The sequence below is a fragment of the Spirosoma sp. genome, assembly GCF_048594605.1.
Lineage (GTDB): Bacteria > Bacteroidota > Bacteroidia > Cytophagales > Spirosomataceae > Spirosoma.
Genome location: NZ_JBMDWV010000289.1, coordinates 1 through 45915, shown reverse-complemented (window position 1 = coordinate 45915; position 45915 = coordinate 1). Strand labels below are relative to the sequence as shown.

36 protein-coding genes and 1 pseudogene are annotated in these 45915 nt (G+C 46.7%); 27 read left to right on the top strand and 10 right to left on the bottom strand.

Going from position 1 to position 45915, the window contains the following annotated elements; translation table 11 throughout:
- Both ACOJS8_RS17425 and ACOJS8_RS17420 read left to right on the top strand, forming a co-directional pair.
- On the top strand, positions 1–991 hold a 991-nt coding region (locus ACOJS8_RS17425; protein WP_420149819.1), incomplete at its 5' end, for a flavin monoamine oxidase family protein.
- Between the two features lie 40 nt (positions 992–1031).
- On the top strand, positions 1032–1406 hold the full coding sequence (locus ACOJS8_RS17420) for a RidA family protein (protein ID WP_420149818.1): 375 nt from the start codon (positions 1032–1034) through the stop codon (positions 1404–1406).
- A gap of 41 nt (positions 1407–1447) precedes the next feature.
- Here the strand turns inward: ACOJS8_RS17420 and ACOJS8_RS17415 are convergent, their stop codons facing one another.
- Positions 1448–7525, bottom strand: coding sequence for an alpha-2-macroglobulin family protein (locus ACOJS8_RS17415; protein WP_420149817.1), 6078 nt, complete (start codon positions 7523–7525; stop codon positions 1448–1450).
- Positions 7526–7734: 209 nt separating this feature from the next.
- Between ACOJS8_RS17415 and ACOJS8_RS17410 the strand changes: the two genes are divergently transcribed.
- On the top strand, positions 7735–8316 hold the full coding sequence (locus ACOJS8_RS17410; protein ID WP_420149816.1) for a peptidylprolyl isomerase: 582 nt from the start codon (positions 7735–7737) through the stop codon (positions 8314–8316).
- 29 nt (positions 8317–8345) lie between these two features.
- Here the strand turns inward: ACOJS8_RS17410 and ACOJS8_RS17405 are convergent, their stop codons facing one another.
- Entirely contained in the window at positions 8346–11498 is a 3153-nt protein-coding gene (locus tag ACOJS8_RS17405; protein ID WP_420149815.1) for a PVC-type heme-binding CxxCH protein, read from the bottom strand.
- Between the two features lie 73 nt (positions 11499–11571).
- Complete coding sequence (locus ACOJS8_RS17400; protein ID WP_420149814.1) at positions 11572–12429, bottom strand: sugar phosphate isomerase/epimerase family protein; 858 nt, start codon at positions 12427–12429, stop codon at positions 11572–11574.
- A 160-nt stretch (positions 12430–12589) separates the two neighbouring features.
- Here ACOJS8_RS17400 and ACOJS8_RS17395 point away from each other — a divergent pair, with 160 nt between their 5' ends.
- From ACOJS8_RS17395 to ACOJS8_RS17355, 9 genes are all read left to right on the top strand, one after another.
- Complete coding sequence (locus ACOJS8_RS17395; protein WP_420149813.1) at positions 12590–13144, top strand: RNA polymerase sigma factor; 555 nt, start codon at positions 12590–12592, stop codon at positions 13142–13144.
- 15 nt (positions 13145–13159) lie between these two features.
- Positions 13160–14761, top strand: a complete 1602-nt coding sequence (locus tag ACOJS8_RS17390) for a hypothetical protein (protein WP_420149812.1) — start codon at positions 13160–13162, stop codon at positions 14759–14761.
- Positions 14762–14772: 11 nt separating this feature from the next.
- The gene (locus ACOJS8_RS17385; RefSeq protein WP_420149811.1) at positions 14773–16014 is read left to right on the top strand and encodes a serpin family protein; all 1242 of its coding nucleotides are present in this window, start codon (positions 14773–14775) and stop codon (positions 16012–16014) included.
- Positions 16011–16451 (top strand): META domain-containing protein, encoded by a 441-nt coding sequence (locus ACOJS8_RS17380; protein WP_420149810.1) that lies wholly within the window; start codon positions 16011–16013, stop codon positions 16449–16451. The genes ACOJS8_RS17385 and ACOJS8_RS17380 overlap by 4 nt, the downstream gene beginning before the upstream one ends.
- Positions 16452–16458: 7 nt before the next feature.
- Positions 16459–16914 (top strand): META domain-containing protein, encoded by a 456-nt coding sequence (locus ACOJS8_RS17375; protein WP_420149809.1) that lies wholly within the window; start codon positions 16459–16461, stop codon positions 16912–16914.
- Position 16915: 1 nt separating this feature from the next.
- A complete protein-coding gene (locus ACOJS8_RS17370) occupies positions 16916–17356 on the top strand; it encodes a hypothetical protein (protein ID WP_420149808.1) in 441 nt (146 codons plus the stop codon).
- A 128-nt stretch (positions 17357–17484) separates the two neighbouring features.
- Complete coding sequence (locus ACOJS8_RS17365; protein WP_420149807.1) at positions 17485–18798, top strand: LVIVD repeat-containing protein; 1314 nt, start codon at positions 17485–17487, stop codon at positions 18796–18798.
- A gap of 13 nt (positions 18799–18811) precedes the next feature.
- On the top strand, positions 18812–19444 hold the full coding sequence (locus ACOJS8_RS17360; protein ID WP_420149806.1) for a hypothetical protein: 633 nt from the start codon (positions 18812–18814) through the stop codon (positions 19442–19444).
- A gap of 216 nt (positions 19445–19660) precedes the next feature.
- Positions 19661–19864, top strand: coding sequence for a hypothetical protein (locus tag ACOJS8_RS17355; RefSeq protein WP_420149805.1), 204 nt, complete (start codon positions 19661–19663; stop codon positions 19862–19864).
- Between the two features lie 79 nt (positions 19865–19943).
- Here ACOJS8_RS17355 and ACOJS8_RS17350 read toward each other — a convergent pair whose 3' ends face one another.
- A complete protein-coding gene (locus ACOJS8_RS17350) occupies positions 19944–20879 on the bottom strand; it encodes a hypothetical protein (RefSeq protein ID WP_420149804.1) in 936 nt (311 codons plus the stop codon).
- 378 nt (positions 20880–21257) lie between these two features.
- Between ACOJS8_RS17350 and ACOJS8_RS17345 the strand changes: the two genes are divergently transcribed.
- Positions 21258–22073, top strand: a complete 816-nt coding sequence (locus ACOJS8_RS17345) for an Fpg/Nei family DNA glycosylase (RefSeq protein ID WP_420149803.1) — start codon at positions 21258–21260, stop codon at positions 22071–22073.
- Positions 22074–22100: 27 nt separating this feature from the next.
- Here ACOJS8_RS17345 and ACOJS8_RS17340 read toward each other — a convergent pair whose 3' ends face one another.
- Complete coding sequence (locus ACOJS8_RS17340; protein WP_420149802.1) at positions 22101–23366, bottom strand: DNA polymerase Y family protein; 1266 nt, start codon at positions 23364–23366, stop codon at positions 22101–22103.
- A 121-nt stretch (positions 23367–23487) separates the two neighbouring features.
- Between ACOJS8_RS17340 and ACOJS8_RS17335 the strand changes: the two genes are divergently transcribed.
- On the top strand, positions 23488–24201 hold the full coding sequence (locus tag ACOJS8_RS17335) for a LexA family transcriptional regulator (RefSeq protein WP_420149801.1): 714 nt from the start codon (positions 23488–23490) through the stop codon (positions 24199–24201).
- Positions 24202–24278: 77 nt separating this feature from the next.
- Here ACOJS8_RS17335 and ACOJS8_RS17330 read toward each other — a convergent pair whose 3' ends face one another.
- A complete protein-coding gene (locus ACOJS8_RS17330; RefSeq protein WP_420149800.1) occupies positions 24279–26060 on the bottom strand; it encodes an ABC transporter ATP-binding protein in 1782 nt (593 codons plus the stop codon).
- 211 nt (positions 26061–26271) lie between these two features.
- Here ACOJS8_RS17330 and fusA point away from each other — a divergent pair, with 211 nt between their 5' ends.
- The 8 genes from fusA (at position 26272) to ACOJS8_RS17290 (ending at position 37090) form a co-directional block, all read left to right on the top strand.
- Positions 26272–28389, top strand: a complete 2118-nt coding sequence (fusA, locus tag ACOJS8_RS17325; RefSeq protein WP_420149799.1) for an elongation factor G — start codon at positions 26272–26274, stop codon at positions 28387–28389.
- A gap of 107 nt (positions 28390–28496) precedes the next feature.
- Positions 28497–28802, top strand: coding sequence for a 30S ribosomal protein S10 (rpsJ, locus tag ACOJS8_RS17320; protein ID WP_190892748.1), 306 nt, complete (start codon positions 28497–28499; stop codon positions 28800–28802).
- A 171-nt stretch (positions 28803–28973) separates the two neighbouring features.
- Entirely contained in the window at positions 28974–30995 is a 2022-nt protein-coding gene (gene mutL / locus ACOJS8_RS17315; protein WP_420149798.1) for a DNA mismatch repair endonuclease MutL, read from the top strand.
- A gap of 37 nt (positions 30996–31032) precedes the next feature.
- Positions 31033–31812 (top strand): rhomboid family intramembrane serine protease, encoded by a 780-nt coding sequence (locus ACOJS8_RS17310; protein ID WP_420149797.1) that lies wholly within the window; start codon positions 31033–31035, stop codon positions 31810–31812.
- 2 nt (positions 31813–31814) lie between these two features.
- Entirely contained in the window at positions 31815–32732 is a 918-nt protein-coding gene (locus ACOJS8_RS17305; protein WP_420149796.1) for a rhomboid family intramembrane serine protease, read from the top strand.
- A gap of 184 nt (positions 32733–32916) precedes the next feature.
- Positions 32917–34851 carry a 1-deoxy-D-xylulose-5-phosphate synthase gene (gene dxs, locus ACOJS8_RS17300; RefSeq protein ID WP_420149795.1) on the top strand — a complete coding sequence of 645 codons (1935 nt, stop codon included), beginning with the start codon at positions 32917–32919 and terminating at the stop codon, positions 34849–34851.
- Between the two features lie 81 nt (positions 34852–34932).
- Positions 34933–36174 (top strand): aspartate kinase, encoded by a 1242-nt coding sequence (locus ACOJS8_RS17295; RefSeq protein ID WP_420149794.1) that lies wholly within the window; start codon positions 34933–34935, stop codon positions 36172–36174.
- Positions 36175–36256: 82 nt separating this feature from the next.
- The gene (locus ACOJS8_RS17290) at positions 36257–37090 is read left to right on the top strand and encodes an aminotransferase class IV (protein WP_420149820.1); all 834 of its coding nucleotides are present in this window, start codon (positions 36257–36259) and stop codon (positions 37088–37090) included.
- A gap of 229 nt (positions 37091–37319) precedes the next feature.
- On the opposite strand, the gene ACOJS8_RS17285 is transcribed toward ACOJS8_RS17290, so the two are convergent.
- Positions 37320–38351 (bottom strand): zinc-binding dehydrogenase, encoded by a 1032-nt coding sequence (locus ACOJS8_RS17285; protein ID WP_420149793.1) that lies wholly within the window; start codon positions 38349–38351, stop codon positions 37320–37322.
- A 75-nt stretch (positions 38352–38426) separates the two neighbouring features.
- Here ACOJS8_RS17285 and ACOJS8_RS17280 point away from each other — a divergent pair, with 75 nt between their 5' ends.
- Positions 38427–38948 (top strand): GNAT family N-acetyltransferase, encoded by a 522-nt coding sequence (locus ACOJS8_RS17280; protein WP_420149792.1) that lies wholly within the window; start codon positions 38427–38429, stop codon positions 38946–38948.
- The gene (ybeY, locus tag ACOJS8_RS17275) at positions 38945–39358 is read left to right on the top strand and encodes an rRNA maturation RNase YbeY (protein WP_420149791.1); all 414 of its coding nucleotides are present in this window, start codon (positions 38945–38947) and stop codon (positions 39356–39358) included. The genes ACOJS8_RS17280 and ybeY overlap by 4 nt, the downstream gene beginning before the upstream one ends.
- Position 39359: 1 nt before the next feature.
- Here ybeY and ACOJS8_RS17270 read toward each other — a convergent pair whose 3' ends face one another.
- Positions 39360–40121 (bottom strand): SDR family NAD(P)-dependent oxidoreductase, encoded by a 762-nt coding sequence (locus ACOJS8_RS17270; RefSeq protein ID WP_420149790.1) that lies wholly within the window; start codon positions 40119–40121, stop codon positions 39360–39362.
- Between the two features lie 91 nt (positions 40122–40212).
- On the opposite strand from ACOJS8_RS17270, the gene ACOJS8_RS17265 reads away from it, so the two are divergent.
- Positions 40213–41406 (top strand): nitrilase-related carbon-nitrogen hydrolase, encoded by a 1194-nt coding sequence (locus tag ACOJS8_RS17265; protein ID WP_420149789.1) that lies wholly within the window; start codon positions 40213–40215, stop codon positions 41404–41406.
- An 89-nt stretch (positions 41407–41495) separates the two neighbouring features.
- Here ACOJS8_RS17265 and ACOJS8_RS17260 read toward each other — a convergent pair whose 3' ends face one another.
- Both ACOJS8_RS17260 and ACOJS8_RS17255 read right to left on the bottom strand, forming a co-directional pair.
- Complete coding sequence (locus ACOJS8_RS17260; protein WP_420149788.1) at positions 41496–42413, bottom strand: PfkB family carbohydrate kinase; 918 nt, start codon at positions 42411–42413, stop codon at positions 41496–41498.
- An 11-nt stretch (positions 42414–42424) separates the two neighbouring features.
- Positions 42425–43621: a hypothetical protein gene (locus ACOJS8_RS17255; RefSeq protein ID WP_420149787.1), complete on the bottom strand. Its 1197-nt coding sequence runs from the start codon at positions 43619–43621 to the stop codon at positions 42425–42427.
- 257 nt (positions 43622–43878) lie between these two features.
- Between ACOJS8_RS17255 and cysS the strand changes: the two genes are divergently transcribed.
- Entirely contained in the window at positions 43879–45363 is a 1485-nt protein-coding gene (gene cysS, locus ACOJS8_RS17250; protein WP_420149786.1) for a cysteine--tRNA ligase, read from the top strand.
- 138 nt (positions 45364–45501) lie between these two features.
- Positions 45502–45915 (top strand): annotated as a pseudogene (locus tag ACOJS8_RS17245) (peptidase); the annotation flags it as partial.

The following is a 45915-nucleotide window of genomic DNA, read 5'->3' as shown; positions in this document are numbered from 1 at the left end:
ATTAGATAAGCTGGCAAAAACCGTTAACCTCGCCGAACCGTGGAAAACGCCTAATGCTTGTCAATTTGATTCGATGACGCTGGCAAGCTGGATGAATCAGCAGATGAACTTCAACGTAGCAAGGCGATTTTTCAAAGTTGCTGCTGAAGCCATCTGGGCTGCTGATCCCGCAGAGATTTCGCTCCTGCACGCCATGTTTTATACTAAATCGTGCCGCGATCTTGATACGCTCATGAATGTTAAAAACGGAGCGCAGGAAGAACGATTTGTGGGTGGTGCTCAAACCATTGCCGACCGTATGGCCGCTACGTTTGCCAATCAAATTATTTTCAATTCTCCGGTTAAAGCTATTTTGCAGGACGAAAGCCAAGTTAATATTGTAACAGAAACCGCAGTCTTCAAGGCTCGCCACGTCATTGTAACAGTCCCACCCGTTTTACAAAACCGTATTGATTTCCAACCGCTACTTCCCGCTCAACGGGCTCAACTTATTCAACGAATGCCAATGGGATCAGTCTGGAAATGCTACGCTATTTACGAAAAACCATTCTGGCGCAAGCAGGGGCTAAACGGCCTTGCGGCTACCCCTGACGGTCACGTAACCGTTACGTTCGACAACTCGCCTAGGGATGGAAGCCAGGGCGTCATGATGGGGTTTGTGCTGGGAAATCAGGCAAAGGAGTTTGCGATGCTATCTACAGAAAACCGGAAACGGTCCGCCATACATTCGTTTGCTACGTTCTTTGGGCCAGAAGCTCATAAACCGCTACGTTATCTCGACCATAGTTTTATGAATGAAGAATGGTCGCGCGGGTGCTACGCGGGCCTGATGGGACCCGGTGTCTGGACGACACTTGGTCCGGCTTTACGAGAGCCGATCGGACGAATTCACTGGGCAGGTACGGAGACATCAGATATATGGAATGGCTACATTGAGGGTGCTATCCGTTCAGGCGAGCGAGCAGCGAAGGAAGTAATGATGAGTGAATGATGAACATGTATTTTTCTTCCCGTATAAACCCAAACGTATAATGAACTTCATCCAAGCTCCAGATGCGCCTGTGCCGGGCGGCCATTATTCACAAGCCGTCGTTCACAACGGTTTGGTTTTTGTATCCGGTATTTTGCCAATCACGCCCGATGGAAAGAAATTGACGGACGCAACCATCGGTGAGCAAACCGCACAAATTTTAGCGAACCTTGACGCCATTTTGAAGGCTTCGGGCAGCAAACGTGAGAATGTTTTGAAAGTAAGCGTATTTGTCTCAGACATTAGTGCCTGGAGCACAGTCAATCAGCTTTATACCGACTTTTTTGGTGATCACCGACCGGCTCGTTCCATCGTACCAGTTGGACCACTTCACTATGGTTTAGCCATTGAATTAGAAGCTGTTGCAACAACGTAACACGGTCGGACTAGCGTACTGTCCGACCGTGTTACGTTGTTTTACTTAACTTTCACTCGTTCTCCGGCAGAGTGCGCTGAAAACTCAGGGGCGTAAAAGCATTGCACTGTAGCAACACCCGCTGAAAAATCGCCGGTTTGAGCCACGCGCAAATCATACTCAAAAACGTGCGTCCCGACCGGTAAATAGCTCATAAAGAAATCGGTGCTGGCATCGCGGGGCGATTCGTAATAACCCACTCCATTCTGATACTTATAACCCGATAAAGCCGCTACTGGCTCGAAACCCGATGCCCGACTATCTTTCAGGTGAACGTACTCCATAGCTCGGTCCGTCTTCAGCACTAATCGTACTTTAATCAGATCGCCGGGTTTTAAAGAAGTTTTTGACGTAATAGCCGTAATGGTTGGCCCACCTGGCGAATCACGTTGCACGTAAAGCGACTTTTGAACCGATAGCCCCGCACTACCCGGCATAACGCGATCAAGCGGCTCGAAATGCTGCCAGTATAACGCACCCCAGGCGGGTCCGTCGGTTGTTTTGGCAACTTGAATGACGCCCATTTCTGGCTTAATTTCTGAAGCAGCGTACGTTACTTTTTCATAGCCTGTAATCGCGTCGGTCTTTGTAACCCGACTTTCGATAGATTGCCCACCCAGACTAACCTGTGTGTTAACGCCTGTACCAAGCCAGTCGCTACCACGTAGTAATAGCGCATAAACAGCTTCGGTAGTTGCTTTAGTTGATGACCACGCCTGGGTTTGTTTCTGACGTAGTAGCCAGCGTTTCATATCGTCAACTTCGGCGCGAACCGGATTAATCTCGTCGAAAGCTTCAATAAGATAAGCCTGGGTTTCGATTGGCGTCTGATACCAGTAAAGACCGCTTTGGTTATCTGGCCAGTACATACCCAGCTCCTCACTTTTACGAGCCCGTTCACGCAGCGAAGCCAGAATTCCATTTGCTGATTTAGTGTCTCCAAATCGATTGAGAGCCAGGGCCGCCAGCGCCTGCCCCTGCAAACTCTGTTTCAGCCAATCCTCCGAAACGCGTTGCTTCAGATACGTTAATACGGCTTTATCTACTGGTTTTTCGATATAAAAGCTACGGGCGTACAAGTATTGAGTAGCCGTAAAATACCACGGACTAATTCCCTTGCTAGTTTTCTTTTGCTGCCCTTCCAGTTTTTTCTGCTCCTCCACCCAACGCTTCATCTCGGCGTCAACGTAGCGAATAGCATTAGCCTGCATGTCAGCGAGTTTCCCCTGCAAGTCGCTCGAAAAACGTACTCCTAGCTTCTGCAGATGCCCAAACCCACTCAGAATATGCAGGGTAATGGGCAGATTAGGCTCCATACCGCCGAACCATCGGAATCCTCCTGAAGCTGGACTGCTGCCATCGGTTTGTAACTGTTGCAGCTTTTCGAACGCCAGAAGCTGTTCTCTTTCCATTCGATTGGCGTCCAGCAATTGCCCTAATCGGGCCTGTCGTTCGGTTTCGGAGCGGGCATCCGCCAGCCAGGGCGAATTTTCTAACGCAACAGCTTTCAACTCCTCATTCGATTCGAGCGGACTTTTGGACTGATTTTTCTGCCATTCGGTAATTACCTGCTTAAAAGCCGGTCTGCTATTGACAATGTGAGCGGTCAGGCTGTTGGCATACAAACGGCTAAACAGTTGCTCAGCACACTCATACTGATAATCCATCAGATACGGCAGCGACTGCAGCGCATACCAACTCGGATTACTCGTCACTTCAACCGTTAAGCGCTCGTGCTGAACGGGTAATTCTGGATTAAGATTCGTTAATGGTTTGAGATTAAATTCTTTACGCTCCTTACCATTCACCCAGAACGGCTGCGAATCGGTAACAAGCATCCGATTGGGAAGTACAGGAATTGTAAACTCCTCGCCATCCGTAAATGCACCCGACTGAGCCGTCAGACGACAGGTTACCGTTTCGAGACCCGCCGGAACCACTAACGCCCAGCCTACTGCCTGCCCTTCCCCTGCTGCTACGTTGACCGATGTTTGCAGCGCTGTAAGGTTCAATTTCTGATTAATTGGCTCTCCTGTCAGCGCATTCAGTAACGTAAGACTTGCCGTTATGGGCAGGTTTTTTTCACTGAGGTTATTAACGCGAGCCGTTACACGGATGGTGTCGCCTTCGCGCAAAAAACGGGGCGCGTTGGCGGTAATCATCAGCTCTTTTTGGGTAATAACCTCGCGTTCCAGGGTACCCGTTTTAAGGTCTTTGGTATGCGCAAATGTTATCAATCGCCAACGGGTGAGGGCTTCCGGCATCGTAAATTTCAGGATGACCCTCCCCTGTTCGTCCGTTTTAAGATCAGGGAGAAAAAAGGCGGTTTCGTTAAAATTTCGGCGAGGGTTGATCACTGGAGATTGATTCGGAGCCGATTTTTTCTCATCGCCAGCTTCGTTTCGCTCTCCATAACCAACAGTGACAACGTCGTTCAATCCACCAGACGCATCCAGCATGGGGGAAGCCGCCATTTCCTGTTTTGCCATACTGGTTTGGGCCACGGCTCCGTATGCTTCTCGTCTGCCGCGTATGCGTATGACTACGCCCCTACCAGCTGCTAGTTGGTCGTACCGACGCGCTGGAATGGCTGGTTCAGGTTTGTAGTTATAAAAGAGTACGTTACCCGCCTGAATGCCAAAGCTACCGTAACGCCACCCATAAAAAATTGGCGAATAAGGCAGATAGATAGACGTTGGCCAATCGAGCTTGTCAAACATATCCAGCGAGGCATCATACAGTGTAGCTACCATCTCCGCAGGGGTTTTATCCAGCCCTTTCACCGTCAGCGTCCACTCTTCCCGTTCGCCCGGTTTGAGTTTGTTCCGGAACGTTTGCGTTTCAATAGTGAGCTGCTTGTTCGTCATCGGTACGGTAACGGTCTGGGATATCTGATAAACTCGACCGTTTTGAATCATAGCGAAGTGAACGGCAAAACCGCCACGCTGCTGCTCCGAAACAGGCAACGTAACACGACGAGGTTTTCCGTCCGTTTTTAGCCACTCTTCCCGAACAATTTTACGATTTTGCTCAACCGTCATCAGCACCCAACCGGGTAAACTATTTCCAACCCAGAATATAGCTTCTTCGCCCGGCTCAGCCGTCGTTTTACGAGCCTGAACCCAACCTTGCTGCCGAGAAGAAGCTGTTGGCTGTTTATCATTGACAACTGCAAAAAAGACGCGTTCTCTAGTTGTATCCCCAGTTGAGTCAGTAACCGTCAGTTCCGCTACGTATTCACCCGGATTATATTTGCTTAGATCAGGTTTAATTAGTGAGTCAGCAGGAAAAACGAAGGACTGCTGCTGTACCTGTTCACCTTTTGGCCAGGAACGCGGATCGGTTTCATTCCCGAACACATCATTAGGGAATAGCTTCCTGAATTCTTCCTTAGTTAACAATTGGCGGTCGGGTCGCTCCCACAAGCGATAACGTAGTGGCTGCGCAGGTGGCTGCAATCGGTAAACAGTTAACTGGCCTCTGGCAGACACTTTCTCTCCGGCTTGATTGGTGATACGTACTGGGAACGTAGCGGGTTTGTCATTTTCGATTTCCGCCGGGATGGATAATGTCGCCTGCAAAGCGGAATAACCAACACGTAGCGTTTGAGTCATACTACGCGTTTCTCCTGCCTTATCGGTTACATCAATTGTTACGTCAAAGTCAAAAATAGGGTTGCTTCCCCGGGATGGCTCGCGGTCAGGCGTTGCTACGAACGTAATGGAAACGTTACCTTTTGTATCGGTTTTAGCAATTCCATTGGCGATTTCAGCCTGGTTTGTATTACGTGGAACGTACCACCAGTCCCAACGTGGGCGAAGTTTTCGTACTACCCGATAGCGAACCTCTGCCCCATCAACGACAGCGCCCGAAAATGTTTTCGCTTCGGCCGCTAACGTAACAGTTTGTCCCAGTTTGTACGACTGTTTTATTGGCTTTGCTTTTACCTCAAAGGTTGGACGTTTGTATTCTTCTACCCGAACGCTCGTACTACCATACGGCGTTTGTAGATTCATCATACCAGTCAGGCGACCAACTGGTGCAGTAAAGCTCGCATTAAATGTGCCAAACTCATTGGTTTTCAGATTCTGATTGGCAATACGTTCGCCATTCTGATCCAGAAAATCGATTGTAATTGTCTGGTTGGAGACTACATTAAACAAGTTTGACTTTCCATTATAAACCAATCCTTTTACGTAAATTGATTGACCAGGACGATAAATAGCCCGATCCGTAAACAGTTTTGAATAAGTTTGAGTCCGTTCAGCATTCGGGCCATTATCCTTATAGTAATATTGTTGATCAGACAATAACGTATCGTTTCCTGCAGTGATTAGGTACTGAAAACCCGTCTGCCGGGGCAAATCTTCCGTTGGTACTTTAGCCTGGCCGTTCGTATCGGTTTTTAAAGGCTTGTATTTCTTAAGCCACGATAGATCTGCGGTACTAACCAGTGACACAGAGGCATTCCTTAGCGGTTCGCCCGTTTGCCGATTCGCCACAACAACGGTTTGATCCTCCCCAACGACGGATACAGGAGGAATCAGATAACTTAAGGTTGAGGCCGTGAAAAGGGTATATTGAGCAGTTTCGGATTTCTCCTGGAACTTACTGTCTGTTGTTGCCAACATCAAGTATTGACCAATTGGTAAACCATTTAAGGGGATCTCAACTGAATGCCGGTTTAAATCGCCATCATCAGGTAACGTAACGGTATTTTCGGCTACGTAGGCATGCTTTAACCAGTCACTGAAACGCTTCCTTTTCTGATTTTCCGTAATCCCATAACTATCACGGTACGTCTGCCACTCGGCCGTCGACAGTCGGATGATCCGGTACAAAACCTTATTAATATTCTGATAACTTACCAGCGCCCGAAATGGCTGCTGCGGCATATTAACCTGTTCAACCTGCAACAGAAGCATCGGCGACAATAAGCGATTCAGTAACTGAGCGGCTTGCTGACCAGCCATTGTTTTGGGAAACCGTTTAACCAGATCCCGACAAATGTCAGCCGCTTGCTTATGGTTCCATTTTTTCGGGTTCGTCTTCTCCGAAGCAGGCTCATTTTCATCATCAAGTGGTTGAACAGGGCCGTTGTAATTCGTCAGAAATTCGGCTAGTTGGTAGGCGTAAACGGCCTCCGCAGGTTGATTTTTATACCGGACAATCTGTTTTTCAAGCGTTTTCCGGTACAACGTATCGCGCTCAGGAAGAACACTATACCGGTGAACAAACGCCAATCGTAGTACGTCGGCATCAGTCAGTGCATCCGGGTTTGTCAAATGAAACGCCAATACCTGTTGGTAAAGCAATAACGCCTGATAGCGGCCAGACAGCGAATCCCGGCTTTGAATAGCAAGTTTCGTAAATACCTCTGGTTCAGCCAGGTAAGCGGGCTGATCTAACTCAAATCGAAAAACAGGTTTCAGCAGATCGGTTTCTGTATTCTGAAAAAAGCCGATAGCCCGGTGCGCCAGAAGGTCGTAGAGCGTTGGCCGAAGTGGACGTGTTTCCGGATCGCCTTTTTCCAACAAGACATCGTACGCACCAATTGGTGTCTTCTGCAATAATTCTTTCGGCTTTAGCGAGGTCAGATACGAATTGGTGATGGCATCAATAAGTTGCCGGGCATCCCAGGTCGTAAAATCAGTGGCTACGTATGCTGATTTCGTCGCTTCTGCATTGACAGTAGCCCGGTTATAGAGTTTGTGCCGATTCTGCTGAAAATACTGCCAGTATACATCTCCCAGCACAGACTGCAATACAGCCTTCGCCGGTTCGGGGGTTACGGTGATGTCGGTCTGCAGGGAACGTATCACTTCTTTGTAGGCGTCTTCATCCGACGCTGTTCGGTAAATAGTACGCGCTATGGCCGCTTTAGCAAGCTGAGGGTAATTTTTCTGCGCTTTAGCTTCGGTATAAATGCGGTTGGCGATATCCAGCGCCGATTTTGGTAAGCCTTTAGCAGCCACTGAGTCGGCTCGTTTCCAGTCACGAGCGTAATCGGGTTGGGGCTTGTTTTGAGCAGAAGCGGCCAAGGTAAATAGTACGAAAAAAACGGTTAGTAACGAATGCATAGCCTGTCGTAAATCAATCGTTGGGATAGATGAGAATAAGGTAGTTTTTCCACAACGTTCGTTACTATGACTCTGGTTTGTGAGTAAGGGTTTAACAGGAAGCAGAAGGTGATGTATCAAGAACCTGATAAAGTGCTTGTTCCTTTCAGAAAACAATTAATTTCCAGCTTCTTCGCTATTTTTAGCAAGATTCATCATTCGTTACCAATATGCCACCTATTTTACTGCTTACTACGTATCTGCTTATTTTTCTAAGTCCGCCCAAAAACGAGAAAACGTATCCGATTGGGCAGATCAAGACGGATAAAGGAGAAATTCTTTTCTGGCTATACGACGAAACACCTAATCATAAGTCCAGTTTTATGAAGCTGGCCAACGAAGGTTACTGGGATACACTTACCTTCAACCGGGTTATCAACAATTTTGTCGCTCAGGGAGGTTGCCCTGATACACCGGCTGGCTTTGCCGACTCGCCTTATTTACTCAAACCCGAGTTCAGGCCGAACATCCGGCACGTATACGGAGCCGTAGGCGCTGGCCGGGACAATAATCCCCAAATGCTTTCTGCTGGCTGCCAGTTCTACATTGTTCAGAACAAGAAAGGCGAGCACCGGCTCGACAATAAATTTACCGTTTTCGGGCAGGTTTTCAAGGGAATGGACGTAGTGGATGCCATCGTTGCCGTCAAAACCGATTCTACCGACACCCCCCTTACGCCCATCAAACTGGATGTGAATGTGCTTAATCTTACAGCCGTTGAATTAAAAAAACAGGGCTACTCGATTAAGTAGCCCTGAATATGTTCCAATAAATAAAACGGTTATTGCTTCAACAAAAACGCCGTCAGATCGGCCAACTGCTGCTGACTCAGTCCTAATTGAGCGGGGTCGGGCATAAGGCTGTTTTTATACTGCCTGCGCGATGAAATCTGATCAACAGGGATCGTATGTTTAATTCCCTTAATTCCTTTTACGGTTACGGCCTGATCGCCGTCGCTTACCAGAAACCCGTAATACATTTGCCCTTTCTTGGTCGTGATCATGTACGGTTCATAACCAAATGCAATACCTGCACTCGGATAAAGAATAGCTTCCAGTAGGCCACTCTTGTCGAATTTCTGGTGAATCTTGCTTAGGTCGGGGCCAATGTCTTCTCCCTGCTGACTGTGGCGGTGACACGTAGCACAATTTGTTTTAAAAATGTTCCGACCGTTACGTTCATCGCCCTTAAGCATCGCAATCTGAGCAATTGCTGAATTTGTAGTATTTACATCGACAGTGGCTGACGTTTTTGCAGGAGCTGTTTCTGAAACAACTGGCGTAGATTGCGCCTGTACAGGAACTGTAGAAACAGGCGGGGTTTTTACTGGCTCTTTTTCTACCGTGGGCGTCTGATTAGATTCAGCCGGAACAGCCGCTACCGAGGCTGAAGACGTAGCAGTCGAAGTCGTTTCGGTTTGTGTTGGGCGTTTCCAGGGAAAATACTCCTTACCCATTGTCCGTACGGTCTGATCTTTATTGGTCCGAATACCGGGTCCGGCAGCTTTGATCAAATCTTCGGAAAGCTTTTGTTCAGCCGCTAAACCAATGAGAATTTTCGCACCCTCCACGTCCTTCGACATTTCTGTAGCTATCTTACGTTTTTCAGCGTCCGTTTTGGATTCATCGAGCAGTTCACTACGTTTAGAAAGCATTTTTTGTTCTTCGGTAGAAACCGTAGTGGGCCTGACATCCTCCCAGTTCATCACCTTGGCCCAATCGTTACCTCGTCGGAAATCAACCCAGTACGTTGCTAAATCCGCTACGTCCTTGTCCGACGATTTGGTCAGGTCAAGCATAGCTTTTGCGGCTGGCTGGGTTTTGATAAACGCCAGCGACGTAATGGCCTGCTTTCGGGCATCCGGAGCAAGTGCCTGGCTACCAGCCCGTTTTTTCAGCATCGATACGGCTGATGCCGGATGCAATTCCCAAATCAGATTAGCCGTCCGCTGGTCCCACTTTGTTGGGTCATCGGGTAAGGTTAAGTCAGCGAACAGATTATTTTCTTTGCCATCAGCGGCTTCGCCAAGGGCATCTAAATACCAGCGATCCTGTCCATCATACCCATTGACCAGGTTCAATAGCATAACCCGACACTCATCGTACGGAATATCACGTAGCGCCACTGCCACCTCCCGACGAACAGCCGAATTTCGGTCGAGTGACAGGTTTCCCAGCAATGGCCGTAAGGCTTCCTGCGAGGCTGTAAGCCCTGGGTTCGATTTATTATTTTCGGGCGTAATGCTTCGGATTGCCCGGATTGCCGTAATTCGGGTCATTGGATCGTCGGCTTTCAGGAGTCGCTCTACTTCAAACTGACCTTCGCCCCCTAGCTGAACCAACAGAAAAATAGCTCTGGCCCGATGGTACGGATTCGGCGACGACAGAAGCGCCAGTACAGGTTCAATCGCCTTTTCGCCCTGTTCACGTAGTGCCTCAAAGCCCAGCATTCGCACATTTACTGCCGGACTGAGCAGGGCGGCAATCTGGCCTTGCGTGCTACGTAAATCAATCTTGGGCGCTTTGAGATTTTTACCCTTCGGTGTGATCCGATAGATACGTCCGAAGCCCTGCTTATCCTGCATCTGGTGGCCCCCAACAATTGGATCGTACCAGTCGGCAATGTAAATAGCGCCGTCGGTACCTACCGCTACGTCGCTCGGACGAAACCATTTCCGGCTGTCCTTTTCGACATCATTCCATTTGTAATTTTCATCAACTTTGGGAAACGTACTAACGAAATCGATCCGTGGCATTCGATAACCTGCGCCTGCCAATTCCGGCTTATAGCCGAAAATTACGTTACGTCCCGCTTCAGCGCTCAGCAACATTCCCCGATACGTTAAGCCAAGCTCATCGCCCTCATAAACGACCATACCTGTTGGCGAACCCGCGCCCGTAAGATCGCCAACGGGCATTACGCCGGGGTCTTCCTGATGCCAGTGCGCCGTAGGAATTGGCTGACCCGGCCGCTGATCACCTTTCCAGTTGCGGGTGCCGTCGGCGCTGAAGTATCCGGCGTTTCCTCCTTCCATCACCCAACTGGTACGGCAGGCCATCACTTCATCGTCGTTGTCGTTCTGCCACATATTACCGTACGAATCAACGGCGGTTTCGTAATTGTTTCGGAAGTTATGGGCCATCACTTTCAGGTTGGAACCGTCGGGATTGATACGTAGCGCCAGTCCTCCAACCCATACGCGGCCATCGTCACTTACCTGATTGCCATGATTGATTTTGTTGTAGGGCGTTCCACCAACGTACATGCTTCCCGAACGTAATGTCCAGCCGTCTTTGTCGCTTACTACGTGCGGGCCAGCGTTGCCGGTATTGAAATAATACTTTCCGTCCGGACCAGCGACAACCGAATGAAGCGAATGGTCGTGGTCCATACCCCCAAAACCCGAAAGCATGACTTCTTTTTTGTCCGGCTTATCGTCGCCATTTTCATCGGTGTACACCACAATATTCGGGGCAGCCGATACAATCACTTTATTTCCGATGACGGCAATTCCCAGCGGAGAGACAATATCCGGATCGGTCACAAACACCTTATTGTTGTCGGCTTTGCCATCGCCATCTGTATCTTCCAGAATCACAATTCGCTCACCTTCCGGATGGTCGAGCCTTCCTTCCGCTTTGTTGTTGAACTTGCGATAGTTGACCGCTTCAGTAACCCAGATTCGGCCTTTGGCATCAACGTCCATGTTTGTTGGATTATAAAACATGGGAGATTCAGCCCAAAGCGTCGCTTCCAGGTCGTCGGGGAGATACAACTTGCTACCGTCATCGCTGCGCGTTATTCCAGGCTGCTTTGTTAACTCTGCTGCTACGTTGCTCCACTGTTGAGGCTGAATCGTTTGCCCCGTTAGGTATAAAAGCCCAACTGTTGTCAGCGCAAAAGGCAACGGGCTCAGAGAGAAAATTTTCTTCATTTTTTAAATTCCAGCTTTCAGGGTCTTTGCTTTACGACGTCGGATCTGAACCTGAGGATCGTTGAAACAATCGTCAACTAAATAGCGAACGTACCGTTTTGTTATTCTCAATATAACTTTCCAGCATCGGCTTTCCTTTAGGAACGGCCCCTTCGATTTGAAGCCAACCCAAATAATTGATATCGTCCAACGCCTTTCTAACCTTGACAAGATCAACTTTTCCCTGTCCGAGCAACGAGCCGTTTTCTTTCAGATGTACCTCGCAGATTCGGTCTTTACCAAGATCGCGAATTTCTTTATAAATATCGTAGCCCATGTCCGATGAATTGCAGACATCGTAATAAACCTGCACAGCGGGCGAACCTACGGCATCCAATATAGCTAGTAGTTCGGGGGCCGACAGCCACGATTCGATGCCTAATACGACGCCCGCTTTTTCAGCTTTGGGTGCTACAGCTTTTAATCGGTCTATGACGACTTGAGTCCCTTTGCGATCATTTCGCAGATCATTATTGGAGAAAAAAGCGAGCAGAATATTCTTTACGCCAAGGGCGCTGGCAACATCTACACTATCCTGTACCCACTGCTCAGTGCGCGGATCGGATTTATAAGGAATCTGGTTTAGCAGCCCGATGGCTAGGCCGCCAATCGCTACGTTTGCCTGCCGGGAAGCGTTTTTAACCGCCTGTTGCATTTCAGACCGACGAAGATGTTCGTGATCAGTCGTCGTGTTCAGACTGACCTGTACACCGTCGAGACCGATTTGTTTCGCAACCGCAAAACTGCGGATATCACCAGCAGGACCAATAGACCAGTCGCAGGCGCCGATCTTAAAACGAGGTTCAAAAGTGAATGCCCGACCGTACGTTGAATAGCTTATGGCCGCAACGCTCAAACCCAGCGAATAACGTAGCGCCTTTCGACGATTCATCTGCGAATTATGTTGTTTGACGCATCAAAGGTACGTATCTATCCTGCACTCAACATTAATTATTATAGAGCGTATATACTTTTGGAAAGAAAACTACTTTTTTTCGGTTGACTTACAACCGTTTGATTTCAAATGAGGTCATTGAATTGTCAGCGCTACTATGCAGGATGAATACGCGTTAGTTGAAGGGTGCCGAAGGCAGGACCGCCTTGTCCAGCGACAGCTCTATGAGCGGTTTGCCGGGAAGCTCTTTGTCGTTTGTAAACGCTACATAAAAGATGCGGAAGAGGCCGAAGACGTTCTGCAGGATGCGTTCGTAAAAATTTACCGAAATATCGACTCATTCCGATTCGAGTGCCCGCTGGAAGCCTGGCTAAAACGCATAACGATAAATACAGCTCTTAAACAATTACGAAAACAAAAGCCGTGGGAAAATACTGCTGACATACAGGACATGGCTCCCATATTACCTCAGTCCGACGAAAGTTTACCAACGCTGAATTATAAATACCTACTACAGCTTGTTCAGGAATTACCGCCCGGCTGCCGGACGGTGTTCAATCTGTACGCTATTGAAGGCTATAATCACCCGGAAATTGCCGAGATGCTCGACATCGCCGAGGGAACCTCTAAATCGCAGTATGCCCGGGCACGGACGCTATTGCAACAAAAACTACAAGCCGATGGGCACCCTGCACAAGGATACCCGCTTTGACGAAAGACAACAAAAATGGATGAATTAGATAAAAATATTCCTGAAGATTTTTGGCGAAAGGCCTTCGACGAAGCGGCCGAAACGCCACCAGCCCGCGTTTGGTCGTCCATCGAGCGTCAGTTGGATGAATCGAACGGACCCCGGATAGTTCCGCTTTGGGGGCCGGGGATGGCTTCATCACGTCCTGCCATCTGGTGGGCTACAGGTGTAGCCGCAACCCTGGCATTGCTACTGGTCGGTTGGTGGGCAATGGATATGTCTTCCAACACACCGAATCTGACCAGCATACATCCTTCTGCTGATAACGTAGCGGCAGCCCCTGCTACGTCGGCGAATTCATCGGTAGCCAAATCATCTGGACAGGATACAAGATTGCCAAACACCAGCACTGGTAAGCCATTCCGCGAGAGTTCACCGCAAGCGCTAGTGGCTTCTGCTCAAAAACCGACAGAAAAGTTCAGTAGTCCGGAGAAGACATATGCAACGAGAACGAGGCTGTTACCTGGCTCGCAAATCGCTTATTCGCCAGAAGAAAAACAGCGTTTTACGAATTCGAAATCGCCCGTTCAGTCTTCTATAGCTATTTCAGCACTTGCTACATCGCCGGTAATGGCAGCCCCGGCCGGTAGTACGTCTTTTTCTTCGGAAAAATATGTGGCCGTATCAGACATTACGTCGAATCAGGCTAACGTAGCAGCTATTGATCAGCTTACCGGAAAGCCTTTACGTCTTCGTTCACCAGGCCCAATTCAGCGGATTGTCTGGTTTCAACCAGCCGAGTTATCTCTGGAACCAGAATTCACGAAAGAGAAGCGTAAATCAAAAGAAAAGTGGGCATCTGTCAGTGTAGTGCCGGGCGCGTTCAATCCTTCTGTAGCGCTACGTCCTACACAGGCAGCTTATGCCAATGCACTGGTTGGCGCACCTAATAACGCGAATCAATCATCGGTGAATAGTCGGTCAAATTTATCTGTCGCCTATCAGGCCGGAGCCGGGGTTCAGTTAAACGAACACTGGTCAGTCGAGTCGGGAGTAGGTTACCTGGCAGGTCATTCAACCGTTGAAGCACCGACTCAATCAATATCGGCGGCTTTTGTCCAGGGAGCCAGCGCAGATAAGAGTGCGTCGATTGTCAACAATTTATACGTCGATGCGCTACGTAACAGTGCTACCAATAGAGCATCTGGTTCACCAGCTACACTTGACTATCTGTCCAATAATAACGGTTATGTTTCACAAACCGTTTACAGCAGCCAAGCCCGGCAGGTACTGAGCAACGATTATCAATACATGCAGGTGCCAGTTCAGGTGGGATATCAGTTGCGTCCTCGTAAACGGCTGAATCTGGCTGTTTTAGGCGGTCTGGTCACGAATATTTTTGTTCGAAACACGGTTGGCAACGATGTTGTCATTACGGCACAAGACGGCATATATCGCCCCGTTTCGTTAGCGGCTACCATGGGGGCTCGGGTAAGATATCGGCCTTCAGGTCGCTGGTCGGCTTCTCTGGCAGGTATGTACCAGCCATCGTTGGGATCGGTCACGCAATCGGAATCACAGGTACAAAGTCACCCAACATCAAGCGGAATGAGTTTTGGTCTCGACTATCATTTTTAATACGTAACGCTATGAAAACTACCCTTTTTTCAGCCCTAACGGCTGTTACGGCCGGTGTGCTCGTAACGGCTGTCAGTTGTCAAACGTCGAACGTAGCGCCAACACCGGATACAGCCAGTGAATTACGCGTTTCGGCGCCGTTTGCTAACCAAACCACACAGTTCGCTTTCGACGTTAGTCAGCGAGTGAGTGGGCAGGAAGGTCAGAATAAAAACGTCTTTATCTCTCCTTTAAGCCTGCATATTGCGTTAGGAATGATTCTGAATGGGGCCAATGGGCAAACAGCTCAGGAAATTCAGAAAACATTGAAGCTGGATGCGCAAACGCTGACGGAAGCCAATCAGACGTACCAAAACCTGATGGAAAATCTCCCCGGCGTTGACCCCACTGTAACGCTGACCCTGGCGAACTCTGTTTGGTATCGGAATACATTTAGTGTTGAAAACTCTTTTCAGAGTCTGCTCAGGCAAACGTTCAAAGCAGACGTATCAGCACAGGATTTTACCGATCAGGCAACCGTCGGAAAGATTAATAGTTGGGCAAGCGAGAAAACGAATGGAAAAATTCCGAAGGTTATTGAGCAAATACAGCCTGATAACGTAATGTTTCTGCTGAATGCACTTTACTTCAAAGGTGATTGGAAAACTCAATTCGACCCCAGCCAAACGGTTGATGCTCCTTTCAGGCTGGCATCGGGCGGTACGACAAATGTGCGCATGATGCGGCTTAAAACCAGCCTGAATCATGCCTACCGATCGACGTTTAGCGCATACGAACTACCTTATGGCTCGGGTAAGTATGCAATGACCATATTACTTCCTGCTTCCACTAGCTCGGCGGATGCCATAATCAATTCGTTGAACAGTTCGGAATGGGAGCAGCTTCAGAAAGATATGAAGTCGGGCGAGATTGATTTCGGTTTACCCAAGTTCACCCTCAATTACGAAGTCACTTTGAATAAGGCGCTGAGTGCGATGGGTATGCCAACGGCTTTTACCGATCAGGCAGATTTCACAAAAATCAACTCACAGGGAGGCCTTTTGCTTAGTTTTGTGAAGCAAAATACGTTTGTTGCTGTCGACGAAAAAGGAACAGAAGCCGCAGCCGTTACGACTGGGGGGGTTTCTGTTACGTCTATGCCTCAGCCGACCTTATGTGATCGGCCTTTTCTGTTTGTTATCCACGAAAAAACCTCAGGAACGGTTCTATTTGTGGGTAAAATTGCTGATCCTACCAAGACGAGTAACTCATGAAAACCTGGCTTCTCCTTCCTGTACTTCTGCTGATGGCCTTCTCGGGTTGTGAGCGTGGGAGAGCCATTGAACCCGTTGATGTTAAACAGGTATTAGGCAATTGGCGCTTAGTACAACCCGTTTCTACTTATGAGACGACTCTTGCGGTCGAGGTCGATCAGTATTCCGGGGGAACCGCTTCGGGAGTTCACTCGCTAAAGTTTACCGGCAGAGCAGCTGTTAACACCTATTTTACGTCGGCTCGCCTAATCAATTGGGCCACCGGAACCGTTGATGTATCCAGTGTTGGTTCCACAAAGGTGGCGGGGTCTGCGGAAGCGATGCAATTTGAGCAGACGTATTACGCTAACCTTAAAGCTGTCAACCGGTATGAACTTACGGATGAAAAACGCTTAAAACTTTTCTACGAAGGAGGAGTTTTAGTATACGAGAAATAATAAATGTATGATTTCAGGGCGCGCTATCGTTTTTTTACTTACGTTATCGCTGATTCTGCTCTTTGCGCAATGTGGTCAGAAAGAGTCAGTGATAGCCCCAAATATAGCCGCTCTGCTTGGTACGTGGCAGCTTGTAGAACCGGATTCGACCTATGACGTAACGCTAACGTTTGCGTACGATTCCCGGAATCCTCCGCAGGATATTACGCCTTTTAATGTTACAGGGAAAGCGTCTGTTAATTCGTATAGTGCGCGGCTGTTTGCTACGTTAGATGGTACCTTATCCGCCGACAACGTAGCAAGTACAGACATGGCAGGCTCTCCTCAGGCCCTGCAATTTGAGCGAGTATATTTTGATAATCTGGGCACTGTAGCCCGCTATGAACTACCAGCTCCAAACCAGCTTCGCATGTATCATGGTGGCAAACAGCCTGGTGTGCTGGTGTATAAACGAATCAAATAACATGAAAACGCTACCGATTTTGCTACTCGTTCTAAGCGTCAGTTTAGTTTTGTCATGCTCTTCTAAAGATACCATCGCTCCGAGCGATAAAGTATCGGATACGCAGGTAATTGGGCGATGGAACCTGGCCCGGATCACTAACGGTTTCGGCCAAACGAGTTATAATCCGGCTGAAACCGGAACCTCTGAAACTATTGATTTCAACCCTGACGGTACGTTCCATCGATTAAGTAAAGATAAACTTGGTCAGCAGGAAGAAAAAGGGAACTACTATACCGGGCCCAATCCGACCCAAACTGTAGAGAAACAGGCGATTTTTTATCCAGATGATAAGACCGTCCAGCCTTATTCATTCCGGGATGGCCGTTTGTTCCTTTATCAACGTGGCTCACAAGATGCTACCATCGCTGATGGCTCAACGTACGAATACCAACGACAATAATTGCCTTTTTTTGTGTAAGACCCATATTGCCCGGCCGTAATCAAGACAGCCGGGCAATTTTATTTTCTCCTGTTTCCAACGCTTTCATCCACACAGGGCTCTTGTTTGTATTCTTAATCCCTGCTGTTATGAAAGCCACTCTACTTCTCTTCGTTCTTCCTGTATTATTTCTGACCGGTTGTACTGACAATTGTGAGCAGGTTCGAACGTATCGTAAATACACACCTATTCAACTTACTCTATCCGATTTGCGGCAGGCAGTATCGTCAGGAACGCCAAAGACGCTGGTGGAGCCCGGAAAGCTTTACGTAAAAGATCAGTACCTGTTTATTGTGGAGGTGAAAAAGGGAATTCATGTTTTTGACAACAGCAACCCTTCTAATCCTAAGGCAATTTCTTTCCTCAGCATTCCCGGAAATGTCGACATGGCCGTTCGCGATAATATTCTGTTTGCAGACAGCTATATCGATCTGGTGGCACTTGATATCAGTAACCCGGCTGCAATTAAAGAAGTTGGTCGTGTCGAAACAGGTTTTAAAGCTGGCTATGTTGGTCGTACATACTGGTCATACGATCAGCAGACTATGAAAATAAACGACCAGCTAGAGGAAATCGCCACAGAGACTATCAAAACGGACTGCGAAGGTTCTTTTAATGTATTGCCGTATTTAATACCTATTTCCTGGTTTGGCCGATATTACGAATCATTTGCCTTTGCCGATGCCAATTATAACAGCGTGAGCGCCGGTACAAAGACGCCAACAGGGCCTACAACGGGCGTAGGTGGTTCAATGGCTCGCTTCGCGATTGCCAACAACCAACTCTATGTCGTTAATAATAATGCGTTACAATTGTTTGACATTTCTACGCCTTCCAACCCTGTGAAGGGGAAAACAGCCAATCTGAACTGGAATGTTGAAACCATTTTTCCGTATCGAAATAATCTTTTTATAGGCACCACTACCGGCATGTACATTTATGACGTAACAACGCCTGCCGAGCCGAAACAACTATCAGCTTTCTCGCATGTTCGCTCCTGCGACCCAGTCGTTGTTCATGAGAATTATGCTTACGTAACACTACGCGGTACGAGCACTTGTGGCGTTCCGGGGACTCAGGACGTACTCGACGTAATAAATGTCAGCAATCCGTCTGCCCCCCGCCTGGAGAAGTCGTATCCGCTTGAAACACCATACGGACTTGGTATCGATTTCCCTACCCTGTTTGTGTGCCAAGGCAATAAGGGTTTAAGCGTGTTCGACGCATCCAACCCACTTGATATCAAACCACGCCAGACATTTAAGGATGTGAATGCTTACGATGTGATTCCGCTTTCGAAAGTGTTGCTGACAGTCGGCAAAGATGGTTTGTACCAGTACGACTATTCCAATCCGAGTAATCTTCGACTACTGAGTAAAATTGCTGCTCAACAACCTAACTAATCGATCTGCACCCATGAAAGTCTTTACATTCATAATTTTCGGCCTGCTGGCTCACTGTGCGTATGCTCAGACAGAGTCGCCTAAAACTACCCCTTGGCGCATTACTGTTCAGATGGGAATTCAGGCAGGGCGGGTACGCCCTGATCAGCCCAACGCCTATCCGTATTATGACTATTATGGTTATTTGCCCAGGTACTATAATTATTATCCGATACGTGGTGCAGGGAATCGAATTGGTCTAACAATTCAGGCCTTTACGGGTTATTCTTTCCGGCCCTGGCTCACAACTGGCCTGTCGTTTGGGGTTGATTATTACAACAACTCGGCTTTTCTACCAGTAGCAGCCGCCGTTCAGGGAGATATTGTTGGGAGTAAAAAGCGGATTACGCCTTTCTACACCCTTGAAAGTGGTTATGCCATTGCCGGGCCCAATCCACACGATAATGAATTGAAAGGTGGTTGGCTATGGAGTCCAGGACTAGGCTTACGTATCAACAAGGGCAATGGAACCGGTTTTTTGATCAGCGCAGGGTATAAACACCAGCAAGCTAAGCAGATAGCTTCTGTAGATGGGGTTCAAACATTGTCACAAATTGAGTATCGGAATTATAATCGGCTCTATTTTCGAATGGGTTTTAGCTTTTAAAACATTTGTGACAGCTGGCAAGTTTTAGCAAACGTTACAATATTTGGAAAATAGACATAAAAATATGTAACTACTTTCACTCAGGTCCGTCACTATAGTAGATGTCATTGTTAGGCAGTAGCCGTACAATAATAAGTAAGCAGGGAATAGGTGTGGAAGTAATAGATTAGTACCATCATTATCGCACACCGGACAAACAGGATTTATCTTAACATTATGAAAAAGTTCATCATGCTCGTCACCGGCAGTCTGTTGTTCGCAGCTGGCTACACGTACACGCGCTTACAGGCGGAATACGCAGCTGCTCAGAATACACTGACCAAAGCCTCTGTCAAAACTACCGTAGTTTTTCCTATCAAAAGCGTACCGTCGTTTGTGTTTCGGACCGACAAGCCTTTATCAAGCTTCATGTATAATTAGATGTATTTTCGTTACGTGAAAACTAAAAAGGGCGATACAATTAAGTATCGCCCTTTTTTATTCGGTATATAAAGGTAAATTAACGAACAGCAAATTCGCCGGAACCAATCCGGAATCCCTCTGAATATAGCTCAATGGTATATTTTCCTGGCTTATAAGGAATACCACGGCTGTATAAAAGCTCAACGTTCTGATTATTATTCGTGTAGTTAACGGTTTGTTTTGTCGTATAAACAGTTTCGTTACCGTCTACCGTAAATGTACCTGAACCGTTAGCCATGTCAGAAACGACAGCGCCCGTCGGATCAAGTACCCGCACATATACATCCTTAGGCTCTTCTTTTGTTAAGGGATTATCCAACAACGTATAGACCAGCTTGATTTTGTCCAGACGCTTGGCTTTGTACGAATCGTCTTCTTTTACTTTCCCTTTTGCATTCACTGAGTACACTTTCACGTTTTGTGCTTTCAAAGCTGCTGCTCGTGTAACTTTCGTAGAAAGCTCCTGATTCTGCGATACAAAAGTGGTTACAGAATCCCGTAATTGCTGACGCTGCGTTTTTAAGCCCGTGTTTTCCTCGTCAAGAGTTTTGACGTTCGTAGCCAGCGTCACGTTCTCACGTTGTAGATTAGCAATGAGCGTATCTTTTTCAACGAGGAATGCTTCGTACTCTTTAATCTTAGCTTCGTATTTAGCAATCGACACGCGGCTACCTCTGCGTAACGAAGCTTTATCCCGCTCCAACTGTTCTTTTACCTTCTGTAATTCGGAAATATCGCCACCCAACTTCTGTACTTCAGCGATTTTAGCATCCAAAGCTGTCGAAATCGAATCTAGTTTAACACGAGTTGTTGATAATTCTTCGACGCGTTCGGAGATAGTTACTTCCTGGCCTTCGGATACTTTTTTCTGATCGAAATATAGATAACTTGAAACTCCCGCCAACCCTGTCATAATAATTAGGGCGGCTAGCAAAGCACCATTTGTTTTGGATTTTTGCGAATTACTTTCCATAGAAAATTGTCAGTTTAACGATTGAACATGCACAAACTTTAGAAAAAACCGCGTAAACGGTCACGTATAGGTTGTTACATCTAACAGATAGGTTAAGAGAAAAAATAGCAACAAAAAGAAATGCCAACAGCAAACAATATTCTCGAAACGTTCGTTTAAACCAATCTATTGTCTTCTACAACGGATTGATTTCAAAAAAAGTTTAGTCCCCCCCCGTAAAGAGCCCTCAGACCCGGTACTGTATATCAGCTTTTTACGCCGAATAATAAATACAGATTTCGTGCATCATCTAAACCGGTCACTAGGCAGTGTACTCATACAAATACGTCGATAACAAGGTAATACAACTAGTAGTTATCAAGTAAACTACGTGTACAAATGCCAGAACTTCCCGAGGTCGAAATCAGACGTCAGTATCTCGAAACATCTTCACTGCATCAACCAATAAACTATATTGAGGTTGAGGATAAAAAGCTTCTGACAACCGATTATGCTACGTTACTCGACAAATTGACCGGTCGACAATTTAACAGTACACAACGAATTGGCAAAAATCTATTTGTATTGACCGACGATCCAAACGTAATAGTTCATATGCATTTCGGTATGACTGGGGATCTGGAATACTATCATGCTTCACTTGAGCGGCCACGCTTTGCCCGAATTGTATTTGAGTTTGCCAATGGCTTCAATCTTGGATTTCTGTGTCCCCGCAAGTTCGAGCGGATTGGACTTATTGATAATGTAGAGACTTTCCTTCAGCGAAAAAAAATCGGGCCGGATGGATTGGCAATTTCGCTAGTCGACTTAACGGAACGTATCCGCCGGAAAAAAGCATTCATTAAACCTATATTGCTCGACCAGAGCGTAGTAGCCGGACTTGGTAACTGGATTGTAGACGAAGTTTTATTTCAGGCACTTATTCATCCTGAGCAACGTGGTGATACACTCACCGACTCTCAGATGCTTCATTTACACGATGCTATTTATTTGGTACTGCAAACTGCCATCCGACACGAAGCCACCTACCGCGATTTTCCTGCTAATTTTCTGATTCATGTTCGGGAGTGGGACGATTCGCCCTATGATGACGTCGAAGCGCATAAATTCTGTCCGCGCTGTAGCACACGTATCGAACGTAGTGTAGTAGGCGGTCGTACTACGTTTTTCTGCCCCACTGAACAGATCCTTTAGCTGTGCTAACTAAAATTGCTGCCCCCTCTACAAATCCTTTATATTACCAAACCCTATTACGTCCCGATAAACGGGGTTATCACATAGTTCGGTAGCCCGAACAAGTTTATCCGGGCCAAATTTCGCTTTCAGGTCATAGAGCGTTTGCCGAAGTTTATCCTTTCGGGTATCGTTATCAAACAAACGTAACGGTACCAGTTCTGCCGGTATAAATCGAAAAACGACAACACTCATGCTACGTAGGTATCGATTCAAGACGGGTTCACAGCGGTGAGCGGCCTGAAATTTGATCAGTCTATCTTTAATAATCTGATACAGTTCAGGACCATCCTGTTTCGGATCGGGAAAGTGAGCTTCATAATTATAGGTCTTCCCGTCATGATACCGGCACGAAAACGACAACTCCTGACAGAATACCTGTTTGTATACCATTCTCCGCTCCAGGGTTAAGCAAAGCGATTGCAGCAACTCGTCCAACTGCTCGGGTGTGTTACGTTGCTCCGCCGAAATCGTTCGCATGGCCGACATACTTTTGAGGGCATCGCTCGTATCCAGGTCAACCTCTCCACCAAAATTCAGGCGTAAATGCCAGTGCCAGCCAATGATACTCTTACAAACGCTTTGTAAATGTTCGGGCGAAGCATACCGTAATTCTAATGGTGAATGAATACCACCCGCTTCAAGCCTGACCGCCATTCGTTGACCAATGCCGGGTAAATCAGTCAGCCGTAATGAACGTAGCACTTCATCAATTGTGTCAGGCGTAATGATTGTCAGTCCATCGGGTTTCTGTACATCAGACGCTAGTTTAGCTAGAAAAACGTTGGGAGCAATCCCGATTGAGCAACGAAGCCAGTCACCAACTTTTTGCCGAATTGCCTGCTTGATGGCTAAGGCCGTTTGCTTGATGTCTTTATAAACTAACTGGTAATTTGTCAGGTCAACCACAGCCTCATCAATACTCTTTGGCACTACGTCCTCCGAAAAACTACGTAGCACCTCTATTATTTTAACATGGTATTCTCTATAACGATTTGGATGCGTTTCAACGGGAACCATGTCTGGACATAGTGCCATAGCCTCGTCTAAGCGCATACCGGTTTTCACACCCCGTAATTTGGCTTCTATCGACGGCGCAATGACACAGCCTTGTCGACCTGTATAAACACATACCCCAATTGGTCGGCCCCGTAACCAATAATTCTCCTGTTGCTCGCACGAAGCAAAAAAGCTGTTCATATCTACGAACAGTATGTTTGGGAGCGTATTGGCAGAAAGTCGATTCCGGTTCATCAAATTTTCGGGGAGAACGTTGCTTTTCTTGCAGACATTCGTCTGTATTTATTGTATATTTGCTCTAATACAACCGCAATATATTTTAGTTGTATTATATCTGCTAATTATTTATCATACAATGGCAGAAAATTGTTCAAAAAAAATTAATAGCATCGTGACGATCCAGGACAGACTCAAGCATGTTTTCGACGCTTTAGGGATTACTATATATCAGATAGCCAAAGAGTTAGGCGAAAATCCATCGAAATTTTACAATATTTTGAATGGTAGAGCCAAACCATCGTACGACACAATTATGAGTCTGCTGGCTTGCTATCCGCAGATCAGTGCCGATTATCTGATTCGAGGCATAACGCCTATTCTAAAGTCGCCTGAGGAAAACGCACGGTTACTAAATGAGGAAGATGAAACGCTGGAAGTCCCGTTCGTTCCCGTTAAGTTCTACGCCACTTTTGTTGAGAGCTATACAGACGGTCTAAGTGCTACAGACACCGAAACGTTTCGGGTTCGTAAAGCGGTAGCCAAAAATCACAAACAAGCGGTTGTACTGGAAATTTCGGGGAATAGCATGAGTCCTCAACTGGCACACGGCGCTAAGGTACTGGCCGTACCCGTTGGTGAAAACAACTGGGAATACCAGTCCGGCGGTGTTTATGCGGTAATGTATCGGGATTACTTTGTTGTTAAGCGCATCCGAGACAACGAACTCCTAACTCGTAAATACCTCACGCTCCATTCGGATAACCCAAATGGGGGGAACGTAACGGTGCCTTTGCAGGATATCCGGGGTTTGTGGAAGATTGTTACCATCGTAGAAGCTCCGGTCGAATAAAATATTCATTCAATAAAAAAGCAGCGGACCAGTTATTCACTGGTCCGCTGCTTTTTTATTGAATCATCAAATAAATACTACATGAACTCTCCCTGCTTCATTACGTCTTCCTGATGCGCCCACATCTCCTGGAAAATGACGCTACGTTGTCGTAGTTCTACAAAGCTTCCTTTATCTACAATTTTGCCGTTCTGCATAATATAAATGTAATCGAACAACGGAAGTAAGTGCAGACGGTGCAAGGTTGAGACAACGGCTTTGTCGGAAAATTCGCCGAGGAGTTCCCGGTAAATAGCCAGTTCCGTTTTGGGATCTACGCTACTCGTTGGCTCATCCAGCAGAACAATGTCGCTGGTACGAGCTGCCAATACGCCCCGCGCTAACGCCAGACGCTGCCGTTGACCTCCCGACAAATTCACTCCTTTTTCCTGAATATTCGTTTCCAGTCCGTTTGGTAACTGATTTACTACGTCGTCAAAGCGAGCCACCCGACAAACGTCTGAAATAGCGTCATCGTCAAAAGGCAATCCGAGGGTAATGTTATAAAGAATGGTATTCTCAAAGATTTCCGGCTCTTGGGGGAATAAAGTTACCGTATTGGCAACAGCGTTTAAGTCCGGCAGAACTTTACCATCGACACGAACTGACACGCCCGGTTCAGGTAAATATAAGCCACGTAGCAAAGTCAATAGTGTACTTTTACCAGAGCCGCTTTCGCCAATAAAAGCGACTCGTTCACCACGGCTCAGCTTAATCTGCAAATCGCTCAGATTCGCTACCTTACGCAATTTGCTGGTTACGCGCCCATGAGAGAAGTTAAGACCGGCAATGTCAATGGTTTGCCAATTCTCGGGCAAGGTTTCATGCTCAGGCCGTTCATGCTTAGCATACGCTTCTCCAATGCTACGTGCCGTCTGAACATCCGTATTATACTTCACGATTTCGGTGTATTGCCAGGCCACATCATGAAAAACGCTGGTGAACTGATTTACATAACCTAACAACGTAACCAACCCACCAACGAGGAAAACCTGGCCCGGAACGTAGTGTTGGTAGACGTAGCCAGCCCCCATAACAACGTAAATCACACATACCAGCATACTGGCCGCAAACCACTTCCATTCATTAATTTTTACCTGACGCATGAACGGAGGAAAAACAGCGGCTATCCTGCTACCTAAACTCGCCTGAATACGCTCTTCCAGGCGAAGCGTTATCACCGTAATAATGTTGGATAAACTGTCGAAGAGCGTAGCTGAAACCACGTGTTCCTGTTCGTTTGTTTCGTCAAGTGCTTTAATGAAAGGGCGGTCAAAGCGTAAAATTACCCAGATCGTTACGGCGCCCAGTAAAACGCCGATCACTCCGAAAGCGGGCGAGAAATAAAGCATCGCTCCGAACGAAAAGACAAACTTTGAAAGAGCCTGTAGATAAATAAAGCCGTCCTGGAAAAACGTTTTAAGCGCGTCGTAGGCTTTACGAATTCGGTTGATCGTAGAGCCGCTGTGGTGGTCTTTATGCCATCCAACAGGCAGATGTAAAGTCTGATGAAACAACTCATTGAGAAAATTACGGCTCAAATTAAACGCCAGTCGCCGTTCCATAATCCGGGCCGGGCCATGAAAGACCCATTCTAGTACTTCCAGGCCCACATAAGCAGCAATATAGATCCAGACGAGTTTGACAATCGCCGTATCCTGTTGCTGAAGCTCACCAATAAACCAGCCAAACAGCAACGGACGTAACGCTGCCACTACGTTTGCCAGAATAAAAAGGAAGTAAACTAGTACGTATTGCCGTTTCTCATGCCGGGCATAGGTCCAGGCAGTCCGCAACAAAGCAATGTAAGGATTTTGCATGATTCCAAGTTACAGTCTCATTTTATAAGACGGATTCTGCTACTAAAAGGGACAAAAAAGGAGAATAGTTTCTACGATATTCTTTAACGTACCGTTGCTTTTCTGATTGAAATTCAGTAATTTTGCGACCTGTTTTATAGCGGGGTCATACGCTGAACGTAGTGACCCTTCTTTTGAATTTAGAAAAACATAACTTTCTGTATACAAGCTAATGGCTCGCGATTTAAATTTCACGAGAAACATCGGTATCGCTGCCCACATTGATGCGGGTAAGACAACCACAACCGAACGTATTCTCTATTACGCCGGGGTAAGCCACAAAATTGGTGAAGTGCACGATGGTGCCGCCACGATGGACTGGATGGAGCAGGAGCAGGAGCGGGGTATCACCATCACTTCGGCTGCTACGACTGTTGACTGGACTTACCGTGACAAAAAATACCACATCAACATCATCGATACACCAGGACACGTTGACTTTACAGTTGAAGTAAACCGTTCGCTACGTGTACTGGATGGTCTAGTATTCCTGTTCAGTGCTGTTGACGGCGTTGAGCCTCAGTCAGAAACGAACTGGCGTCTGGCTAACAACTATAACGTAGCACGTCTTGGCTTCGTCAACAAAATGGACCGGTCTGGTGCCGATTTCCTAAACGTTTGCAAGCAGGTAAAAGAAATGCTGGGCAGCTACGCCGTCCCACTTCAGTTACCGATTGGTGAAGAAGACAACTTCAAAGGTGTAGTTGATCTGGTTAATTTCCGTGGTATCGTTTGGAATGAATCGGATAAAGGGATGACCTTCCAGGTTGTTCCCATCCCGGATGATATGCTGGATGAAGCTACCGAATGGCGTGAGAAACTTCTTGAAGCAGTTGCCGAATTTGACGATCAACTGATGGAGAAGTATTTCGAAGATCCTGAGTCGATTTCCGAAGACGAAATTCTGGCGGCTCTTCGCAAAGCAACCATCAGCATGAAAATTGTACCGATGCTTTGCGGTTCGTCGTTTAAAAACAAAGGGGTTCAAACGATGCTTGACTACGTAATGGCACTGTTGCCATCGCCGTTGGATAAGGAGAGCATCAAAGGAACCAACCCGAATACAGGCGAAGAAATCTCGCGGAAGCCATCTTCGTCGGAGCCTTTCTCGGCTTTAGCGTTCAAAATTGCTACTGACCCATACGTAGGCCGTTTGTGTTTTGTACGTTCCTACTCAGGTGTACTGGAGTCTGGTTCTTACGTTCTGAATAACCGTTCGGGTAACAAAGAGCGGATTTCGCGGATCTTCCAGATGCATGCCAACAAGCAAAACCAGATCGAACGTCTGGAAGCTGGTGACATCGGTGCTGTAGTTGGTTTTAAAGATATCAAGACTGGCGATACGTTGTCGGACGAAAAGAACCCAATCGTACTGGAATCAATGGTATTCCCGGATCCGGTTATTGGGTACGCCATCGAGCCGAAGAAAACAGCCGATCAGGATAACTTCTCGAAAGCAATTGGTAAACTGATCGAAGAGGATCCTACTCTCAAAGTTGAGTCGAACGAAGAAACCGGCCAGACCATCATTCGTGGTATGGGTGAGCTTCACCTCGAAATCATTATCGACCGGATGCGTCGGGAGTTCAAGGTTGAAGTTAACCAGGGTGCTCCGCAGGTAGCTTACAAAGAGAAGCTAACCAAAAACGTTGAGCATCGCGAAGTTTATAAGAAACAAACGGGTGGTCGCGGTAAGTTTGCCGATATCGTATTCGAACTTGGACCACGGGACCAGGAAGAAGATGGTACAACGAAACCAGGTCTGGATTTTGTCAATGGCATTGTCGGTGGTGTGATTCCCCGCGAATTTATCCCAGCCGTACAGAAAGGCTTTGACGAATCGCTGAAGAACGGTCCGTTGGCTGGCTTCCCGCTCGAGAGCATGAAAGTTCGGTTGTTTCACGGTTCATACCACGACGTTGACTCCGATTCGCTTTCGTTCGAAATGGCAGCTCGCTTGGGCTTCCGCGAAGCGGCTCGTCAGGCTGGTCCAAAACTGCTTGAACCAATCATGGCTGTTGAGGTATTAACGCCGGAAGAGTATACAGGTCCAATTACGGGTGACCTGAACCGTCGTCGGGGTGTAATGAAAGGCATGGATTCGAAAGCTGGCTCACAAGTGATCAAAGCTGATGTTCCGCTTTCTGAATTGTTCGGTTACGTAACAGATTTGCGGACGATGTCGTCGGGACGCGCTACGGCTAACCTGACATTCTCACACTACGAGGTCGTTCCGCAGAACATTTCGGACACGGTTGTAGCGAAAGAAAAAGGTACAGTAAGGGCGTAAGCCTTAAGATATTGGGCAGTTGGTTATTGCGATCAACTGCCCATTTTTTGTGTCGTCGGAGTAAATGGTTCTTTCGACAGACATTTCACTTAATGAACCAAAACACAATGAGCCAAAAAATTCGCATTAAACTGAAGTCGTTCGACCACACGCTGGTTGACAAGTCGGCTGAGAAGATTGTAAAAGCAGTTAAATCGACGGGAGCTATCGTAAGTGGCCCTATCCCACTGCCAACCAACAAAGAAATCTACACCGTACTGCGGTCGCCCCACGTTAACAAAAAAGCGCGGGAACAGTTTCAGCTCTGCACCTACAAACGCTTAGTTGACATCTATAGTAGCAGCGCCAAAACGGTTGATGCTTTGATGAAGCTCGAATTACCGAGTGGCGTTGACGTAGAGATCAAAGTCTAACGACTCTTTTTTAAGGCTTTCTGTGCCGCAGGCTTAAATCTAATCGATTTGAGCCTGCGGCTTTTTTTATTTAATTCTCTGTGATTCCGTTGAATCATACGGCCGTTCTATGAGTTATTTTTGTATATTGTAAATCACGACAGACAGCCGACCTGGGAGATTTAATACGTCATGTTAAACATCATTCAGCTACTACCCGATTCCATTGCTAACCAGATTGCTGCCGGGGAAGTAGTGCAGCGTCCAGCATCGGTGGTTAAGGAGTTGCTTGAAAATTCCGTTGATGCCAAAGCTAAATCCATTCAGGTCATTATTCGTGAAGCGGGTCGCAATCTGATTCAAATCGTTGATGATGGAGTAGGTATGACGGAAACAGACGCTCGAATGAGCTTCGAGCGTCACGCTACGTCTAAAATCCGTTCATCGGACGATTTGTTTCGCATCCGAACCATGGGATTTCGGGGAGAAGCGCTGGCCTCTATTGCAGCGGTTGCCCAGGTGGAAATGCGTACACGTCGTGCTGCCGACGAGCTAGGCACATTGATACGCATAGAAGGTTCCGATATCAAAGCGCAGGAAGCGATTTCATGCCTGCCCGGAACAAATTTGCTGATCAAAAATCTATTCTTTAACGTACCGGCCCGACGTAACTTCCTTAAATCGAATTCGGTGGAGATGCGGCACATCATTGATGAGTTCCAGCGAGTGGCTCTTGCCAATCCGGAAGTTGCATTCTCTCTGTTTCATAACGATCAGGAAATTTACAACCTGCCAGCAGGAAAGCTGAGCCGTCGTATTGTCGATATGTTTGGCAAAAGCTACCGGGAGCAGCTAAATCATTGTGAAGAGCAAACGCCTTACGTAACAGTGCGCGGCTATATTGGTAAACCGGAATCAGCGAAGAAGGCACGTAATGAGCAGTTTTTCTTTGTTAACAATCGATACGTAAAGCATAATTATCTGCATCATGCGGTTGTAGGTGCTTACGAAGGCACACTACCCGAAGGAAGCCATCCATTTTACGTATTGTTCATTGATATCGATCCGTCGCATATTGACATCAACATACACCCGACCAAGACTGAAATAAAGTTCGACGATGAACGGTCGGTTTACGCCATTATGATGGCGGCTGTCCGAAAAGCGGTAGGTATTTATAGCTTAGCTCCGTCGCTCGATTTTGATTCGGATGTAAATTTTTTGTCGGGTGTACGGCCTGTTACATCAAAAGCGGAAACTGTTGACACCAAATCCGAACGTAGTGCACCCCGACCGATTACAACCTCCTGGGCATCAGAAGAGAAACCAGTAACCGGGGATTCTTCTGGTGAGCGTAAAACACTACGTAACGATTCTCTGGACAAAGCTGCGGGTGGAAGTTTTGATATCCCCAAAAAACCTCCTGTAAATAATTGGCAAAGCCTGTACAAAGGCCTCCCCGAAACTGATACGTCTGTTAGACCGAATGGAAACACAGAAGACAACGTAGATTGGTTAGGGCCTGCCAAAGAGAAACCGATAGCAGCTCATGAAGCTTCAACAGAATCAGAACCTATTACGCTAGGCAGTCGAGCCAACCAGCTACAGGTAAGTTTAGAGCAATCGGAACAGGATGTACCCGTACTCGTTGACGACGACAATATTGTACAGCTTCAAAACCGTTACCTATTGGCGCCTGTTAAGTCAGGAATGATGCTGATTGATCAACGACGGGCCTATGAACGCATTTTGTATGATCAGTTTCATTCAGCTTTAACCAAGCGAAATGGAGCCTCTCAGCAGCTTTTGTTCCCACGGACTATTACGTTGACGCCCGTTGATTTTCAATTGGCTCTTGAGCTGCGGGATGATCTGACAAACCTTGGTTTTGAGTTTGACGAGCTGGGAGCTAATACGTTCGTAATTCGTGGCGTTCCAACACTGACAATGGGTGAAAATGAGGAAGATCTATTCGCCAATTTGTTAGCTCAGTTACGGGCTGATACGGGCCGGCTGAAATTGGATAAGATAGAATCAATGGCCCGTTCGCTGGCCCGACGCTCGGCAATACGTCATACGTCTCGGCTGAGCACGGCAGAACGTCGGGCCTTAATTGACCAATTATTTGCATCAACTAATCCAAGCTATACACCTACTGGCGAGCCTGTAGCTGTCGTCTTGACGTTGGATAAAATTGCAGGCTTTTTTCGCTGATAATTGAATTAATCAGCATAAATTCGTTTACATTAAAATGTTTAACCTTACGCCGGTAGTTCGTGTTTTATTGGTATTAAACGTACTGGTCTTCCTGGTAACGAACGAAACCATTATTGACAAATTTGGTCTTCATTCATTTCTGTCAGACAAGTTCAATCCAATCCAGTTATTAACTCATTTGTTTCTGCATGCTGGCTTTGGCCATATTTTCAGCAACATGATTGGCTTAATAGCTTTTGGCCCGATGCTGGAAATGTTCTGGGGACCACGCCGGTTCGTATTTTTTTATCTTTTTTGCGGCATAGGTGCTGCCTTGTTGTTTTCGGGAATAAATTATATTGAAGTACGTGACGTATACGAATCTATTCAAGCGTACCGCGTAAGCCCTGGTTACGATAATTTTTCAGTATTTATTGATCAGCATGCGGGGTATTTATATGATCAGCTATTGCCCTTTCTGGAGAAATTTAAAAGCTATCCAACTGATAGTAAAAATATTCAGGATAGCGTAGCGATTGCAAATCGCATTTTTTTGAATCAAGTTGATGAGCCGCTTGTAGGTGCATCGGGAGCAATTTTTGGTATAATAATGGGATTCGGGTTACTGTTTCCGAACACTCAATTATTTTTATTGTTTTTACCTATACCGATTAAGGCAAAGTACCTCGTTACTCTATACGGGGCTATGGAACTTTACTCGGGTATTCATCGGGCGCAAACTGATAATGTTGCTCACTTTGCCCACATAGGCGGTATGTTATTTGCATTTATACTCGTGAAATACTGGGGATCCCAGCGAAAAACTTTCTATTAGTGATGAGCGGCTTGTTCGATGATTTTCGGAACGAATTCAATAAGCCCAACAACACGTTGGTGCAGTTGATTCTAGTCAACGTAGTTATATTCTTGGTGCTGCTGGTGTCTAAAGTCAGTCTGACAATGGCAGAACAATTGGATATATATAATACAGTAAAAGATCAGTTAATGATGCCAGGAGAGATTCAAGCTTTCCTGCGCAAACCCTGGACTTTAATCACGTATTTTTTCACACATGAAGAGATTTTTCACATTCTCTACAACATGTTATTCTTATACTGGTTTGGTCGGTTGATTGATGAATACTTAGGAAATCGTCGACTGATTGGCCTCTACATTATGGGAGGTATTGCCGGGGGCCTGATATTTCTGGCTATGTATAACTTGGTCCCTTACTTTCAAAATCAGGATACACGACCTATGCTCGGTGCCTCAGCAGCGGCTTTTTCCGTAGCTGTTGGTGCAGCGACTTTACTGCCAAACTATACGTTCCATTTGTTATTTTTTGGTCCCGTTCGTATAAAATACATCGTTTTCTTCTTCATTATTCTTTCCGTTGCTCAATCAGCAGGCCTCAACGCAGGGGGAAATTTAGCTCATCTTGGCGGAGCGCTAATGGGATTTTGCTACGTTAAGTTACTCCAGAACGGAACGGATCTGGGCCGACCTATTTATTGGCTGGCCGATGGCTGGAGTAATCTCCTCAGACCAAAACCAGCTGTTAAAGTGTCTTATCGGCAACGTAGCAGTACAAGTGCCCAGACCAGTTCGTACGTGTCTTCATCAGGTTCGTCGTCCATATCAACACCTGATCAGGATGAAGTTGATAACATCTTAGATAAAATTTCGCGCTCAGGTTACGAAAGCTTAACGCGGGAGGAAAAGCAAAAACTTTTCCGGGCCAGCCAGCGCAACTAATCTTGGAATTATCTCTAAATCCAAGTCTTTGTTGCTCGCATATATATGTAGATAACAGAGACTTAGATTTTTTATAAATATGAAAATTTGTAGTAGCTTCGTTGTTTGAATACAATGGGCGAGCCGCCAACAGAACATTGTACCTAGTACGTGTGTTGTAAGACAGACGTTAGCTGTTACCATCATGCTGATTACCCCTGGCAGTCTTCTAGCCACCATTAGTACCCCCGACGATCTTCGTAAACTCGATAAATCCCGTTTGCCTCAACTTGCCGACGAACTCCGTCAGTTTATTATTGACGATGTATCTGTTTACGGTGGTCATTTCGGCGCTAGCCTTGGCGTAGTTGAGCTAACGGTTGCGCTGCACTATGTATTCAATACGCCTGACGATCAACTGATTTGGGATGTGGGTCATCAGGCATATGGCCATAAAATTTTAACCGGTCGGCGTGACAAGTTTCACACAAATCGGTTTTATAAAGGCTTATCTGGTTTTCCGAAACGCAAAGAAAGTGAATATGATGCGTTTGGCGTTGGGCACTCCTCTACGTCTATTTCGGCGGCTTTGGGTATGGCCGTAGCTTCACAACTGCAGGGTAATTTCAAGCGAAATCATATTGCTGTCATAGGCGATGGCGCTCTGACGGCCGGTGAAGCGTTTGAGGGCATGAATCATGCCGGAACTACGGATAGTAATTTACTGATTGTCTTAAATGACAACTGCATGAGCATCGACCCCAATGTAGGTGCTTTGCGCGAGTATTTAACGGATATTACGACATCGCACACCTATAATCGGGTGAAGGATGAAATCTGGAATCTGTTGGGTAAAATGGACAAACTGGGCAAAACGGCTCAGGAATTAGTTTCGCAAGTACAGTCTGGGATTAAAAGTTCGTTGCTCGAGCAAAGCAATCTTTTTGAGTCGCTGAATCTGCGTTACTTCGGTCCAATTGACGGACACGATATCGACCACCTCGTGAGCGTTTTAGCCGATCTTAAATCCATACCCGGCCCAAAACTACTGCATGTTCTAACTGTAAAAGGTAAAGGCTACGGACCAGCCGAAAAAGACCAGACAAAGTGGCATGCCCCTGGCTTATTCGATAAGGTGACCGGCGTTATTCATAAGAAAATCTATGATGCCCCACAGCCCCCAAAATATCAGGACGTATTCGGTAATACGTTAATTGAATTGGCAGAACAAAATCCACGTATTGTTGGTGTAACACCTGCTATGCCTTCTGGCTCGTCCATGAATCTGATGATGAAGGTAATGCCTAAGCGGGCGTTCGACGTGGGAATAGCAGAGCAGCACGCGGTTACATTCTCAGCGGGCCTGGCAACCCAGGGCGAAGTAGTCTTCTGCAATATTTATTCTACGTTTATGCAGCGGGCCTATGACCAGGTTATCCATGATGTTTGCATTCAGGAGCTCCCAGTCATTTTCTGTCTCGATCGGGCTGGCTTTGCTGGCGCTGACGGGCCAACGCATCATGGCGCTTATGATATTGCCTATATGCGCTGTATTCCAAACATGATTGTGGCCGCACCGATGAATGAGCAGGAGTTGCGCAATATGATGTTTACTGCCCAATCAGACGAAGTTCAGCAGGGGCAACGCGCCTTTACTATCCGTTATCCACGTGGTGAGGGCGTTATGCCGAACTGGAGAACACCGCTCGAAAAGCAATTTATAGGGAAAGGACGTATGATTGCCGACGGCGAAAACGTAGCGATCCTGACAATTGGCCACATTGGAAACTATGCCGTTGAGGCAATGGAGCTACTAGCAAAAGAAGGCATTCGACCGGCTCATTTCGACATGCGCTACGTAAAACCGCTCGATGAAGAACTCCTCCATCAGATTTTCAACCGTTTCGACCGTGTCTTGACGGTTGAGGACGGCTGTGTAATGGGTGGCTTTGGCAGCGCAATACTGGAATTCATGGCGAACCACGATTACATGGCTCGCGTCAAACGTCTGGGTATTCCTGATACCGTTATCGAACACGGTGAACAAATTGAACTACAGCGGGAATGCGGTTTTGATCCGCAAGGAATTGCTGCAGCTGTGCGCGAATTATTGTTTATCGGGAAACCTGTTTTGGTTTAACTTAACATGAGCCGTATGAAATGACTAACATTTACGTCAGTCATTTCATACGGCTCATCCTTCCTACATTTATTTCAACACGTGAAAGTTTTCAAATTTGGCGGAGCGTCTGTGAAAGATGCTGCTGGCGTTCGTAATGTGACCGAGATTATCAGAACCCAGGGCCAGAACGCCGTCGTAGTCATATCGGCGATGGGTAAGACGACCAACGCGTTAGAAGATCTGGTTCGCACTTATTTCCACCAGCAGTATAGCAACACTCAAGTCCATTTAGAAGTAATTCGTGCTTATCATTACGGTATTTTGTCGGAATTAGGAGCCAGCTTTAACGCGGTTCACCAGACTTTTATTCAACTCGAAACCTATTTAACGCAATCGCCAAAAGCATCTTACGATGATACGTATGATCAGATTGTTTCGTTAGGAGAAGTTCTTTCTACACAAATTATAGCTGCTTACTTTGCCGAAATAGGCTTCTCAGTAGAATGGCTCGACGCCCGGCAGTTAATACGTACTGATAGTAATTTCCGTGAAGCCAGGGTTGATTGGCATGAAACAAAACAACGTATCAATAGGGCTGTAACCAGCAATGGAATAAAAATTACGCAGGGCTTTATTGGCCAAACATCTGACGGACGAACAACGACACTCGGGCGTGATGGCTCTGACTATACGGCCGCCATTTTTGCTTACTGCCTGAATGCAGAAAGCGTAACCATCTGGAAAGATGTACCGGGTGTTTTGAATGCCGATCCGAAGTGGTTCGACGACACCGTGTTGCTAAACAAACTAACGTATCAGGACGCTATTGAGCTGGCGTACTATGGCGCTACTGTTATTCATCCCAAAACGATCAAGCCACTGCAAAATAACGGTATTCCACTGCACGTACGGTCCTTTTTAAAGCCTGACGCACCCGGCACGGTGATCGGTAATTCCGAAGGACATTTGCTGACACCTTCGTTTATTTTCAAGATTAATCAGGTTCTGATTTCACTCCATCCCAACGATTTTTCGTTCATTGCCGAAGATAATCTGAGCCGGATTTTTGGGCGATTTGCACAAGCCGGGGTAAAAATCAACCTTATGCAGAACACGGCCATCAGCTTTTCGGTAGTTGTCGATAATAATCCAGACCGTGTGCCAGCGCTGTTGACACAGTTGAGACAAGACTTCCGGGTTAGTTACAACGATGGCCTGGAACTCATCACTATCCGCTATTACGATCAAGGAACAATTGACCGGGTTCTGATGAATAAAAAGCTATTACTGGAGCAGAAAAGCCGATATACAGTTCAGTTAGTGGTGAAAGATCAGGGATAACCAAAGTCCAGTTTCTACGCGTTCGGGCGTGTCATTAGCTCATTTCCCTTTATCTTTGAGCCTAACCCCAAAGACGCATTTCATGCATTACGGTTATTTCAATGGCACCTTTGCACCCACTGATCAACTTGCAGTCGGTGTAACAGACCTTGGCCTGCTTCGCGGTTATGGCCTGTTCGACTACTTTCTGACTTACAACGGACGGCCTTTTCAGTGGGATTGGTATTGGGAGCGGTTTCAGAATTCAGCCATGCGAATGCACTTGCCGCTACCGCTCGAAAAGAATGAAACCTATACGATCCTGATGGAACTCATGGAACGTAGCGCTGTGGTTGGCGCGCCAGCTGATATGGCTTTCCGCTTCGTTATGACGGGCGGCTACGCAGCCGACAGTATCAGCATTGAACGGCCCAACTTACTTATTCTGACCGAGCCAATTCACCCGGTGCCAGCCGTTCAATATGAGCAGGGAATAAAGGTGATCCTGGACGAGTACGTTCGGGAAATGGCCGAAGTCAAAAGCACAGATTATAAACGGGTTATCCTAATGGCTCAAGCCATTAGGTCGGCTGGGGCATCGGATTTGTTATATCAGAAAGGGGGCGAAATCAGTGAGTTGAGCCGGAGTAATTTCTTTATTATAAAAGGAGACCGACTTATTACGCCTAGTCGTTATATTCTCCACGGTATCACCCGACGTACCATTATTCAACTGGCGCAGAGTGATTTTCAGGTTGAGGAGCGCCCGCTATTACTTTCCGAACTTTATGACGCTGATGAAGCCTTCACAACAAGTTCCACCAAGAAAGTACTGCCCATTACGCAAATTGGAGAGCTGACAATCGGAGATGGTTACGTTGGTCCTAAATCAAAATTTTTGCTTGAGCGTTTTAACGACTTGATAAAGAACTGGTAGCCGAATTTCAGTACGTTTCCAAGATTAGATCGTGTATATACAATTATAGTATATATGTAAATGTCACCGCTTAAGCAATAGACAATCAGAGAGTCATGTGTGGAAAATGTGCGTAAGTACCGAGTTATCCACAGTGGAAATGTGGATAACTTTATAATGCCGTGGATTACTAGCCATTAAATAAAATATGTTAGCCACAACCTAATAAAATGATCAACTAAAAAAACAGTTAATGATTTGTTCTTAGAATAATTTTCCCGAACTGCTTTCCTCGCTTCATCTTCTGCATAGCTTGATCAGCTTGAAAAAGAGGGAAAACTTCATCAATGACAGGTATAATCTGCTTGTCAGTTACGAAGGAGATCATGTCCGTAAATTCACGTTCATTTCCCGTCGTTGAACCGAAAATAGCGAGCTGTTTAAAAAACACTTTAGCAGGTACTACATCCGTAATATTGCCCGTTGTGCCGCCATAAAAAGCAATTCGTCCGCCGGGAGCAGCTATATCAATCAATTTGGCAAAGTCTGGTCCGGCAGCGCTGTCGATGGTTACATTGAAATAACCGCGTTTGTCAGCTCCTATTTTCGTTAAAAGTGTTTTATGCCAATCGACACTACGGTAATTAACGCCACCAGCGGCACCTAACGCTTTTGCTTTTTCTATTTTTTCGTCATCACCAGAGGTTACCCACACTTCTGCACCGATGGCTACGGCAAGTTGTAGCGCCAGCAAAGCGGCTCCACCACCGATACCCGTAATCAATACTTTCTCCGAAGATTTACCAGCATTTATCTGCAAACCTGCCCGCGTCATTAACGCCCGCCAGGCGGTCAGGCCCGTCAAGGGGAGCGCGGCTGCCTGCTCAAACGAAAGGTGATCTGGCTTACGATGCACATAGCGAACATCAATTGCTACGTACTCAGCGAAAGTACCGTTTTGCGGCATACCCAAAATATGGAAGTCTGGTCCATCATACTCAGGATTATCGCCCCAGTTCATGCCCGGATTGATTAGAACAGGTTCTCCCAGCCAGCTGGGGTCAACGCCCGCACCAACTTCCTCTACGATTCCTGACCCGTCAGATCCTAGAATAACAGGTAGTTTAATTTTCGGATATAGTCCTTCCTGTATAAATAGATCACGGTGATTTAGAGCTGCCGCCTTGAGTTTTATCAATACATCATCTGGTCCGGCAGTTGGCTTGGGAGCATCAATTAATTGAACAGGCTGGTGTTTGTCGGCAAGTAAGATCGCTTTCATGGGCAAAATGATACGTAATGACTTTGTAACGCAATTACCGAGGTTTAGATTTGCTTCAATTAATTTCGTCAGTGTATGGTAACGTATCGAGAGGCTACTGCTGAAGATGCCAAGGCTATTGCCGAACTACATAGCCTTAGCTGGCAGCAAAATTATCGCGGATCGTTAAGCGATGCCTTTCTGGACGGCCCTCTCTTGAGTAATAGACACGCCGTTTGGCAGAATCGTTTGCAGTACCCCTCTCCGAATCAGTACATTATCGTTGCTGAACTGGAGAGAAAGCTCTGCGGGTTCGCCTGTGCTTATTCAGCCAATGATCCTATTTGGGGAACGCTTCTCGATAATCTGCATGTTCGTAAAGATCTGAAAGGGCAGGGTATTGGACGAGTATTGATTGAAACAGTTGCTCGCTGGTCTTATCAGAAAAACCCGGAGTCCGGTCTTTATTTGTGGGTACTGTTGAAAAATACAAATGCTCAGAAATTCTATGACAAGATGGGCGGAATAAATCAGGAGCTGCTCCCCCAGAAAAATCCAGACGGAAGCGTAACCGATTGTTATCGCTACGTATGGCCTGACGTAACAACACTATTATGATTCGATTCTTCAACGAAGACGTACCTTATAAGCTGCCTCACAAGCAAGCCACTCGTCAATGGCTAAAGCAGCAAGCCGAACAGGAAGGCTTTAATGTAGGCGATCTAAATTACATTTTCTGTTCCGACGAGTACGTATTGCAAGTTAATCGGGACTATCTGCAACACGACTACTACACAGATATTATTACGTTTGATCAGAGCGAGGAAGAAGCAAAAATAGAAGGCGACATTTTTATCAGCGTCGACCGTGTTGCTGATAATGCAGCTCAACTAGGCGTTCCTGCTGAGCAGGAAATGCGTCGGGTATTAGCGCATGGGCTCCTGCACCTGTGCGGCTACGGCGATAAAACCGACGAAGAGCAAAATATAATGCGAAAGAAAGAGGAAGAATGGCTGAGTAAAGCGTAGCCTAACCCGCCGTCATGCCACCGTCTAGCTGAATAGCCTGGCCCGTCACAAAATTATTGTCGTCTGAACAAAGCCATAAAATAGCCTGCGCAATTTCTTGCGGCTCACCCAACCGACCAATCGGAATCCGCCGAAGCATTTTTTCCTCCATATCCGGAGCTGCCCGAAACAGTTCGTCTACCATGGCGGAATGTGTATAAACCGGGCAAACGGCATTGATTCGGATATGACGCCGAACGTATTCAAGCGCGGCTGTTTTTGTTAAACCAATCACAGCGTGCTTCGACGCGCTGTAAAGTGCGCCCATGGGCATACCTCTTACCCCTGCGATACTTGATATATTCACTATCTTTCCGCCTGCTTTTTGGGTTAGCATCTGCTGAATCTGCGCCTGCATTCCATAGAATACACCACCTACGTTAATGGCCATTATCTGCTCGAAATCAGACTGTGTTTGTTCCGTTAGCCGCGCATATCTTCCACCTATACCTGCGTTATTGATGCCAATGTCTAAGCGGCCATACGTATCAACTGTCTGCTGAACAGCCCTAAAAATCTGTTCAGGAATCGCAACATTGCAGTGGACGAATAAACCTTCGCTGCCTATTTGGTTAACCTGGCTGACGGTTTCCTGGCCAGACGTTTCATTAATTTCAGCGACCACAACCGTAGCACCCGCTTTTGCGAAAGCCAATGCCGTTGCCCGGCCAATGCCTGATCCAGCCCCGGTAATAAAGACAATTTGATTCGTGAATTCGGCCATAATCTTATGTAATTCCTAACCTGGCTAAACGCAATTAAGGTACTCGAAAATAATATTAATTTGTAGCTCATTTACCACCGCTATGTCAGTCATGAGAAAATATTACCTTATTCTCTGCGTTGGGATAGTCCTGAGTTTGACGGCTCATCGGGTGTGGTTCAGCTGGCTAAGAGGAGATACAGCAATTACCGTTAAATCGTCGAAGTTCGGCCAAACGATCCAGCATATCGAGCAAACAGGAACGCGATCAGAACGCGGTAACTTGCTGGGAATTCAGCCCTGGATGGAAACCGCTGATTATCGGAATGGGCTGTCCTTCCGCCAGAAAATAAAAACGTACTTACAAACTGCAAAAGACAGCGGATTAATTGTTCCCGGAAAGACTATTGTGGTTTTGCCGGAATATCTTGGTACGTGGTTAGTAGCCATGCACGAAGCCGATCGTGTGTATAAAGCCAGAACGCTTCAGGAAGGACTAACGGCTATGGTCATTAGCCATCCAGTCGAATTCTGGCGAACGTACCAAAAAGCTCCGGACAGTGTTACCGATAAAACGAAATACGCCGTGTTTGCCCTAAAAGCCCGGCAAATGGCTTATGAATATCAGCTTACGTTTGATATACTGGCCGCAGAATTTAACGTAACAATTGTAGCAGGATCAATTCTGTTGCCCAGCCCTTCGGTCAAAGATGGAAAGTTAATTACAGAAGAGGGACCGCTCTATAATGTTTCTGCAGTTTTTCATCCCGACGGAAAACTCGATCCGCAGTTAGTGAAAAAAGTATTTCCAATTACGGATGAATTACCGTTCGTCTGTCCAGCAAGTCCGGCGAACGTACCGGTTTTCCTGACCCCTGTTGGCAAACTAGGCGTATTGGTATGCGCCGATTCGTGGAATTCGCCGGTTTATAAAACCCTGAAGCAGAAAGGCGCTACGTTGCTGGCGGTACCTTCTTTTTCGGCGGGCGATGGTATCTGGAATACGCGCTGGAAAGGATATAGCGGTACTGAAACGCCCGCCGATGCGCGTGCCGATATTGGTAAACTGACCGAAGGACAAGCCTGGCTGGCCCATGCTATGGCAGGACGTGCTAAGCCGGAAGCCGGAATCACAAAAGGGCTCAACGTTTTTCTGCGGGGCAACCTCTGGGATTTAGGTTCTGACGGAACAACGCTTATTTTGAATGAAACGCCTGCTATGGATCCAGCCGATAAAGCAGCATCTGGCACTTCTAAAATGGCTCCACGTGTGGATGGAGCGGCCTTGACGTGTCTGTGGTTATAAAGTCTGAAAACTATAAACTCTCCTAAAAGGGAATTGGTCTTCGTGAAACCAAGCTCTTTTAAGAGAGTTTATAGTTTTGAAATGGATGCTTATTGCAATCCAAATGCTGACAACGTAACAAACTCGTTCACGCGAGCCTGAATTTCTTCCTGAGTTAGGTTCATGATACGTTCGGTACCAAACTTTTCTACGCAGAACGACGCCATCGCCGATCCGTAAATAATGGCCCGTTTCATGTTATCGAACGAACTGTCGTCTGTTTTGGCAATATATCCGATAAAGCCGCCAGCAAACGTATCGCCCGCACCAGTCGGATCGAAAACCACTTCGAGCGGGAGCGCAGGAGCGAAGAACGTGCGGCCCTCGCTGAAGAGTAATGCGCCATGCTCACCTTTCTTGATAATCACCGTTTTCGGTCCCATTGCCTGAATTTTGGCAGCCGCCTTCACCAGCGAATACTCATGAGTTAACATCCGGGCTTCTTCGTCATTCAACACCAGAACGTCAACCAATTTGAGCAGATTCAGGAGATCAGCATTGGCAATTTCGATCCAGAGATTCATCGTATCCAGTACAATCAGCTTGGGCCGCTTGTGTAGTCGCTCAACAACCAACTGCTGAATAGAAGGAGCGGTATTTCCTAGCATCAGATACTGGCAATCCTGATACGAATCCGGAATAATTGGATCGAAGTTTTCCATTACGTTCAACTCCGTCACTAACGTATCACGTGAGTTCATATCATTATGATATTTCCCCGACCAGAAGAACGTCTTCTCCCCTTTCCGAATCTGCAAGCCTTCCGTATTGATCCCATGCTGGGTCAGATCGTCAATCATAGCTTGTGGGAAATCATCGCCCACAACAGCAACCAGATTATTTTTTTTCGTGAAATACGAAGCCGAAAGGGTGATATACGTAGCGGCACCACCAATAATTTTGTCGGTCTTGCCGAACGGGGTCTCCAGTGCGTCGAACGCTACGGAGCCAACAGTTAATAGACTCATGTGTGTTTGATTTATTTCTTCCGCTCAATTACCGGACAACGTTTGAATGGTTTAGTTTCGTCAAATAGCTTCCGATACGTAACATGGGTTTTGACGATTTTTGACCCCAGTTGGCTCACAAACCGCACCATTATTGGATTAAAATCGCCGACCCAGTTCATTTCCAGTTCAGTATACTGAAAGTTCGGATTATGATCGGCTTCGTGTGGCATACGTAACGCAATAGCTGCTTCAACTCCTTTTCGCTGATGTTCCGGCGTTACGCCAAACACAACGCCAAATGCTTTGTGGTTGGTTTTCAGGAGCATATGCCAAAGAAATTTCAACTTGCCGATCAAATCCAGCTTCCCGTTCACATGTTTAAACACTTGATTGAGTTCGGGCAGGCAAACGAAAAATGCGACGGGTTCATCGTTATAGTAAGCGAAATAGATGATTTTTTCGTCAATAACCGGCTTGAGTTTCTTCATCAATGACTGCGCCTGTGCAGCCGACATTTCTTTTACACCACTATGGCCGCCCCAGGCTGCGTTGTAAATATGCCGGAACTGCTCAGCCGCCGTTGAAAGTTGTTTCTTATCAATCGTTCGAAAACTATACTCGGGATTTTCATAGATACGTTCCGCGCGATCTTTCACCGTCTGCGACATTTCCGTCAGTTTGGACCAGGTTGTTGGAATGCTGAACGTAAACTGTTTGAAATAATCTTTGAACCCGTAATTCTCGAAAAACGGAACGTAGTATGGCTTCGTGTACGGCATGCAATAATTCGGCTCCCGATCAAACCCATCGACCAGAAGTCCCCACCAACGATCGCGATCACCGAAATTGACGGGTCCATCCATCGCTTCCATTCCTTTGCTCTGAAGCCAAGCTTTGGCCGCATCGAACAGTGTGAAAGCCGCCTTTTTATCGTCAATACACTCAAAAAAGCCACAACCACCAGTTGGTTGATCGTTATCGAGATTGGCGATTGCATAATCAACAAAAACAGCGATACGTCCGATGGTTTCTTTCTTATCGTTCAGCAGCAGATACCGGATGCATTCGCCATGCTCGAAGCGCTTGTTACGTTTCGGGTCGAATACTTCTTCCACATCGGTATCCAGCGGACGAATCCAGTACGTATCATTGCGATATAGCCGCACCGGAAACTGGATAAATTCTTTCTGATAGGTGGCGTTGGCGCCTACCTCAACGATCTGCATTACAGCGTCTGAGATGATTCGTTTTGAAAACAAAATGCGAATATAGCCAAAAGTGATGGGGACGCTTTCGTTGGCCTACCGTTTTCCGCCGAACAATCCGTAACTTCGCCTTATTAATCAGGATCATTTCTGCCATGTTGACGAAGGAAATTTACGTATTACGCACACGCTGTTGTTGCTGACCCAGCATATCTTCACTACGTATGCCTCCCGGCAGATCAATTCCTTTGTCATTTTCAGAAACAGGTAATCAATCCATGCAACCGCTTCAGTTATACAATACGCTCTCTCGTAAAAAAGAACTGTTTGAACCCCTTAGCCCGCCTTATGTAGGTATGTACGTCTGTGGGCCAACGGTTTATAACTACGTCCATCTGGGCAACGTCCGGACGTTTCTGACGTTCGATACACTCTATCGTTACCTGACCTTTATTGGCTATAAGGTGCGCTACGTTCGCAACCTCACCGATGTGGGCCATTTAGTTGGTGATGGCGACGAAGGCGAGGATAAAATTGGCCGGATGGCCAAGCTGGAAAAAGTTGAGCCGATGGAAATCGTACAGCGCTTCACCAACGATTTTCATACCGTAATGGCTCAGTTCAATACGTTGCCTCCAAGCATTGAGCCTACCGCAACGGGACACATGGTCGAGCAAATTGAAGCGGTTCAGGCTCTGCTGGCAAATGGACTGGCCTACGAATCGAATGGTTCGGTTTATTTTGATATTGATACGTACAACCAGCGTGGCGGCAATTATGGTAAACTTTCGGGTCGGATTCTGGAGGATTTGCTGAATGAAACCCGTGAGTTGGATGGGCAGTCGGAAAAACGTAGTCCGCTCGATTTTGCCATTTGGAAACGAGCCGCTCCCGAACACATTATGCGTTGGAATTCGCCCTGGGGCGAAGGGTTTCCGGGCTGGCATCTGGAATGCACATGCATGAGCACTAAATATTTAGGCAAGCAATTTGATATTCATGGCGGAGGAATGGATTTAAAATTCCCACACCATGAGTGCGAAATTGCACAGGGCGATGGACTGACGGGCCACGATCCGGTACGTTACTGGATGCACTCGAACATGCTGACGGTGAACGGACAGAAAATGTCGAAGTCGCTGGGTAACTCGTTTTTACCGGCTGAACTATTTGCGGGAAGTCACTACCTGCTTGAACAGGCCTATAGCCCGATGACGGTACGTTTCTTCATGCTTCAGTCGCATTACCGTAGTACGCTCGACTTTTCGAACGACGCGCTCAAGGCTGCTCAGAAAGGTTATCGACGGTTAGCAAACGGGTTACGTATCATCAAAATGATGACGTATCAGGCTGGTGAAGGTACCGCTGACGAGACGAAACAGCAGGACATTCGGCAGGCAGTTCAGCAGTTTTACGACGCCATGAACGACGATCTAAACACGGCTGTTGGCATTGCGCAACTGTTTACATTGCTGAAATACATTAACATGCTTTATCTACAGCAGCTACAGGCATCGGTGCTTGGCGAAGATGTATTTAATCTGCTAAAAGACTCGTTTGTTACGTTCATGCAGGATGTACTTGGTCTTAAAGAAGAGGGCACATCGAATCAACCTGTACTGGAAGGTTTGTTAACGCTCTATCGGGAGTATAAAGAGCAGCGGCAATACGACAAGGTCGATCAGATACGTTCATATTTTAAGGCACAGGGCCTGGCTATCAAGGACATGAAGCACCAAATCGACTGGGCTTATGAGGAATAAAGAAATGTCATTAATCATTATCGGTCATTGATGATTATGTGATTGATAGGTTATTAAACCAGCATACCAGTTAACCATCAAAGACTACATAGTGACCGCTCCGGCGGCCCTGCACGAATGACAATCTATGACCATAAAATGACGAAATCTATTCTCAGCTATTCAATAGCTTTTCTGCTGTTAACAACCAGCGCCTGTCGGACAAAGGAATCGAAAACAGATACGACACAAACCGCTGAGCAGCCAGTATCCGTTTCGGCACCCGCCTTCAATGCCGACTCGGCTTATGCATACGTTGATCAGCAGGTAAAGTTTGGCCCCCGCGTACCCAATACACCAGCCCATGTTCAGACAGGTAATTACTTAGCAGCCAAACTTAAGCAGTTCGGATGTGAAGTTATCGAACAGAGTTTTGTAGCCACTACGTGGGATGGCAAGAAACTCAACGCCCGCAATATTATTGGCAGCATTAATCCTAAGGCAACAAAGCGCATTCTATTGGCCTCACACTGGGATTCGCGCCCCCATGCCGATCAGGACCCGGACGCGGCC

Excerpts from the sequence above, each read along its gene's own strand:
- cysS (WP_420149786.1), top strand. The coding sequence starts at position 43,879 with ATGCAACCGCTTCAGTTATACAATACGCTCTCTCGTAAAAAAGAACTG.
- ACOJS8_RS17370 (WP_420149808.1), top strand. The coding sequence starts at position 16,916 with ATGAAAACGCTACCGATTTTGCTACTCGTTCTAAGCGTCAGTTTAGTT.
- ACOJS8_RS17335 (WP_420149801.1), top strand. The coding sequence starts at position 23,488 with ATGGCAGAAAATTGTTCAAAAAAAATTAATAGCATCGTGACGATCCAG.
- ACOJS8_RS17405 (WP_420149815.1), bottom strand. The coding sequence starts at position 11,498 with ATGAAGAAAATTTTCTCTCTGAGCCCGTTGCCTTTTGCGCTGACAACA.
- ACOJS8_RS17265 (WP_420149789.1), top strand. The coding sequence starts at position 40,213 with ATGAGAAAATATTACCTTATTCTCTGCGTTGGGATAGTCCTGAGTTTG.
- mutL (WP_420149798.1), top strand. The coding sequence starts at position 28,974 with ATGTTAAACATCATTCAGCTACTACCCGATTCCATTGCTAACCAGATT.
- ACOJS8_RS17340 (WP_420149802.1), bottom strand. The coding sequence starts at position 23,366 with ATGAACCGGAATCGACTTTCTGCCAATACGCTCCCAAACATACTGTTC.
- ACOJS8_RS17415 (WP_420149817.1), bottom strand. The coding sequence starts at position 7,525 with ATGCATTCGTTACTAACCGTTTTTTTCGTACTATTTACCTTGGCCGCT.
- ACOJS8_RS17350 (WP_420149804.1), bottom strand. The coding sequence starts at position 20,879 with ATGGAAAGTAATTCGCAAAAATCCAAAACAAATGGTGCTTTGCTAGCC.
- ACOJS8_RS17330 (WP_420149800.1), bottom strand. The coding sequence starts at position 26,060 with ATGCAAAATCCTTACATTGCTTTGTTGCGGACTGCCTGGACCTATGCC.
- ACOJS8_RS17355 (WP_420149805.1), top strand. The coding sequence starts at position 19,661 with ATGAAAAAGTTCATCATGCTCGTCACCGGCAGTCTGTTGTTCGCAGCT.
- ACOJS8_RS17410 (WP_420149816.1), top strand. The coding sequence starts at position 7,735 with ATGCCACCTATTTTACTGCTTACTACGTATCTGCTTATTTTTCTAAGT.
- ACOJS8_RS17390 (WP_420149812.1), top strand. The coding sequence starts at position 13,160 with ATGGATGAATTAGATAAAAATATTCCTGAAGATTTTTGGCGAAAGGCC.
- ACOJS8_RS17285 (WP_420149793.1), bottom strand. The coding sequence starts at position 38,351 with ATGAAAGCGATCTTACTTGCCGACAAACACCAGCCTGTTCAATTAATT.
- ACOJS8_RS17395 (WP_420149813.1), top strand. The coding sequence starts at position 12,590 with ATGCAGGATGAATACGCGTTAGTTGAAGGGTGCCGAAGGCAGGACCGC.
- rpsJ (WP_190892748.1), top strand. The coding sequence starts at position 28,497 with ATGAGCCAAAAAATTCGCATTAAACTGAAGTCGTTCGACCACACGCTG.
- ACOJS8_RS17260 (WP_420149788.1), bottom strand. The coding sequence starts at position 42,413 with ATGAGTCTATTAACTGTTGGCTCCGTAGCGTTCGACGCACTGGAGACC.
- ACOJS8_RS17280 (WP_420149792.1), top strand. The coding sequence starts at position 38,427 with ATGGTAACGTATCGAGAGGCTACTGCTGAAGATGCCAAGGCTATTGCC.
- ACOJS8_RS17375 (WP_420149809.1), top strand. The coding sequence starts at position 16,459 with ATGATTTCAGGGCGCGCTATCGTTTTTTTACTTACGTTATCGCTGATT.
- ACOJS8_RS17270 (WP_420149790.1), bottom strand. The coding sequence starts at position 40,121 with ATGGCCGAATTCACGAATCAAATTGTCTTTATTACCGGGGCTGGATCA.
- ACOJS8_RS17385 (WP_420149811.1), top strand. The coding sequence starts at position 14,773 with ATGAAAACTACCCTTTTTTCAGCCCTAACGGCTGTTACGGCCGGTGTG.
- dxs (WP_420149795.1), top strand. The coding sequence starts at position 32,917 with ATGCTGATTACCCCTGGCAGTCTTCTAGCCACCATTAGTACCCCCGAC.
- fusA (WP_420149799.1), top strand. The coding sequence starts at position 26,272 with ATGGCTCGCGATTTAAATTTCACGAGAAACATCGGTATCGCTGCCCAC.
- ACOJS8_RS17365 (WP_420149807.1), top strand. The coding sequence starts at position 17,485 with ATGAAAGCCACTCTACTTCTCTTCGTTCTTCCTGTATTATTTCTGACC.
- ACOJS8_RS17255 (WP_420149787.1), bottom strand. The coding sequence starts at position 43,621 with ATGCAGATCGTTGAGGTAGGCGCCAACGCCACCTATCAGAAAGAATTT.
- ACOJS8_RS17305 (WP_420149796.1), top strand. The coding sequence starts at position 31,815 with ATGAGCGGCTTGTTCGATGATTTTCGGAACGAATTCAATAAGCCCAAC.
- ACOJS8_RS17345 (WP_420149803.1), top strand. The coding sequence starts at position 21,258 with ATGCCAGAACTTCCCGAGGTCGAAATCAGACGTCAGTATCTCGAAACA.
- ACOJS8_RS17310 (WP_420149797.1), top strand. The coding sequence starts at position 31,033 with ATGTTTAACCTTACGCCGGTAGTTCGTGTTTTATTGGTATTAAACGTA.
- ACOJS8_RS17290 (WP_420149820.1), top strand. The coding sequence starts at position 36,257 with ATGCATTACGGTTATTTCAATGGCACCTTTGCACCCACTGATCAACTT.
- ACOJS8_RS17360 (WP_420149806.1), top strand. The coding sequence starts at position 18,812 with ATGAAAGTCTTTACATTCATAATTTTCGGCCTGCTGGCTCACTGTGCG.
- ACOJS8_RS17380 (WP_420149810.1), top strand. The coding sequence starts at position 16,011 with ATGAAAACCTGGCTTCTCCTTCCTGTACTTCTGCTGATGGCCTTCTCG.
- ybeY (WP_420149791.1), top strand. The coding sequence starts at position 38,945 with ATGATTCGATTCTTCAACGAAGACGTACCTTATAAGCTGCCTCACAAG.
- ACOJS8_RS17420 (WP_420149818.1), top strand. The coding sequence starts at position 1,032 with ATGAACTTCATCCAAGCTCCAGATGCGCCTGTGCCGGGCGGCCATTAT.
- ACOJS8_RS17400 (WP_420149814.1), bottom strand. The coding sequence starts at position 12,429 with ATGAATCGTCGAAAGGCGCTACGTTATTCGCTGGGTTTGAGCGTTGCG.